The organism is Mesorhizobium sp. Root102 (assembly GCF_001425625.1).
In the GTDB taxonomy this organism is placed as follows: Bacteria; Pseudomonadota; Alphaproteobacteria; order Rhizobiales; family Rhizobiaceae; genus Mesorhizobium.
This window is the reverse complement of the sequence record NZ_LMCP01000011.1, coordinates 57,672-107,006: the sequence shown is the minus strand read 5'-3', so window position 1 is coordinate 107,006 and position 49,335 is coordinate 57,672. Positions and strand designations below refer to the sequence as shown.

Sequence of the window (49,335 nt, the reverse complement as noted above, 5' to 3'; positions counted from 1 at the left end):
ACCGGCACGACCTGGTCCTGGTCGCCCCAGATGAGCAGCACCGGGCACGGCAGTTTGGCGAGCTTGTCGCCGATCGCCTGGCGCTGGCCATTGTCGTCGGCAATGATGTCGGCGATGGCGGTGAGCGCTTCCGGCACGCTTTCGAGGCGCTTGAAGCGCAGCGTGCCCTCGACCATGTCGCTGGTGATCTTGGAGGGATCGGCAAACAGGCGCTCGAGCACGCTCTGGAGCGGACGCCGGCGCTCGGCGGCGATGAAGTCGGTGAGGAAGTCGCGGCTCATCGTCTTGCCAAGGCCGATCGGCGCGATCAGCGTCAGCGAGGCGACGCGGGCCGGCTGATTGGCGGCGATGGCTGCCGCGACGGCGCCGCCGAAGGAATGCGCCACCAGATGGATCCTGCCGGGCGCCACCGCCTGCAGCGCACCCTCGACGGCGGCAACGATCCTGGCCAGAAGGTCATCGCCCACGATCGGCGAAGAGCCGCCATGGCCAGGCAGGTCGACGGCGATGGTGTGCAGCGTTTCCGAGACTGCCGCCTGGTTGAACAGCCAGGTCGACAGATCGCCGCCGAAGCCATGCAGGAAGACGACCGCCTCCTCGCCCGCCAGTCCCGCCTCCAGCACATTGACCACGCCCTCGCCCACGCTGATGGCGCGGGGCGCGACAGCGCCCTGACCATCCTCGGACGAGACGAGCCGGTCGGCATAGCTGGCGATGAAGGCATCGATCTCTTCTTGCGTGGCGGTCTCGTCGGTGATGACGCCGGCAAGCGCGCCAACCGGCGCGGTCGTTCCCTCCTGCAGCACGATCTGCCTCAGGATCCCGCTTGCCGCCGCCTCGACAACATTGGTGACTTTGGTGGTTTCGATCTCGAGCAGTTCCTGGCCGTGGGCGATGCTGTCGCCTTCCTTGGCCATCCATTGGGTGATGGTGCCCTCGATCATCGTCATGCCCCACTTGGGCACGGTCACGGCCTCGATCAGCGACATCTGAACCTACCTCCTGACGATCGAAGTCGCCGCCTTCGCCACGGCCGCGGCCGTGGGGATGTAGGCGTCTTCCAGATTGGGTGCGTAAGGGACCGGCGAATGGGGGGCGGTGACCAGCTTGATCGGCGCCTTGAGCGCATCGAAGCATTTGTCGGCAAGCAGCGCCGAGATGTCGGTGGCCACGCTGCAGCGCGGGTTTGCCTCATCGACGATGACGACGCGCCCGATCTTCTCGGCGAAGTCCAGCAACGTATCCTCATCGAGCGGAGAGGTGGTGCGCGGATCGATGATGCAGGCCGAGATGCCCTCCGCGGCGAGCTTGCGGGCGGCCTCCTCGGCGACGCTGACCATGCGGCCGAGTGCGATGATCAGCACATCCTTGCCATCGCGCGCCACCCGCGCTTCGCCGAAAGGAATGGTGTAGGCGCCGTCCGGCACCTCCCCCATCGTGTCGTAGAGCATCTTGTGCTCGAGGAAGATGACGGGATCGTCGTCCCGGATCGCCTGCAGCAGAAGCCCCTTGGCATCATAGGGCGTCGACGGCATGACCACCTTGAGGCCGGGGATGTGGGTGAAGATCGAATGCAGCGCCTGGGTGTGCTGCGAGCCGGAGCGGCTGCCGGCGCCATAGGTGGCGCGGATGACCATCGGCGTCCTGGCGCGGCCGCCGAACATGTAGCGGAACTTCGCTGCCTGGTTCATGATCTGGTCGAGGCACACGCCGGCAAAGTCGACGAACATGATCTCGGCGATCGGCCGAAGCCCGGTCAGCGCAGCACCCGCGGCCGCGCCGATGAAGGCGGCCTCGCTGATCGGGGTGTCGCGGATGCGCTCCGGCCCGAACGCGCCCAGCAGTCCCTTGGTGACCCCGAACGCACCGCCCCAGGCATCCTTCACACCGGTGGCGCCGGCGCCGCCGGTCAGATCCTCACCCATCATGATGACGCGCGGGTCGCGCGCCATCTCGAAATGCAGCGCTTCGTTGAGGGCTTGCCGAAAGGATTTTTGTGCCATTGTCCGCAGCCCTCACAAATACTTCACGTAGACATCCGCCGTCAGCGCCGACAGCGGCGGGAACGGGGCTGCCCTTGCCGCGCTGACGGCGTTGTCGATTGCGGCTTCAACGTCCTTGTCGACCGCGTCGAGCTCGGCCGCCTCAAGCAGCGACACCTCATTCACGCGCCTGCGGAAATTGACCAGGCAGTCGCGCTCCTGGCGCATGGCCTTCTTCTCTTCGGGCGTGCGATAGGTGTCGGGGTCGCCGCTGTAGTGGCCATAGTAGCGCGGCACATGGATATGCAGCATCGTCGGGCCGCCGCCCGCGCGAGCCCGCTCCACCGCCTCACCTGCCGCGCTGTAGACGGCAAACACATCCGTTCCGTCCACCTCGATGCTGGGGATGTCATAGCTTTCGGCGCGCCGGGTGAAGCTGCCCGCCGAGACAWGYKCATTCGCCGTYGCCTCGCCAAAGCCGTTGTCCTCGATCGCGAAGATGATCGGCAGGTTCCAGATCTTGGCAAGGTTGAAGCTCTCCGACATCACCCCTTCGTTCATGGCCCCGTCACCGGCAAAGGCGACCGCGACCTGCCGGCTGCATTCGCCGTCGCCTCGCCAAAGCCGTTGTCCTCGATCGCGAAGATGATCGGCAGGTTCCAGATCTTGGCAAGGTTGAAGCTCTCCGACATCACCCCTTCGTTCATGGCCCCGTCACCGGCAAAGGCGACCGCGACCTGCCGGCTCCCCAAAAGCTTGATGCTCAGCGCCGCCCCGCAGGTGATCGGCGCGCCCGCCGCCACGATCCCGTTCGCGCCAAGCATCCCCTTGCGAAGATCGGCAATGTGTTGAGATCCACCCTTGCCGCCGCAGGTGCCGCTGGCGCGGCCAAACAGCTCCGCCATCATGCCGTCGATGTCGACGCCCTTGGCAATGCTGTGACCGTGGCCACGATGTGTCGAGGAGATATAGTCATCATCCTTGAGCTGGAAACAGATGCCAACCGCGCTCGCCTCCTGGCCGGCATAGAGATGGGTGCTGCCCGGAATGTCTCCGGTCCCCATCTCATCCATCACCCGCCATCACCCGCTCCTCGAACCGGCGGATCGTCCGCATCGTTCGATAGATCTTGAGAAGTTCGTCGTGCGACAATTGTAGCGCTGACATTGATTCCTCGCCGATAGTGTTTCGATAAAAATGAATTCAGGCCTTGGTCTTTCGCGAGCGTCGATATTGGTCGACGGCGACCGCAAGCACGATGATGGCTCCCTTGATGACCTCCTGGTAATAGGAGCCTACCTTCAGGAAGGTGAAGCCAGACATCATGACGCCGAGGATGATCGTGCCGATCACGGTGCCGGTCATGCGTCCAACACCTCCCGCCAGCGATGTGCCGCCAATCACCGCGGCCGCGATCGCATCAAGTTCGTAGCTCGTTCCCATCGCAGCCTGGGCCGAGGCTGCGCGGGCTGCGGTCACAACCCCAGCAAGCCCCGATAGCAGCCCGCATACGATGTAGACCTTGATGAGATGGGCTCCGATGTTGATGCCCGATACGCGCGCCGCCTGCGGATTGGCCCCAATCGCGTATGTGAACTTGCCGTATCGGGTGTATCGAAGGGCGATGTGACCCAAAAAAGCGACGACAAGAAAAATGATGACCGGCAACGGTAACGGGAAGCCCAAGATATTGAAGCTGCGGCCGAGCCAGGTGAACTCGGGCGTGAGCAACGCAATCGGCTGTCCATTTGTGTACCACTTGGCCAGGCCCCGAGCTGCGACCATCGTACCGAGCGTTGCAATGAACGGCGGAATGTTCGTTTTGGCGATGAGCAGTCCGTTGATGGTGCCGATAAGCAATCCCACGAAAAGCCCGGCCAAGATCGGCCAAATTGGCCACAGGTCCGTAAGTGCCGGATAAACGGCACGCATGTCCGTGGAGCTCTGCGCGAGAGAAGCAGATGCCATGGCCGCGAGACCAACGACTGAACCTGCCGACAAGTCGATGCCGCTGGTGATAATCACCTGAGTCATTCCGACCGCGATGATGCCAATCACCGAAACCTGCAGGATGATGATCGATAGCCGTTGCTGGTTGGCAAGAAACGACGAGCCAACGAAAATCCAGCCCAAGACCTCGAAGATTAGGGCGATACCAACAAGCACGCCCAAGATCGAGAGCTCGCTTGACAGTTTGCGCCTTTTGGGAGCTTTCGCCGGTGAGGTGGCGTCCTGTAGCAAAGTCATTGTGCTGCCATCTCCATAATCTTGACTTGGTTGGCTTCTGCGCGCTCGAGCATGCCTGACATGCGGCCCTGACGAACGGTCATGATACGATCGCTCATCCCCAGGATCTCGGGCATCTCAGACGAGATCATGATCACCGCCACGCCTTGGCCGGCGAGGTCGGAGATCATTCGGTGGATCTCCGCCTTGGCACCCACGTCGATGCCGCGTGTTGGCTCATCGAGGATCAGAATACGGGGCTTTGTCAGAAGCCAACGGGCGATCAATACCTTCTGTTGGTTGCCTCCAGAAAGGTTCAATATCGGCTCGCTCATATCCGGGGTCTTGACGCGCAATGCCTGCGTCATTGCCTCGCAATCGCGAGAAAGCCGATCTTCCTCCACGAAACCATAGCGGACGTAGCCACTGCGCAGCGACGCCACTTGAGCGTTCTCCTGGATGTCCAGGAGCAGGAAGCAGCCCGTTTCCTTGCGATCTTCGGTCAGAAAGGCCAGCCCATGCTGCATGGCAATTGCTGGAGAGGTCACGGAGACTGTCTTGCCTTGGATTTCGATGGTGCCGGAACTCGCTGGCGTAACACCAAAGATGGTTTCCGCTATATTGGACCGGCCTGCGCCTACCAGGCCTGCTATCCCGAGTATCTCGCCGGCCTTCAGATCGAAACTGATGCCTTCGAATACACCTTTGAGAGCAAGATCACGCACACGCAGAACAACCCCGCCAATTGGCACCGTCTGCTTGGGGAACATCTGCGAAATTTCACGACCGACCATCATACGAATGATGTCGTCGCGCGTCAGGTCACTGGCAGGTTTCGTTGCGATATATTTGCCGTCTCGGAACACCGAAACCTCGTCGGCGATCTCGAACAGCTCATTCATTTTATGCGTGATGTAGATGATGCCCTTGCCTTGGGCTTTAAGGGTGCGGATGATTTCAAAAAGGTGCTCGACTTCACGCTCGGTGAGCGCGGACGTAGGCTCGTCCATGATCAACACGTCGGACTCATAGGAAACCGCCTTGGCGATTTCCACCATCTGGCGATTGGCCACGCTGAGTTTGCCGACTTCGACCTCGGGATCGATTGGGATATTCAGTTGCTTGAACAATGCATCGGTCCTGCGTCGCAGCTCACGATGGTCGATGAATCCGAAAGCGGTCCTCGGTTCGCGGCGGATCCAGATGTTCTCGGCAACTGTCATCGGATTCATCAGGTTGAGTTCCTGATGGATCATGGCAATTCCGTTCTCCAGCGCGTCGAGCGGCGATGAGAGGCGGATCTCCTGGTTGCGCAGTTTGAATGAGCCCGCGTCAGGCGTGTAAATCCCGGCAATGATTTTCATCAAAGTGGATTTGCCGGCTCCATTTTCCCCCATCAGGGCATGAACCGTGCCCGGCCTTAGACGCAGCTCGACGTTGTCGAGAGCAAGTACACCAGGGAACTCCTTGCGAACCCCTGTGACGTCTAGAAGGTATTCCGAACCTGGAACAGCGTCGCTTTCGCGAATCGCCTGAACCGTGGATGGACTAAGCATCGAAGTCTCCTCCTCAAACTCCGGGTGACAAAAGTGTCGCGCTAGCAAGCGAACCGACTATTCCACCTTTTCCGAAAGCTCCCGCAAAAAACATAACCTTCAAAGACATCTTCTATCGTTTGCAGTTATTCTATTTTAGCATTACCATTCGGCTCAGAATCGGACAATAGCCGATTTATATTTATGCTCTAAGCTGAAAGACGAATTTGTAACTTAAACGGCAAGATTACGCTCTTGCCTCGCGCGCCTTCATTCGGCTTCTCGATCAGCCTCGCAATTGCCGGCCCGAAGTCAAAGGCCGGTACTTTGACGGTGCTAAGCCAAGGCGCGAGCCATTCATTGAGCCTGTTGTCGTCAAATCCAAAGATGACAAGATCTTCGGGAACGCGAATTTTCATCTCCGCAGCGGCGCGATAGACACCGTAGGCGATCATGTCATTTCCGCAAAAAACCGAGTAGCGGCGACTGCGGTCGGACAGAAAATTCTTAGCCTGCTGATAGCCGGCTTCCATCTTGTACGAACTCTCAAGCTGGAGAACACTTGATCCGCTCAGCCCGGCGAGAAAGCCTTGCAGACGTTCCATGCTGCCCGACGATGGGCGAGGACCGTGGATAGCAACAGGGTTCTGGTATCCACGCTCGGAGAAATAGCGTCCGACGGCAACGCCTGCGGCGTAGTTGTCAATTCCAACATAAGGCACCGAGATGTCTTCGGCCGGCCGCCGGTTGACAAAGATGAGATTGTTGCGGCGCGCGGCCATCTCGCGCAACCGCGGCGTGTCAATCGCACCTTGTAGTATCACTGCTCGTGCACGTAGTCCCTCGGCGTCGGCCAACAAGCGATCCTGCTGGTCTCCATTCTCCGATGCATTGGCGAGCACCATCGAAAGCCCAAGGCCATTGAGCGATTGCTCAACGGATGCCGCAACGTCAGCCGTAAATGGATTGGTTGCATCTGGCACCAGCATCATCACAACGCTGGTGCGGGCCAGGCGCAGAGATCGCCCGATCTCGGAGGGTGTGTAACCTAACGCCTGCGCAGCCTGACGCACGCTCTCGATAGTCTCGGGAGCAAGCACGCCCTCCTTTCCCGAGAAGAACCGGGAGACGGTCGCCGTCGACAGGCCTGACAGGCGTGCCACGTCGCGTATCGTAGGAGGCTTTTTGGTCATCCCGATGAACTCGACCTCAGAGCAATTCCGCAATGCGTTGCATGGTTCTAGAAGCAACGATTACACGTGACGCGATGAAGCACTGCCGTTGCCAGACGTGATCGATTTGTTAGCAGCATCCACGAGTGGCTTAAGATATTCCAGCGACACCCGCGCCACCCAGTCAGGTTCGATTCCGCGCTGATGGAAGCCGCATTCCATCGACAGATATCCGTCGAAGCCAGTTTCATGCAGCGCCTGGATCAGTGCGGGAAAGTCGCCCCGTCCTTTGCCTGGCGGCAGGCGATTGTTGTCCGAGGCATGGATGTGGACCAGGTCTTTGCCCATGGCGTAGACGTAGTCAGTCATCACTTCCTTTTCGGTGATGACGTGATGGCTATCGAACATCAAACGGACATTTGGTTCGCCGACGTCTTTCATCATGTCGATCGTGTTGTCACATGTGTTGACAATGTTGCTGTCTTCCGGCGTGGGTTCGATGACAATCTCGACGCCAAGATCCCTTGAAAACTTAGCTATCTCGCGGATCGCTTCGGCAGCCCAATCCCATGCCTGACGATATGTTGTGCCGAAAATGTACCATCCCGGCAGACAAATCAGACGCTTGCCACCCCAGTCCGCGGTAAGCTGAGCCATTTCCTTATAGTGATCGATCGCCCAACGACGCTCCTCGGGGATCGGTGACGCAACATTGTTGCCTGGCCCCCCACCATGAGCTGGCAGCATTGCAGCCAACTCCATTTCGTAGTCCTTGAGCATCTGCCCGAGATCCTTTCGGCGTTGCTTGCTCAGCGTCGGGGGAAAGACGTGAGGGCTCGCCGCGCCAATCTCGATCGCGTCATAACCAATCTTCTTGACGCGTTTGATGGTCTCTTCGAGCGTGTAGGCGGGCAACCATGTTGGGTTGCTCGCATAAGGCCAGGTGTGCATCGCAAGCTTGATCGTCATGTAAGTCTCCGATCTTTAAAGAAGGGCCGCCCGGCATCCCTGCACAGAGACCCGAAATCGCGGAAATGCGGATTAGCTGGCTGTCGGTTGGGGCACCTGTTCCCAAGCGCCGCTTTCGCCTGAAGCGAGGATAGCCTCAGCTACGCGTTCGATTTGCAGTCCATCTTCGAAGTTCGGTGCCGCCGGCTTCTTTTCGGCAATGGCCTTGAGGAAGTTATACCATTCGATTGACTTGATATCGATATAGCCTTGGCCCATACCCGCTACCGGCCACAGCAAATCTCCGTAAGGCTGATTGGGGCCAGAATAGATGGTCCGGAAGCCGAATGCATCGGGAGCGTCGTCGGCGAAGGCGACACGAAGCTCGTTGAGCCGCTGATAGTCGAATGCGATCGTGCCGCGCGTACCAACGATCTCGAAGCCCAGTTGGTTGTGATGGCCGTAGGCGTTTCGCGTCACTTCGATGGTGCCGAACACGCCATTGGTGAACTTGACCATCGTCAGCGCGTGATCATCAACGTCCACTTTGCCCATTTCCTTTGACGCTTCGCCGCGCTGACCAAAGAAATGGCCGGCCGGCAGGGGACGCTCGGACACGAAAGTCTTGACGATCGAGTTGACTGCCTCGACCTCGCCCACCAGGAGGCGGGCCGCGTCAATCACGTGCGTGCCAATATCACCAAGCGTGCCCGAACCCGCCTTCGCCTTGTTGAAGCGCCAGGAAAGCGGGGCCTTGGGATCCGCACCCCAATCCTGCAGGTAGTAGCCGCGGAAGGTCAGCAATTTGCCAATACGGCCCTCGTCGATCAGCCGCTTGGCCATCTGGAGTGCCGGCGTATGCCGGTAGTTGTATGACACCATGGTCACAACACCAGACTTCTTGGCCTCGGCCAACATTTCCTCCGCTTCGGCGACACTCATCGCCATCGGCTTTTCACACATAACGTGCTTGCCGGCCTTGACCGCCGCAATTGCAATTGCCGCATGCGTGTCGTTCGGAGTGCAGATGTCCACTATGTCGATATCAGGACGCGCCACCACTTCGCGCCAATTGGTGCTGAATTCAGAAAATCCATATTGTTTGGCGGCGTTTTTGGCGAGCGTCTCCTCGACATCAACAATTATGCGGCGCTCGATCTCCACTGGAGCCCCAAACAGCATTGGCACCACCGCGGTGGCGATGGAATGGGCCTTGCCCATGAACCCTGTGCCGATCAACGCAACGTTTAGCTTTTCCAACGCAAGTCCCCTGTCTGTTCGGCCGCAATCGCCATCAACTATGCCATATGGTGAGACGCCTCCCAGATCGATCGATCCTCTCTCCAGAAGCCGTGTAAACGTATACATCACCAAAAAGTCGCTAATGTCAACGATTACATTTGCTGCGCCGCATCATCAGAGTTTGGGCCAGTGACGGGCCTGTACCCCGCTCCAAGCGGTTCAGTCTGGCGGCTTTGGCAAGGGTATTCACGCCGTTCGGGGCTCGCCGAGGGCTCCCGCATCACGGCCACTAGCAACACCTCCGGCGGCTTCAGGAGAATGGCCTAGCATCGAGCATCTTTGGCCTTCGGCAGCTCACACCGTCGCTACCGGCGTCAACGGCGAACCAAAGGAACCCGGCAGCCTCAGCGGAGGCGCAGTCAGAAGGAACCGCGATCGACCATTTGCACGAAGCCATGAGTTCAGTGGCGAGAGCAGCCACAGCTCGCCCAGATGAATACCGAGCTCCACGATGCAACGCCTATGGAGTGGAAGCGCGGGAAAGCGTGTGCTTCCATCTGAACTGCTCGTCTGAAAGCCTTCGACGGCGAAGTTGTCGGCAATGATTGCGGAGATTCCGCTTGAGTCGATCCATTGAAGAAGCCGCTCGTCCGCGCCATCGAGGACACTGTGGGATTCGTGAAGCAGGTGCGTATCCAAACTGTCTTTGCGGTCCACCACCGCCGTGCTCCAGCCGGTGTGTATGCAAAGCATGTCACCTTGTTCCACAACCACCTTGTCCCGGTCCATAATCCGCATCAGATCATCATAGCCGACGAACTTGCGATTCGACCCAAAGCGGGAAAACAGGTCGACCATTACACCGCGGCCCTGCACGCATGTCTCCGCCATGTTCTCGATCCCGAGGCGCCGAGCCCCTGCGCCGCCTTCCGCATTTGGTCCTACGATATCAAAGCCGCCCCGATATCCGTTGTAATAGATGACTTCGGCAATGCCATCGTCATCAGCATCGAACTCATAGCCAATATGCCCGAGCGCATCCCATTGCGTTGAATACTGCGTGAAGAGCGTTACCGCGTCATCGCTGCCGATATCGTTCCAATCGGGGTTGTCGCAACAGAAGGGAAAGTTAACGAAGGGGCGCCCTCCTTTGTTAGCGATTGTGCGTGAAGGAGGAAGCCTGTTCGAAACCAGTAGATTGCCACCTGGCAGATCGAGAGGCACACTGAGGCAGAATGCCAAGCCTTCAATCACCTCCCTGGCTGCCATCCGTCGACACTGGGGTGTAATAAGATTAAGCCGGCCAATCTGATCATCTTCGCCAAAATCACCCCAGTTTGAATTCTCAGGGCGCACTTTCCAGCGTTTTACCATGCTATCCTCGATAGAGCGGTCAACATTAAAAGATCATTCACCGGTCGCGGCGGCGTAAAGCGCCAAACAACGGCACGTAGCCCTTGCATCTAAGCTTCCCAATCAGATCGATGTCGCACTGCTCGCTAACGACAACAAAAGGCGAGTTACTTGTCCGGTGGGCGAACCGGCAGAGATGCCTAATTCATGAAATTCCACCCCTGGTCTGCGCGTCATTGGTACAAGATTTCGATACGACGCTTTTCTACAAGCGACTGACGCGCAGCATCCAAAATGACCGCGGCGTCATATGCGTCGTCAAGCGTCGACAATGGTTGCCGGCCTTTTCCCAGGCACTCGTTCAAGAAGTAAGTCTGCACCTGCAGGAAACTGTCCAAGTAGGTGGCGTCGTCCCAAAACGGCAGCTCCGGTTCACCCAATTTCGTGACATCCCAAGGGACAACACCGCTTCCTTCCATGCCGATAATCTTGAAGTAGCACGACCACGGCTCCCGGCTTCGATCATCCGCCGAGAAGCTCCCCCACAGATTTGCTATTTTTCCGTCCGCATACTCGGCCGTGACCATGAGCTGGTCGTGAGCGGATGGGTCTTCGAAATGGACGCTCGTCCCGGTCGCGTAGACGTGGGTAGGGCGGCCCAGGAAGTAAAGCATGCAATACGCATGATGGATCATGAGCTCACGCATCGTCAGATCGGGCGCCCCGATCGAGGAATCGTGCCGCTTGTTGTAAATCGCCCAGAAGTTGACGATCTTGCCCAGCCGGCCATTCTCGATATGGGCGTGCAAACGCCGCATAGTCTCTGCATAGATGTAGTTGTGTGAGGGCATGCAGACGCGCGAATTGGCACTTGCAATTTCAGCAAGCTCGCGAATCTCCGACGATCTTTCGCAAAGCGGCTTTTCCAACAGGACATGCTTGCCCGCCTCCAACGCTCGCTTTGCGAATTCAAAGTGGGAAGCCGTGCTTGTCGCAACGAGCACCGCATCAACCTCTTTGTCGGCCAACAAGTCATCGATGCTGGCGTATGCAACGCCGCCAAAGCGGCTGCAGAACGTCTGCGCCCGCGAGGAGGAACGGTTCCACCCGCCCGCAAATATTTCAGGGCTGATCTGCTTCAATGCGTGAACGTGAAGCTCGGCGACCCGCCCGAGCCCTATGATCCCCATTTTCATCTGGCAGGTTCCCTCGTTTGACAGCATGTCATCGTCTCGGCAGCTCAACTGGCCAATGACGGGACCTCGATTGGACGCCCCTCTGCCTGGGACTGCGTGGCCGCGTCGGCTATCAATTGGGCTCTCAAGCCATCTTGGGCATCAGGCTTCGGTTTACGGCCTGCGAGGATTGCTTCGACAAAGTGCTGCATTTCAGCCAGATACGCCGCCCCAAATCGCTCAAGGAAAAAGGCCTCTGCCCTCGCAGTCGTAAACCCTCTGCTTGTGGCACTCTCCACGCCATTCTCTAAGACATTCGCGGCGCGTAGCATGCCCTTCGAGCCGTGGACCTCCAATCGCTTGTCATATCCGTACGTCGCCCTGCGGGAATTGCTGATCTGGCAAATACGACCCGAGGCAGTTGTTAAAATGACTGCGGCGGTGTCGACATCGCCGACGTCCTTGATCGCGGGATCCACCAGGGTTGATCCAACAGCAAACACCTTTGTTGGCTCTTCCCCGAGTACAAATCGCGCCATGTCGAGGTCATGGATCATCATGTCCCGGAACAGGCCTCCCGATCCTTTCAAATAGGAGATCGGTGGGGGAGCCGGATCGCGTGAAATGATAGAGACTGTTTCCACATCGCCAATTTCGCCCTCGGCGATGCGTCGTTGGAGGGCCCCAAAATGTGGGTCGAAGCGTTGGTTGAACGCCGTCATAAACGGAACGTCGGCATCTTCCACCGTCTTGATGCAAATGCGCACCTTTTCCGATGAAAGATCTATAGGCTTCTCGCAAAAGATTGCCTTCCGGCCGCCTGCAGCCAAGTGGACCATGTCGTAATGCGTATTTGTCGACGTGGCGATCACTACGGCGTCGACGTCGTCCGCAGAGAAGATGGCCGATACATCGCGCACTTCTACCCCGAAGCGCTCACCCAATGCTCGCGCTGCTTCAGAGGAAACATCTGCAACCGCAACAAGTCTGGCGTTAGCTATGCGCTGAATGGAGTTGGCATGAATCTGGCCGATTCGCCCGCACCCCAGAACTCCCAAGCGTAGCATGAGCAACCTCATCCACATAAAACAACCGACGCACACCCTGAATGATAACGTTTACATCCGCCATGTCAACGTTTGCATATCGAATGATTGGGGCAAAAAGGGACCAAGTGCGTCGACACCTGGTCGGCATTCAAATATGATCTCGCAACTCCCGCGTTAGTGCCCAAATGATTCACCAACGCAATCACCTCTCAAATGCTTCAATGTCGCGAGTCGCTTGGCGGCGTTTAGGAAATTCAACTAAGCTCATTTCGCGGAAATAATCCTCATGTCGAGCCTTGTGTCGAAGCCACCAACAGTTCACGACGTTGCGCGACTTTCGGGTGTTTCTACAGCTACGGTTTCTCGTTATTTTGGAGGCAAGGCGGACGCCTTGGCTCCGAAAACGCTCGAGAGCGTGCGCAAGGCCGCAGAAGCTCTTGGCTACACGCCATCCGAAGTCGGACGTTCACTCCGGCTTGCGCGAAGTCGCGTTGTCATGATGATGGTCCCAGACGCTACGAACACGTTTACGATCGACGTAGCCGCGTCAGCTGAACAGGCCCTGAAACGTTTCGAACTGTCCATGGTGCTCGCCAATTCTGCTGAAGATCCCGATCAGCAGGACCGGCTTCTGATGGATGCGTACGGGCTTCGCGCAAGGGCAATCATCCTACAGGGCGCCATAGATACACCCCAACTTCGCTCAATGGCTGCACGGCACGACAACATAATATTCGTCAATCGCCGCCCCCCGCCTGGAATCGTTGCTCCTTATGTTGGTATCGACAACTACGCTGCCGGCTTGGCAGTTGGTCGTTACTTTATCGAGCAAGGGTACGAAAATTGCGTGGCGATTTCCGGACCCCACTACTATTCCGGCAGCAGCGAGCGGCTTGAAGGTTTTCTTGCCGGCCTCGGGAAGAAGAAGCCGCTGTTCAAATTTGAAAGCCAGTTCACCATGGAAGGAGGCTATCAGTGCGGCAAGAAACTGCTTGCAGGTCGCCAGCGACGTTACGCGGTCTTTTGTGGAAACGATATGATTGCCTACGGCCTACATCGAGCCGCGATGGAGCGTGGACTGGATGTACCTGAAGACCTGATCATATTTGGATTTGACGATAACAGGATGAACGATTGGTTGGCTCCCTGGCTGTCCACGGTACAGGTCTCAGCTACCGATTTTGGTCCGGCCATCGCCAATCTTGTTGGCTCTCCCTCTTTGGAAAACAGGGGTGCGAGTTTCATTTTGCCCTTCAGATTGAAGGTTCGAACATCGGGATAATCGCTTACGGCTGCGGAAACAGCCGGCGCGCTGGCACGCATCTTACTCCCTACGTATTGACCTGCCATTGAACTTTCATCCCGCGGCGATTAGAGCGAACCGATGACAGCACAGTTGTCCATGCTGCCCACATGCATCACGCTGGTCTCGGCATGGTTCGGCAGGGGGTTGGCCAAACATCTCTATGACCCCCGGGGCGTTCGGCTGTTAGTTACTTGACGCGAGAGCTTCCCAACGCGATCCCTCGGGTTCCATGGCTTGGCGACAACACCGGAACCCAAAACGAGTCATTCATCCAGGAGAGCAGGGAATGTGATTTACGTGCGGGGATCAAGCTGCTTTTTGTCGCTTGGATAGTCGTTACACTTAGTCCGATAGTGGGCAGCATTCGATATACTGCAACTTCATTTCCGGTCAGCAGCCATGAACAGCCGTAACCTCTACAACTTGTTCTCTCGTCTTCGTCAGCCAGCTAGCAACCTAGCCATCTTTGGCTTTATTATTATTGTCATTATCTATCTAGCAATCAATATATTTTTAGCCCCCTAACCAACAGCACAGATCTGAGCTGGCGACCCATAGGGTTTGAGCAGAAGACACAGCGCCAAAGGATCAGGATCCTCCGCGAGCCCGACGTGATGGAGGCATCGAAATGGAGCACCTCGCTCGGCGGGGAGCAGGGTTGCTAATCATGAGCCGGGCAAACCCGATGGGCGTCGGCCATGGTCACCGAGAGGATGACGTGCTGCAGGCTGGCACCCTTAGGGTCGAGACTCAATCAAAGCCAGAACGCTATTATGGTAGCGAGGGTGAGCCGATTCGCTTGGAGAGAGTGTATGATCGCGACGGACCGGCTGAAGCTCAGGCCCTGGCGAGAGGCGGATAAGCCCCTGTTGGGCGTTATCCACGCCGATCCGGAGGTGATGCAGTTCCTCGGCGGCACGAAGACCGCCTCTGAGACCAGCGACGTCGTTGAACAACTGATGCGGCTTTCCGAAGTCGGCGAGCCGATTTTCTGGGCTGCCGAGCGTATCGGCGACGGGGCGTTGCTCGGCGCGGTCGGCCTGCATCGCCTCGGGACCGATTTTCCTTTCGGCCCGGCCCTGGAGGTGGGCTGGCGGCTTGCTCGCGACCATTGGGGCAAGGGTTATGCGACCGAAGCCGCTCGCGCAGCCCTCGACTATGCATTCGGCAGCCTGGATGCGCCGCGCGTGTACGCATTCACCGCATTGGCGAACAAGCGGTCCGAAACCGTCATGCAGCGGTTGGGGATGAAGAAAGTCGAGGGCGGCGAATTCGCTCATCCTGACCTGTTGCCGATCGATCCGAGCTCGATGCACATGCTGTATGTCGCCGAAAGGACAGTGTGGCAGTCGGGTATCTAGCGCCACCAAGGCAATAGCCAAGGTAAAGAGCGCGGGATTGCCATGAAGCCGGGGGGACATCTCAGTGCGCGTCGCTGATCAACTGCCTCGGCACCTCGTACGCCACCGAAGCTCAACGCATAACTCTAGACGGAAATGATCCGCGAAGGGCCGAAGGGATGCCGCGTGCGGTTCCGATGGAACCACACGCAACACGCATTAACCATCTCCCAGGTGGTTCCGAGCGGCAGTTTTGTGCTGTTAGGCGCAATGAACAACTGCCGCATTCCTCCACCTAGTTCTTGCTCAGATACTTCTCAACGTTGGTGGGATTCACCAGTTCAAAAGGTATCCATACGGGAGACGAAACTTTTTCACCTTTGGCAAGCTTGATAGCCGCATCCACCGAGCCGGCTCCTTGCCCAATAGCATCCTGGAAAACGGTGACGTCAAGATCGCCACTCTGCATGTAGTGCATGGCTTCCTGTGTAGCGTCGATCCCGCCCACAACAACGTCTTTCATGTCCCATCCGGCGGCCTTCATGGAATTGATTGCGCCCAAAGCCATTTCGTCATTGTTGGCGAGAACTGCCGCTGGTTTGTATCCAGCTGTAATCCAATTGCTCATCAGGTCCTGCGCCTTGACCGGGTCCCAATTCGCAGTCTGCTCATCGATGACCTTCATGAAGTTGCAATCTGGCGTAGCAATAACATCGTGAATGGCTTTGCTGCGCATCACTGCGGCGTGCTGAGCCAAAATTCCCTGGATAATGAGAATTCCTGCGTCTTTAGTCTTTCCCTCATCTTTCAGGATGCGACAAATCTCTTTCGTTTCAATCGTTCCGGCCTCAATTTCGGCAGACCCAATAAATGCCGCTTTGGGACCGAGGGCTTCGAGATCGTCGGGCGTATTGTTTACGTAGACCAACGGGATCCCGGCATCTGCCGCCATTTTTGTAATCGCCGGTGAAGAAGAGCTCTCCACGACGTTGACAACTATCGCATCGACCTTTGCAGCGATGAAATTCTGCACCTGGGACAGCTGCTTATTAACGTCAGCTTCCGCGAATTCGATCTGAAGTGGCTGATTGGTCTTGGCTGCTTCGCTTTTCATTCCCTCGACCATGACGGCCAGAAAAGAGTCGGTGTGAGAAATGGCCACACCGATATCGCCAGCCAGTGCAGGCGACGCCCCGACTACCATCGCCGCGGCTCCAATGATCATTTGCTTCATTTGTTTCATTTGTTTCTCCCCTTCTTCACGGGCGTCCGGTAGCACCCGAGGTTTAGTCCGGACCGTCCACCTGTTGGAGGACATTTGCATGCCGACGAACAAAAGTGCCCGTCTCGCGGCGCCAGCGTTTAGGAGGCTCGCGAAAGGATGTTAACGTATACAACACAACTTTGTGATCGATGTCAACGATTACATCGCCGAAAGAATGGTCGGGTGGCCAGGAGAAGATTCGACCATCATGCCGGATCTTGCCGTCGAACTGGCTGCTGTTGCAGGTGCCCAGATCGCTCCCGGTTCGATCTCGCGCTGGGTCATCAGGAACGGTTACCGCTTCAAAAGAAGCGCTCGCGGATCGTCGCGTGCGTTTTGGAATGCTGGAATTCTCGAACGGACAGAGATACGGTTGCTTGTAATGGAGATTTACAACGAGAAATTCCGCCTGGTCCGGTCCGTCCGCTTCGCCCGGAAGACGCAAACCGCCTCTGAAAGGATCCGCGTCCGTCGTCTCGCGCACGCCTTCGGCGAGTGCGGAACAAAGCGTTTCACCGCCTTGCAGCTCTCCGCAACGATCCGCGCCTTCTCCTCGAGAGGCCACTCGCGTCGCCGGCCAGAGCCTGTGAACACCTCGAACCGGCGCACCGGCTCCAAGTCGCTCGACTTAAGCGTAAGCGCTGAAATCCTCATATGTCGAAGCCTTCAAGGGCTCCGAACATCCTTTTTCACGCCGAAAAGGTGCCGTTGGCACAGCGCTTTCGAAGCACAGACGTCGGGCACCCCTGTTCCCAAGTGGCAATTTCATGCCGTTGGGACGCCTCGCGCGTAAAAGAACGGCATTCTTACAATACGGAAGCTCGCTCCCGCCGCGTTGACGATGGACGCGGTCTCGAGGATTTCATCGTTCGAACAAGTTTGTTCACATGACTCGATGCAATAACCTCATTTCGTTCAGCGAAAGCTTCATGATTAGTTTCGATTCCGTAAAGGTCGTATAAGTAATTCACCATGACGCCATAAGACTCGCTCAAGCCTCGTTCCGACCTGTTGGCGTCTACGTTTATCCTTTCAAGCCTTGCGCCATTTCCCAAATGGAAACGCGCCACAGGGTCGATGATAGTTCCGGTGTCGGATCGTGCCCCAACCAGATAATATGCGGCAAGGCGCGCCAGTAAATCGTTGCGCCGGGATTTGCCGCCTTGGTTGCCGCGATATCGTGCTACGTTCAGACTGAGCAGATCCGCCTGATCTTCGGCAGACAATTGGATACAATCGGACCCCGTGTCCAATGACTGAAGCCAGCGCGCGAAACCCGGAAGAGGAGAAAGCGTCACGAACGTTTCAAGTCCGGGAAGCTCGTGCTTCAGGTTCTCCGCGACAGCCTTGATCAGGAAGTTACCGAAAGAGACGCCGCGCAAGCCTTCCTGACAGTTCGATATGGAGTAAAAAACAGCGGTTTTGGCCGCCGATGGCGGCAATACACTCCGGTCAGCGCTGAGCAGGCTGTCGATGCGACTTGGTATATCCACTGTAAGCGCAACCTCTACAAAGATGAGCGGTTCATCCACCAATTGGGGATGGAAGAACGCGAAACAGCGTCGATCGGCTGGTTCGAGCCTCCGACGCAAATCCTCCCATCCATCAATTTCATGAACGGCTTCGTATCGAATGATTTTCTCCAAAACGTTTGCAGGGGAACGCCAGTCTATGCGCTCCATTGTTAGAAAACCGCGATTAAACCATGAGGCAAAAAGGTACTTGAAAGCGCTATCTAACTCCTCGAGTTCGCGATCTCCTTTCATTGCCTCGAAAAGTGCCTCGCGCATCCGCACCAGCAAGAGTGTGCCGCCAGGAGCAAGGTTGAGACGTTGCAACAATTCCTGGATCCGGGGCTGTGACGCGCGATGGAGAGCAGCCGTATTTGCCAGATCTGGGCGCTCCCGATAGGCATCGATAGCCCTGGCGCAATGCGCCTGATCAGCTCCAAATTGGTGTTGAAGCATCTTGAAGAATGCTTGGCGGCCCGGGGCATCCAAGCGTTCCCAGTCGGCAAGAATAGCCTGCGCGAGTGCTATTCCCGATGCTTGCCCTCGACCGGACAAGAGATCTCTGCAGAGGCCTTCGGTTGACCTGGCGCTGCTACCTGGAACGGCGTCGAGGCCAATCAGCGCGCGGCCGCGTTCAGCAACACCATTGAGCAAACTGGACAGAAAATCCATACTGGAGGGCTCCTGGTCGATCACGGCTTGTGCCCTAAACCGGGCGGAGGTCACGAATGCTGCGCCTGCGTCCAAGGCGTGTCCCCGAGCCGAAGGACGCTACGTCTCCAACCGGGATCGCTCTTTACCCAAGAGAACGAAACCCGGAATATGCACGTCATCCGACAAACGGACCGGCTTGAATTTCATTGTCATGTCGCACTGAAGCTCTTCAACTGAAGTATCGGCATCTAGAGAGCCTAGCATTCGAACGCCCTCCTCAATCTCGACCATCAGAACCGTATAGGGCGACGCCAAGGGATATCCAGGATAATAGCTTCTATGAAACGTTACCCACGACCACAGCCTTCCCGTCCCACTTGCCCTGTGCCAGCTGTACGCGGCAGTGCATTGCGGGCACGTTTCCTCCACTGGCGGATAAACAAAACTGCCGCAGGGCTCGCATTTTTGTATGTGCAGTTCGCCGCGGTGCAGCCCGCTCCATAACGGTTCTGCCCAACTCTCGGTTTGCGGCAGAAACTGTTTCGAAATGTCGAGTTCGGCGGTGTCTGTCTCGTTTAGCGCCATAGGACACAGCCTCCAGCGGTTGGTGCGGCATACATGAAAGCAGCGACATTGGCCTGACTTACCTGCAGGGCTCCGGCTTCGTTGCGTAGCTGCCTTACCGCGTTCGCCAGAAGGTTCATTCCCTGCATGTAGGATTCGGAAGTGTGCCCGCCCCCTGTGTTTAGCGGAAGGCTGCCATCGCGCCGGATCTGGCCGTCACGAACGAAATCTGCCGCCTCGCCTCGCCCTACAAAGCCGAACCCCTCCAACGCAAAGAGAACTGAGGGCGTATAGTTGTCGTAGACTTCCGCGATATCAACGTCCTTCGCTGTCACGCCGGCCATCGCAAACATCGATGTTGCTGCGGATCTGCATTGCTGGAAGTAAAAATCCTCGGCGCTATAATGAACCGTAGGATAAGTCGATGAAGCAAAACCGCCAACGACCACGCCGCGATTGCCGGAAACGTCGGACGTTCTCCGGATCACAATAGCAACTGCGCCGTCATTCACCATACAATAATCAAACAGGCGCAGCGGTTCAGCGATCAGTTTGGATGCGAAATATCCATTTTCTGTCAAAGGCTTACGAAAGACCGCAACGGGATTGAGAGTGGCATTGGCTCGATTAGAGATGGCGACACTCGACAGCGCGGTCGAGCAATCGCCGTATTCGTAACTGTATCGACGTACCATCATTGCCGAGTGAGACGCTGGCCCACCCATTGCATGCATCATTTCGAATGCGGAGTGCCCTCCTGGTGCTCCGGAATCCGAATAGGTTGCCAACTTGGAAAGTGCCAGGACGACGACAATGGTGTTTGCTGAGTTTGAATGAAGGTACTGTGCGGATAGTTCAAGCGCAGGCGCGATGTACCTGCCGCCATAGGGATAGTCCATCGTGAGCCTGAGATCACTCAACCCCATACGCAATGCAACTGACTCAGCCGAAACGCTCATCGCTATCAGGCCATCGATCTCACCAGCCTCGGTGTCTGCATCCTCCAACGCCATCTTGATGGCGTGTGTCGCGAGCTCCGTTGGGGATCGCTTATTTCCCAATTCCTTGAGTTCGTTAAAGTTTGACGTCGCAACTCCAGCAATTGAAGCCACGCCGCTCAGTCTGTTCCGGCTCTCGGCAGACATTCGACTAACTTCTCTCCTTCCTGGAAAGAAGCTGCTCCCGGACCTCATTTGTATGCTCACCCAGTTGAGGCGCTCGCGTGTGACCGTCGATTGGTGTTCCCAGAAACCTCACCGGCGTGCCGGCAACCGAAACCTTCTTTGATGATCCTGGATGTTCGAGTTCGACGATCATGTTGCGGGTCCGCAGATGTGGATCCTCGAAAAGGTCATGCGCCATCTGGACGGGTCCCACAGATATCAAATGAGAAAGAGCCGCGACAATTTCGGCGCGAGTCCGAGTCTTGGTCCATTCAGTGACGACGTCGATTGCCGCCTGGTCGTTGGCCAGCCGTGCATCGGCCGTCGCGAACCTCGGGTCAGATGCGAGTTCCGGCTGGCCCATGGTCTTTGCAAGCGTTTGCCATTCATGATCAAAGGTCGCGGAAATGCAAATATAGCCGTCCTTGGTCGGCAGCGTATTATAGAGAGACCAAAGCGGATGGCTGTTCCCCGTCGATGTCGGAGTAACCCCAGTGTAGCCGTATTGGTATACAATTCTCTCGTTCAGCGAAACAATTGCATCGTACATGGCGACGTCGACATATTGACCTTTGCCCGTCATCTTTGCTGACAAGAGAGCACTCACAACACCAAATGCGGCCATGGCGCCGGGGAAAATATCACCAACGCCGGGGCCGGCCTTCATTGGCGGACCGCCCTGAGGACCGGTGATGCTCATGAGTCCACCCATGGCTTGCACTACGTAATCCATGGCCGGCCGGTTGTTGAGCGGCGTTTCGCCGCTTCTCGGATCCCCAAATCCACGCACTGACGCATAAACGATGGCGGGATTGATAGCCTGGATGATCTCATAGCTGAGGCCAAGACGATCCATCACGCCTGCCCTGAAGTTCTCGACAATCGCATCGCTTTGCTTGATAAGTTCAAAGAAATCCTCTTTCCCCTCAGGGGTTTTCAGATTGAGAACAAGGCTTCTCTTGTTTCGATTCACGCTTTGAAAATAGCCGCCATATGACTTAATTGCATCATCGTCAGGATGGGGACCAATCTTGCGGACCGGATCGCCAGTCGGATTTTCGACCTTTATGACATCTGCACCAAGATCAGCGAGCAGCATGGTGCAGTACGGACCTGCAAGCATCCATGTCATATCGAGGATACGAAGACCCTTAAGAGGGCCTCCCGATTTTACAGTGTCGTTCACAGGGCTATCTCACATTGTCGGTGTAGCGGTTGGAGTGACCCGGAAGTGCACCCAAAGCGCACCCCCGAAAGGCCATGATCAGGTCTTGAACCACCATTTGCGCGTGAGGCGGGCATCGTCCAGACGACGTTGAGCGCCGATCGGGCCATGTCCCATCCGGTCGGTGGAGCCGATCAGGAAGTTTGCAAAAGCCAACACGGTATTGCCCGCACCGTCGCGGACGATCCTTTGTGCCTCGTAATACATCTGGCGACGCTTCTGATCGTCTGCCTCTCCACGGGCGGAAGAAAGCAGCTTGTCCAAGGCTGGGCTGTTGAATCCGGAGTCATTAAACGGAGATTTCGAAGAGTATCCGTTCGTCAAGATCCAATCTGCCGTCGGCCGCGGATTCTGATAGGACGCACACCATGGTGTCTTCAGCCATACGTTCGAAAAGTACCCATCCGCAGGGACGGTCTTGACTTCGACATTTATGCCGACATCACGCAGTGTTGCCTGCATAAGCTGACCGTAAGCAACCGATCCGCTGACGATGCCATCACTGACCTTCAGTTCCAATACGCCACCACCGTAACCAGACTTTTTCGCATGGAATCGAGCCTTCTCGGGATCGAATTCTCTCTGCTCAAGATCGGGGTTATAGTATTGGTAATTTTTTCCGATGGGGTGATCGTTTCCAACGTATCCGTACCCGTACAATACCTTATCGACGATCTCCTGTCGCTTGATGCCGTACTTTATCGCCAGCCGCAGATCTTCGTTTGTAAACGGGTCCGCGTCGCAACGCATAGCCGTCAAGAAATGCTGTCCAGATGGAACGACCTCCAATACTTTTCCGCCAACTTTCGAAAGGCGCTTCGCAGTCTTCGGCTCGGGATTGCCGATCACGTCGGCAGCTCCGGTCATAAGGGCATTCGTTCGCGTTGCAGACTCGAGGACGCAGCCAACGTCGACGGAATCGAACCAGCCCTGATCTTCTCGATGGAAGTTCTGGAACTTCTTACCAATGAACCGGACACCAGGCTCGAAGCTTTCGATCATGTAAGGACCCGTGCCTCGACCCGGCTCGTTCCAGTTTGCAGTTCCCTCCGGTGCAACGAGCAGCGCGTAAGCGCTCAACTGGATTGGAAGGTCGCGATTGGCCTCCTTTTGGACGATAATCACCGTGTTACTGTCATCAGCGCGAATGGACTCGAAGTTCCCGACAATATTTCGTCCGTCACCATTCTTTGCGCCGGGCACCGCATGCTGGCTCAATGACCAGACAACATCACTTGCGGTCAGCGATTTGCCATTGTGGAATTCCACTCCTTTCTTGAGTTTGAACTCCCATGTGCGCCCATCACTCGATGAACTCCAGCTTTCCGCCAGATTAGATTGAACAGATCCCTCGGCGGTCGGAAAAACAAGCGTGTCATAGACAGAGCTCTGGACACAGGTGATATGGTCGGCGCCCGAAGACGCCTTCCCCTCCATTGTGTCGGTCGCACCGCCGCCGTCGCAGACAAGCCTCAACGTTCCTCCCTTACGTGGCGTCGACGCTACCTGTTGCGCCCAAAGCTGATCGGAAGCGTAGAGCGACATTCCTGCAGCCAGTGCGGTCTGCATAAATGTTCGACGAGAAAGTCCCGAGCCGAGAAACTGATCGCTTGATTTGCGGTCGCCTGCTGACTTTTCCATGATGTCAATCTCCGGAATTAAAGGGAACGCGAGGTAAAACGACGCCAGACTGTCTGAGAATGTGGCGGCCAAATTGGTGCGATAATCATGCCAGAGTGTAAAGTTTTTTCAACAACAATCGCGAAATTATTTACACTCTTTTGATGCTCAGAAAACGGCAGACACGGTTATTCGCGTTTCATTCGCATCCTCAAGATGCGGCGAAACTGGTGTTTTCGAACAAAATAGCGCCATTTGGCCGCAGAAAGCGGATGCGGTTAGCCTACCGCATTCGCGTCCAGTACTCGGGTAAGCCAGTTGGGATCCATTTCCGGCACAGACGAAAGAAGCTTCTTCGAATAGTCAGCCGATGGACCATTGAGAACAGCGTCGCGAGAGCCCTGCTCAACGACCACGCCCTTCTCCATCACCACGACGTGATCGGCGATGGCTCTTACCGTCGAAAGATCATGAGTGATATACATGTAGGTAAGATTTCGTTTTCGCTGTAGCTCGACCAGCATTTTCAGCATACCTTCCGCTACTAGCTGATCCAGGGCGCTGGTCACCTCATCGCAGATTATGAACTCGGGGTCGGCGGCGAGCGCCCGGGCGATCCCGATGCGTTGTTTCTGTCCACCAGACAATTCGGATGGAAAACGGTCTATGAACTTGTCTGGATCCAATTCGATGTCGGTCATGATCTCCCGAATTTTGAGATCCTTCTCACGCCCACGTAGACCCTGGTAAAATCTTAGCGGCCTGCCAACTATCTCCCTGATCCTTTGGCGCGGATTAAGTGCGGTGTCGGCCATCTGATAGATAATCTGGATGCTGCGTAGTTGATCCGCCGATCTGTGACGATAGTGGTCTGGTAACGGGGAACCAGACATCTGTACTTTTCCAGCTGTTGGCTTGAGAAGACCCGAGACAACCCGACCCAGGGTCGATTTTCCAGATCCGGATTCCCCGACAATAGCAACTGTCCTGCCTTTCGGAAAATCAATGTTTATGCCGGAAAGAACCTGGACCGAACCATAGTACGCGTCAATGTTCTTCACCCTGATCAGCGGCACTTGCCCGGGTGGTACAGCCGGCTTCGTCTCGGTTCGAAACGCTCTTACGGCCCAAAGTGACTTGGTGTATTGCTCCTGCGGCGCGGAGAGCATTTGACGGGTATCAGCCTCTTCCACTAGCTTTCCGTGACGTAGCACCATAATGCGGTGAGCCATCTGAGCCACAACAGCTAGGTCGTGAGTGATATATATCGCGGCTGTTCCCAGGGACGAAACGGCATCTCTTATGGAAGCCAAAACCTCGATTTGCGTCGTTACGTCTAACGCCGTTGTTGGTTCATCGAAAACAATTACGTCCGGCTTGCAGATCATTGCCATGGCCGTTATCACGCGCTGCAGCTGCCCGCCGGAAACCTGGTGCGGGAACCGCAATCCGATGCGCTTCGGGTCTGTTAGCCTCAGCGCCTGGTACAGCGTTTCGGCAGCATCCTTTGCCGTCTCAGACGTCATCATTCGCGCTACGACCGCGGTTTCGATGGTTTGGTCAAGCAGCCGATGAGCAGGATTGAAGGCTGCGGATGCGCTTTGCGCGACGTATGCGACGCGTAGTCCGCGCAACGACCTCAAGACGTTTTCATCCGAGGCAGTGAGCTCGATGCCCCCGAGATGGACACTGCCGCCCGCAAATCTGCAACCAGGGCGAACAAATCCGAGCGCCGCCAAACCCAGTGTCGACTTGCCGGCGCCGCTTTCTCCGATCAGGCCCAGCACTTCACCCCGGCGAAGGTATAGGTCAATCCCATCAACAACGCGCGTCCATCCTGAACCGGTCGTCGCCTCGATCTTCAAATCCTTCATCTGCAGGATGATATCGGACGTATTTGCTTCATCCATCATTTTTCAGCCCGCTGCTCAGATGTAAAACCCAGTCGACAACGAAATTCACCGCGATGCTCAAAGCAGCGATCGCAAGCGCTGGCATTAGTGGCATGGCCGCGGCCTGGAAATCGTCTCGTGCGAACGAGATCATGGAAGCACTCTCGCGAACCATCGATCCCCAGTCTGCGGCCGGCGGCTGTATGCCGACGCCGAGGAACGACAATGCTGCGATATTGAGGAAAACAAAACAGAACCGTAGACCGAATTCGGCCAGCAGAGGCGCAACGATGTTCGGAAGAACCTCGCGCATCATCAGCCAGCCTATCTTTTCGCCGCGCAATTTCGCGAACTCAACGTACTCCATTACGACGATGTTCATGGCCACCGAGCGTGCCAGACGAAATACGCGCGTGGAATAAATGACTGAAATTATAAGAATGATGTTGGTTACGCTTGAGCCAAGGATCGACATCAGCATCAACGAGAAGATAAGCCCAGGGATCGCCATCATCACGTCGACGATACGGCTTAGAATTTCGTCCCCCCACCCCCCGACGATCGCGGCGGCAATCCCCAGCGAGCCACCAAGGGTAAAGGCGATGACGGTCGCGCTGAATGCTATTCCAAGTGTGTTTTGTGCCCCGTAGATGAGCCTTGAATAGACGTCACGGCCAAGATCGTCGGTGCCCAACCAGTTCACACTCGACCAGGGCGCTAGCCCATCGCCGATAATCTGGTCCTGCGCATAAGGTGCGAGATATTGAGCAAAGACAGCAACAACGACATAGGCTGCGATAACGAGCAGGCTTACTTTTACCGAAATTGGCGCAGCTCGTAGTTTTCCACTGAATCTCATCGATTTTTCCAATATGGTTTCAGCGGGGATACAGCAGCCTTGGATTGCTCACGATCGACGCAATGTCGGCGAGCAGGTTCAACCCGATATAGGCTGCCGCAAATATCAAGGCGCATGCCTGCACGACCGGGATGTCTCTCGCCATAACCGAGTCGACCATAAGTTGTCCGACGCCCGGATAGACAAAAACCGACTCCACGACCACGACCCCGGCAACCAGGTAGGCGAGGTTAAATGCTACGACCGTTACTATGGGCGCGATTGCGTTGGGCAAGGCGTGAACGATGATAATCCGCCACTTCGACTGCCCCTTCAGTGTAGCCATTTCGATAAAAGGAGCCGACAAAACGCCGATAATTGCGGCACGCGTCATCCTTAGCATTTGAGCCATGATCACAAACGTCAATGTCATTGATGGCAGTACACTTGCAGTTAGCCTGCCTGAAAATGGCATCGATGGCGAGATATTCGCAATAGCCGGAAACAGGGGCCAGATTACTGAGAACAAGAGTACAAGAACGTAGGCAATGAAAAATTCGGGAAGCGAGACCGCTCCAAGCGACATGAAATTGACGGTCCGATCAAAAACCGTGTTTCGATATAGAGCCGTAAGCACGCCGAGAACCACTGCAATAGGGACAGCTGTCACTGCTGTCACAGTGGCCAGAAACGCCGTATTGCTCAATCTTGGCAGGATCAATGCGGCAACCGGCCGACTATCGCCTGAGCCCAAACCGGCAAACGAAGTGCCGAAGTCACCTCGAATGACGCCGGTCAGCCAGTGCCAATAGGCCATGATCGCCGGCTGGTCCAGACCCAGCGCGGTTCGCAGCTCAGCGGCTACCTGGGGGGTCACATTTTGCCCAAGCGTAGCTTCGGCGAAGTCGCCCGGTAGAAGCTTTATCCCGGAAAAAATAACGATCGACACAGCTAGCAGCGTCAGCAAGCCCATGCCGAACCGGGCGATCAACAGCCGCACGACAGGATGTAATGATTTTAGAGCTTTTCGCATCGGCACCACAGCTGCGCGAATGAATATCTCTCAGCCCCGCATTATTGAAAACGGCAGGGCGCCCGGCATTACTGCACCGCATCTGAATTCAATATTGCAAGGCGGCAGTCACTCGCCACGCCCCTCTTTGTTGTGATTAATCAAACGCTATGTCAAAAATCTTTTACATACAAGTGGCATTGCGATAAAATTTCGATAGGCTCTGGTCGGCTGTTTAGCATGCCGATCATTCAGGCTCTCTCGTGTCAGAGCAGCCTGCCACTCAGCAGACAAAGACGAGGTGACCGTCTCGGCGCGCATGCCCTCGGTCGCGATCTGCGGCGACAGCGGCACGGGCAAGACGATGGTCATGGAGCGGTTCCGGGACGAGCACCCACCGAGCTTCAATATTGGACGAGCAGACTGAAGAAGCCGGTCTTGGCCATGGGAATGACCAACCGTCCATGAGAGCACGGTTCTACGCCAAGCGTGCAGCGGGCTTACGAAGAAAGATTGCCAATGCAGGAATATTTCAACTCCAGGAACTCGTTCATGCCGTGATGTGAGCCTTCGCGCGAATTGCCGCTTTCTTTGACGCCGCCGAACGGCGCGAGCTCGGTCGAAATCAGGCCGGTATTGACGCCAACCATGCCGTATTCCAGCCGCTCCATGACGCGGAAGATACGGGCGGCGTCCCTCGAGTAGAAATAGGCGGCAAGGCCAGTCTCTACGGCGTTCGCGGCCTCAATGACCTCGCTTTCATGCTCGAAGCGGAAAACCGGCGCCAAGGGCCCAAAAGTCTCCTCGCGCGCCACGGCCATGTCACCGTTGACGCCTGTGAGCACTGTCGGCTCGAAGAAGGTTCGGCCGAGCGCGTGCCGTTTGCCGCCCAGCACAATGGACGCCCCCCCAGCCACGGCATCGTCGATGTGGCTTTCGACCTTGCGCACCGCATCCTCGGTGATCAGGGGGCCTTGAGTGACCCCCTTATCGAACCCGTTGCCGACGATGAGCTTCTGAACTTCGACGACCAGTTTCTCGACAAAAGCGTCATGGATGCCCGACTGCAGGTAGATGCGGTTGGTGCAGACGCAGGTCTGGCCCATGTTGCGGAACTTCGACTGAATGGCGCCAACAACCGCTGCGTCAAGATCGCCGTCGTCGAAGACGATGAAGGGCGCGTTGCCGCCCAGTTCCAGCGCCATCTTCTTCAGCGTACCAGCGCCTTGGCGCGCCAACAGCTTCCCGACCTCGGTCGAACCAGTGAAACTGACGACCCGCACCTTAGGATGAGAGGTCAGCACGCCGCCGATCGCGACTGCGTCGCCAGTGAGAACGTTGAAGACACCCGCAGGGAAGCCAGCGCGCCTTGCCAATTCAGCAAGTGCCAGGGCCGTCAACGGCGTCTCGGGCGCCGGCTTCACAACCACGCTGCAGCCAGCAGCCAGAGCCGGCGCGATCTTTCGTGTGATCATGGCAGCCGGAAAATTCCAAGGCGTGATCGCTGCAACCACGCCGATGGGTTGGCGCAGGACAAGCAGGCGGGCGTCGGCCCGGTGAGAGGCGAGAATCTCGCCGGAAACCCTTTTAGCTTCTTCTGCGTAAAACTCGATATAAGACGCAGCGTAGTCGATCTCGCCCAGCGACTCGGCAAGCGGCTTTCCCTGCTCACTGGTTAGGATGGCTGCCAGACCCGTCCTGTTTTCGACGATGAGGTCGAACCAGCGCCGCAGGAACCAACTGCGCTCCTTCGCGGTGAGCCGAGCCCAAGGGTGAAAAGCCTTCGCGGCTGCCTCAACAGCTGCAACGGCTTCTGCCGCCCCAAAGTTAGGCACCAGGCCCACCGTCTCTCCGGTGGCTGGATTCACCACGGGCGTCTGGCCGACGCCGACGAACTCCCCGTCCAGGAAAGCCTGGAACTTCAGCAAGCCGCTATGATTAAGGTCCTGCATTTCAGCTGCCTAGGCGTTGGCCGCCACAAGCGCCTTTTCAAGCGAGACCAGGCCCTCATGGAGCACAGCTTCAGGAACGTTGAGAGGCACCAGAATGCGGATGGTGTTGCCGTGTACGCCGCAAGAAAGCAGAACAAGTCCGTCGGCGATCGCCGCCTGGATCACCCTCTTGGTGGCGTCGGCGTCCGGCTCGTCGCTGCCGCGCGCTTTGACAATGTCGAAGGCAACCATGGCGCCGGGGCCGCGAAGACCTGCAATCGCCACCGTATCATTGCGTTGGGCGGCCTTGGCCACCGCGGCCTTGATCGTCTGGCCGACGGCGTTGGAACGGTCAATCAGCTTTTCTTCCGCAATCACGTCCAACACGGCGAGTGCGGCCGCGCAAGCTATCGGGCTGCCGGCGTAGGTGCCACCGAGTCCACCGGCCTCGGCAGCATCCATGATTTCCGATTTGCCGATAACGCCGGACAACGGAAAGCCACCGGCGAGAGACTTCGCCACGGTGATGAGGTCGGGTTCGACGCCAGTGTTCTCGATGCCGAACATCTTTCCGGTGCGGGCAAAACCGGTCTGAATCTCGTCTGCAATCAGGACAATGCCGTGCTGGTCGCAGAGCCTGCGCAACGCCTCCATGAGTTCGTTCGGCACGGGGTGGAAACCACCCTCGCCCTGCACTGGCTCGATTATGATTGCCGCGACCTGCGTGGGCTCGATGTCAGCGCGAAACAGAAATTCCAACGCTCGCAGGGTCTCATTCACGGAAACGCCCTGCGACGGGAAGGGCAAGTGGTAGACGCCAGGCACACCAATTCCGAATTTCTTGCGATAGGGAGCCACTTTGCCGGTGAGCGACATGGTCAGCATGGTGCGCCCGTGAAATGCGCCGGTAAAGGCGATGACGCCGGGGCGGCCGGTATGCGCACGAGCGATCTTGATAGCGTTCTCGACTGCCTCCGCGCCTGTCGAGAATAATATGGTCTTGGCTTCGTTTTCGAATGGCGCGAGCGCATTGAGCCGCTCGGCCAGCTCGATATAGGGCTCGTAAGGCATCACCTGAAAAGCGGTGTGGGTGTAGTTGTCGAGCTGATCACGGACCGCCGCTATAACTTTCGGATGCCGGTGACCGGTGTTGACCACCGCGATACCGCCGGCAAAATCGACGTAACGCTTGCCTTCCACGTCCCAGATCTCCGAGCCCTCAGCGCGAGCCGCGAAGATCGGAAACGCGTTTCCCACGCCCCGCGGCACGGCCGACATGCGCCGCTGCAGCAGCGAATCGTTACTGGTCATTGAGCGCTCCAATCCTGGTCGAATACGCTGCAATTTACCCGTTGCGCAGCAGGTCAGGGTATTTGATTATCTTGCCCACAGCGGTGCAATTTCGTATCCACGACTTGAGCGGAAATTGGTCGAACTTGGAATCTGGCGTGACGGGCATGATACGAAAGAAGGCGGCGCGCTTGCCTCCCCTCGGGATGGTCAGGGCGTTCGAAGCCGTCGCCCGAATGGGGAGCATGCGAAAGGCCGGGCAGGACATTGGGCTCAGTCACACGGTGGTGAGCCGGCACATGAAGAACCTGGAAGCCTGGCTTGGAGTGAAACTTGTTTTGGCAGGGCCGCGCGGAATCTCCCTCACGCGAGATGGGCATCATTTTCAGGGGGCGGTGACGCAGGCTTTCGGCCTGATCTCGGGTGCAGCTGACAATCTGCGCGCTACCTCGCGAAGGGGCACTTTGCGTATCTGGTGCATGCCTGGTCTTGCGACACGATGGCTTACGCCGCGCCTTTCCCAGATTGAAAGCCTGTTGCCTGGCGTCGAAATTGTACTGCGTGCCTCCGACAAGGCGCCGGATCTCGCGCGATCGGAGGCAGACGTCATGATCGGGTTTGGGAACATGGAGGATTTGCCCGTCGGTGCCGTCCCGCTCGTTCAACCCCGGATGTTTCCTGTTGCCAGCCCGGCGTGGATTTCAAGCAATCCCACTGTCCGATCTCCCGCAGATCTCTCCCGGGTTCCTCTGATACACGAAGAAAGCCGGCAGCAATGGCTGGACTGGTTCGCGGCGGTTGGACACGATCCAAAAAATCAGCTCTCCGGCCCCAGACTTTGGAACGCTAATCTGGGGCTCGATGCCGCGCTTACCGATCAGGGCGTCGCTTTGGCGACGCCTCTCAATGCAGGTGCTGACATTGCGGCGGGCCGACTGGTGGAGCTTTTTGCCACCAACATCAGTCTCGGTGGCTACTATCTTCTGGCGTTGCCCAATCGTTGGAGCGAGACAAACCTTTCGGCCTTCAGAACATGGATCAAGGCGAGCATGATGCCCAGTCGCCCCGATGCATAGCTGCACAAGCTCTCACAATAGGGTTTTCGGCGAAACCATCGCCTCGACGAGCCCACCTCACCATCTATGCGGGACAGCAACGTTCTTGCGCTCAGCGGCGAAGAGCGCAACCGCCATGGCGCGATTGCGAACGCTAAGTTTGTCATAAAGATTCTTAAGATGGTATTTGACCGTGTTTTCGGAAATTCCCGTGCGCGTGGCTATTTGCAGGTTGGTCCATCCGTCGGATAGCACGGCCAACAACTCGACCTCACGGACCGTCAACTTCGAGAGCGGCGTCTCATTTATGCGAGTGAGATCAATTCGTGGAATACAGATCCGATCGTTGGCAACGGCAAGCAGGGTGTCAAACAGAACCCCTGGGTCATCGAACTGGTAGCAGAACCCCTGTGCACCGAGGCGAACACACCTTTTGAGGATATGCGCGTCATTTTCGTTGCAGAGAACCACGATGCGTGCCGCCAGTTGTCGGCGCTGAAGTTCAAGAAGAACTTCGCCGGCATCCATATCAATCAGTTGCCAGCCGACCAGGGCGACGTCGAAGCTGATGCGCTCCGTCATCAACCTTTCAACAAACATTTCGCCAGCTGGCAGGCTTTCGACAAGTTCGAAGCGATGGTCGCGACCGATCAAGTCGCGCAACGCTGAAACGATCAGCGCGCTGCGCTCGACGAGCACTATCTTCAGCTTCTCTTCTTTCGCCATCGACCTTTCATCGCTTCTGGCATCGCGCCGCGACGCATTCGATATCAGGTCCACGATGATGGACCGCCCTTTCGCCGCAGGATTCACCGCGACGCAGAACAGTTAGGGCTGGCTCTGTACTCTCTCTGGTCGCCTTTCGTCCCTGCCGCCATAGCCGGCCCCACAATCTTGGCAGGCCGCACACCCGCTATGCGGCTGAGCGGCGCGCAAGTTCAACGAACGTCGCTCGCGTCTTGCTCGGAGGCAACCGAAAGTGATCCTTGAAGCATTTCGCAAAATGTGACGACGAGACAAAGCCGCATGCGACGGCCACATCGACCACCGGCATGCTTGTCATCTCGAGGAGCTGCCTGGCTTTCCGCAATCGAAGCGACAGGTAATGTTGCAAGGGCGTGGTGTTCAGATGTTTCTCGAACAATCGCTCGACCTGGCGACGCGACAGGGACACCCGTCGTGCAAGATCTTCGAGGGAGAGCGGCTCTTCGAGATTCCTTTCCATAAGTTTCGCAATTTGTATCACCTTCGCAGCGGCCCCCACGTATCTCAGTCCCGGAGGGATCGACTGCCAGCTTCCGCCGGCTCGCCGGCGGTCTGCAGTCAGTTGCTCACAGACGAACCGTGCCATATCGCCTCCAAGGCGATGTTCAATAATCTCAACTGCAAGGTCGAAGGCTGCGAACTCGCCGGCGCACGTTGTCAGGTTTCCGTGCCGAACGAACAAGACATCCTCTGCTACCAGATCCCGATATTTCTCAGAGAGAGCAGCAAGCTTGCTCCAATGGATGGTACATCGTGCTCCGCTGTGCAAAAGTCCTGCCTCCGCTAATAGCCAGGTCGCGGTGCCAAGGGCATAAATCGGGACATTGCGACGGGACTGGTTGCGCAAAAAGGCGTTCAATCGCGGCGATGTCTGCTGCTCAATATGGTCGCCGCCAATCAAGACCAAGGCGGCATGCTCGCCCCCGGCATCCCAAATATCGAGAGACCCATCGACCTCCATGGTCATACCGCTCGAACTGACGACGGGTTTCCCATCGGCCTCAAGAATCCGCCAATCGAACGATCTTTCCTTCGCTAGCAAGTTGGCACAGCGAAGTGGATCGACAAACGATGAAAGGGTCAGTTGCGAAAAGCCTGGTGACAACAGCAGGTGCATTTTTGCCGGTGCTTTTCCGCTTCCATCCAAATGGGAAAATCGCATTCCAAAGTGCGAAGGGCGTTGCAACTCTTCGCCTATAGATGTTTCACGATCATAGCGGTCGATTGGCCAGGTTTCTGTCATCTGCAAGCCTCAACGCACAAGTTCACATGTCTGCCGGCAATGGCCACTCCTTGCCCTGTTGAGACCGGAACGTCGATATTCGACAACGCCCCCGCCTATGAGCGGATGCGGATATTGTCGGGATCGTAGAATGGTCTCGACTGACAAATCGCCGTATGGCGGACCCCCGCGAGTTCCACCTCGAAGCGCCCGTCCGATAGCCAGGATTTCCAATCCGATGCCGGCACGTCCACATAGCCCTGAGCCACCGAACTGCCGACTGTGTACCCATAGGCAGCCGAAGTTGTCCTGCCGACGATTTGATCATTGCGCAGGATCGGCTCGTCGTGGAGGAGGATAGGCTCCGGACTTTCCAGGCGAAGGAAAACAACGCGGCGCTTGAGCCCTTCAGCCTTCTGCTTTTCCAACGCTGCACGGCCGATGAAATCTTCACTCTTCTTCAGCGATACCGCAAAGGCGAGACCGGCCTCCAAAGGCGTATCGCCGGGCGTCACGTCATGGCCGAAATGGCGATATCCCTTCTCGCTTCGCAGCGAATCCAGCGCATGGTATCCGGCCAAGCGAAGCCCTAGCGGCTCGCCTTCTTTGAGTAGGAGATCGAACACCGGGCCAGCGAACTCTGTCGGTAGATACAATTCCCAGCCCAGTTCCCCCACATAGGTAACCCTGAGCGCATGCGCCTTAGCATAACCGATTTCGATTTCCTGCGCGGTACCGAACGGAAAGGCTTCATTGGAGAAATCGGCATTGGACACGGCTTCAAGAAGCGCGCGTGCGCGCGGCCCCATCACCGATAGTACCGCAAATCCAGACGTTACGTCAGTGACCGTTACCTGCGCCCCTTCCCGCAAATTGCGTCTAACCCAGTTCATGTCCTGGGCCTGGCTCGCCGCGGCCGTCACCATCATGTAGCGCTGTTCGGACATCCGCGTGAACGTAACATCAGCGACAATGCCGCCTCGAGAGTTCAGCATTTGAGTATAGACGATCTTGTCGGTCGCGACCGCCATATCGTTGGCGCAGATGCGCTGCAATTCCGTCTCTGCATCAGGACCTTCAATAAAGGTCTTTCCAAACGAAGACAGGTCGAAGAGCGCGACGGCTTCCCGTGCTGCGCGGTGCTCTTCCGCGACCGCGTCAAACCAATTCTGCCTGCCATAAGAATAGATGTATTCGCGACGTTCCCCCTCTGGTGCGAACCAGTTTGCCCGCTCCCACCCGGCCGCGGTTCCGAAAACCGCGTTCCGGGCCTTGAGCCTCGCATACAAGGGCGTCTCGCGCACGGGTCGCGCTGTTTCGAACTGGCGATGCGGCCAGTGCATCGCGTAAAGAAGGCCCAAGCTTTCCGATATCCGCTCCTGCAGATATTTGCGGTTGCCCTGAAATTTGTGGAAGCGGGCGATATCGACTTCGGACAAGTCGATCGTGGGCTCGCCGGCGACGATCCATTCGGACAATGCCTTTCCAACGCCGGCGGCGCTGAGAATCCCTTGCGAGTTGAATCCGGCGGCGACATAAAACCCTTTGACCTCGGGCGTTTCGCCGATGATGAACTTGTTGTCAGGCGTAAAGCTCTCGGGTCCGTTCATGAAGTGACGAATGCCAAGAGACTGCAGCAGAGGCACAACCTCCATCGCCTTGGACATCGGCAATTCGAACTGCGCCCAATCCTCGGGTAACTCGCCGAATTCGAAGCGATGCGGCAGCTGCTCCATGGGCAGCGATTTTGCCAGCGGCTCGAATGCGCCTACCAGGAGCTTTCCCGCATCTTCCTTGATGTAGATATAGCCATCGGTGTCGCGCAACACAGGCAGGTTCTTCGGGATCGCAGCGTCAGCTTCCGTGGTTATGTACATGTGTTCGGCGGCGTAGAGAGGCACGTTGACGCCAGCTAGCCTTCCGAGATCCCGCGACCATGCGCCTGCGCACAAGACTGCAACGTCGCATTTTATGACGCCTTGATCCGTAACAACGCCCTTGACTTGATCTCGCTCGATCTCGAAGCCTGTCACCGACACATTCTCGAAGATGCGCGCGCCACCGGCGCGCGCGCCCTTGGCAAGTGCCTGTGTCGAATCGACCGGGTTGGTCTGACCATCGCCCGGAATGAATGCGCCGCCGACAATGTGGGATTCATCGAGCAGAGGGTAAAGATCCTTGATCTCTCGCGGAGAGAGCATGTGGGCTTCGACGTCGAAGCTTTTCCCCAGGGATACCAGCCGGGCTATCTCAATAAGGCGATCAGGCGTTCTTGCAATCGGCAAGCTACCGGTGCGACGAAAACCCGTGTCTTGACCAGTCTCCTTTTTCAACTCGTCAAACAGCCGTGTTCCGTATCGGCAAAGCTCAGTCATTGTATGCGTCGTACGCAGCTGCATTACCAGCCCGGCAGCATGCCAGGTCGTACCGCAAGTCAGCTGGCCCCGCTCGAGCAGCACCACATCGCGCCACCCCAGTTTTGTCAGGTGATAGGCGATGCTGACTCCGATGATGCCGCCACCAACGATGACAACCTGGGCGTGCTTGGGATGGGTCATTTGTTACCTCGGACTTTTGGCATGGTCGGGCCACATTTTGTCATGACCCGGCGCCGGCACCTCACAAAACCTTATACATTATGACAAACTCGTCAATAGGCTTGTAGAGTTTTTTACCCGCCGAGCATGACTCTTGCCGCAGGCTGCGGCATCCGATGTGGGTGAAGGATAGGAAGCGACAACGGCCTGCGCAGTCACCGAGACTGTCGGAGGCTGAAAGCGAGAGCCCCCGAGATCAAGCACATCCCCAAGCCGGCGACGATTGCCGGCCTATAGTCGCCGAATGCGCCGTAAAGCGCACCGGTTCCCCAAGGCGCGACGAGCCCTGCCAAGCCGTAGGAAATCATCAGGCGGCCATAGATTTCACCAATTCTTTCAACCCCGTAGAGCTGCCCGACAAGCGTCGGCATAAGTGACGCCGATGACCCAAAAGTTGTCCCGATCAACGCCGCCCCAATCAGGACGAGCGCGGGTAGCCTGAAATCAAGGAACACCAGGCCAACTGCAGTGACGAGACTAGCCAGTAGCAGCGTTTTCCAACCGCCAAGCCTGTGCACCACCTGTCCTCCTAAGAGCGATCCCAACAGATATCCGAGCGTGAAAATCGAGAGGCTGTAGCCAACAAAGGCATCAAGGCCGTGCGCCGACACCATCCCTGCAAGTTGCGAGACCGTCATTAAACCTACAAAGCATATGCAGAAAAAAATTATCGCAAGCTGGATAAAGTTCCAGCCCGATGTCTCGATGGATGTGACATGCGGTTGGTACGATTTGACCCGATCGGTTCGCTCTTCTCGCTCCGTCCAGAGCAGCGTGATTGAACAACCGCCGATTGCCAGGATCGCCACGCCAAGCAATCCGAAGACATAAGCAGGTCCATAGGACTGGACGATACCCGTCAGCGCTAGCGGCAAAACGATGCCGTTGGAGGAGAATGCCGCCATCGTTATTCCAATGGCCAGTGCCCGTTTATGCGGAGCGGTTTGGGAAGTCAGAGCAAGGGCCAGACCATATCCCAGCCCTGACCCAAAACCGAAAAGACCGCCATAGCCGACGAGCAAAGACCAATAGGCAGGTATTGCCGCGAATAGGAGATGTCCGCCACCCGCAAGGGCAAACGCCAACACACAGAACCGGCGACGGCCTAGTGTCCGAAGCAGGCGATCGTGCAGGACCATGCCTGCCGTGAAAAAGATGAGAGCAACTGTGGGACAGGTGCTGAGTTCGCCCCGTGAGATCGACAAATAGTTTTCGAGGGGGAGGAGGAAGACGCCCCACGCGTATATGGCACCCATTGCCACGTTGATGAGAATAGCCGCACCAAGCAGACGACCTATGCGACCTTGTCTTGCGCTCGCTGTCTGATCGTTGGCCATAGCAACCTTCCGGCATGACTGTTCGTTGCGCCACACAGCGTGTTTGCAGCCAGAGGAGTGACCCGCGGCGCGATTCAAATTCCGAGATACGTCTCCATCAGCTCCCGGCGACTGCTCAGTTCACCAGAATTGCCACTCCACACGGTGCGGCCGCGGTTCAGTATGCTCAAATGGTCGGCCACTGATGCAATGCGGCTTACATTCTCCTCGACAATGAGGATCGTGAGGCCCACCTGTCTCAATCTCTGGATCGTGCCGTATATGGCTTCGATTACAATCGGGGCCAGGCCCAGCGACGGTTCATCAAGCATCAAGAGCTTTGCTTCGGCCATCATCAGTCCACGCCCGATGCCCAGCATGCGTCGTTCGCCCCCCGATAGCGAACTTGCCGTTTGTCCTGTCCGTTGCTCCAGCTTTGGAAAGAGCTCGAAGACAAAGTCGAGCCGGCTGCGTGTCTGCTCGGATGAGGCGTTGGCATACCCGCCGACCAGAAGGTTTTCGAGTACCGACATGTCCTTGTAGACAAGGTCGCCCTGCGGCACATGTACGACACCACGCGTTGCAATCGTCTCTGGCGCCAACCCGTCGATTGCGTGGCCGTTGAAACGCACGATCCCTCGCTGACGGGGCAACAGACCGGAAATCGCCCTCAGAAGCGTGGTCTTGCCATGGCCGTTGGGGCCAACGAGACCGAAAACCTCCCCCTCTGCCATCTGCAGGGAAATGTCCTCAATCACATCTCCGCCGCCGTAAGAGCCACATAGCCCTTCGATTTCAAGCAACGCCATGTGAAAGCCTCTCCGTTGCGGCCGCTCTCACCGCACTCGCGCCGGCAGTTCCGAGATAGACTTCGACCACCTCCTTGTCGTCGGCCAGTCCCTTGGCCGATCCTTCATAGAGCTTGCGGCCATGGTGCAGGATAATGACGTTGTCGGAGAGTGCGGTCATGAAGCTCATGATGTGCTCGATCAGCACGATGGTCATGCCGTGGTAGTCGCGCAGCCGCCGAAAGACGCCAGCACAATGATCGATTTCTTTGCTATTGAGGCCGCCGACTGGCTCGTCGAGCAGGAGCAGCTTTGGCCGACTGGCGATCGCGGATGCGGTCATCAAAAGCTTGCGCTGCAGGATCGGGAGCGACGCCGCAACAGTCCCGGCGAGCTCTTGCAGTCCAGTGACTTCCATCGCTTCGTCTGCTTGCTCCTTGGCCTCCTTATCAAATCGCAGCGATGGCACGATCCGGTTCCTGGTACCGAAGTAAGCGGAGCTCTGCAGGTTCTCCCGCACGGTCATGGTGTCAAAGACGGCATTGAGCTGAAACGTCCTAGCTATGCCGAGATGGCAGATCTGCGCCGCAGAAAGGTTCGATATGTCGTTCCCGTCGAAGATCACTGTGCCTGCGCTAGCCCTGGAAACTCCCGAGATGGTGTCGAAAAGCGTCGTCTTGCCCGCGCCATTGGGCCCACCAATGCCAAGAACTTCGCCTGGCTTGACGTTGAAGGTGAGATCGCTGACTGCCGCCATTGCGCCGTAGCGCTTGGTAAGGCCTTCAACGCTCAGGATATTGCCATGGGTCGCGGAGGCGTTCATGGCTGCCCCCACGTGCTCTTGCGCGTGCCGAACAGGCCGCCGAACCTGGAAGGCAGGTCCGTTAGCAGCCAACCGAGACGACCTGCCAGGCCTTCAGGCATGAACAGCAGAATAAGTATAAGCACGAGGGCATATGAAGTGTTTCGCCACTGAGCCAGGTCGCGGAAGGATTCATCCACGACAGCCAAAGCGATCGTTCCGAGGATCGGCCCCCACACCCTGCCCCGCCCTCCGACGACCATCATCGAGAGCAGGAAGAGAAGCGTCGGCAACTCCAGCACTTGAGGGCCGAAAGTCTTCATGACGCCGGCATAGACGCCGCCGGCCAGACCCGTGAAAAAGCCGGCAGCGGCAAAAACGATCAGCTGATACTTGGCAACCCCTATGCCTCGCGCTGCGGCACAAACCTCGTTGTCGCGCATCGCCTGGAATGCGCGTCCATAAGGGCTGTGCACGACGACGATGGCAAACAGCGTTCCAAGTGCCAAACACGCAAGCGCCAGCAAATAGTCAGCGGTTGCGACGAGCTTGTAGCCGAAGAGTTTCGTGAACCCGAAATCACCGAAACGAGCCAGACCCCTTGCCCCGCCGGTTAGCGAGTAGCAAGCAATTTCGAGCTTTCGGAAGCACTCAACATCCGTGACGATCAACTGGTACATGACCATGGCGATCGCCAGGGTGACCACCACGACGTATGCCCCTCGTAACCTCAGTGTCGCGCTTCCCATCAGCAGGCTAACGGCCATCCCAGCGAGGCCTGCGATCGGCAACGACCACCAAGGCGAGATCGAAAAATAGAGGCCCAGCAGGGCAACCGCATACCCGCCAGCTGCAAAGAGCGCCATTTGTCCGATCGACAGGATGCCGGCGACGCCAAGCACCAGATTCCACTGCGTCACCACCGCTGCCCAGATGAGGAACAGCGTAGCCTGCCCCAGGACATAGCTGCTCGGGGCGGCAAGCGGAAGGACCGCCAGCCCAGCGAACACGGCAACCGCAACAAAGATATCTTTTCGAAGCCGGTCATTCGACATGGTTAGTTCCTGACCTGGGCGCTTTGGCCAAACAGACCATTGGGACGAAGGATGAGGACGAAGACCACCGCGACAAGCAGCGCTGGGAAACCCCATTTGGTTCCCAGCCCGTATTGAACGAGCACCTCGACCAGGGCGAGCATGAATGCGGCGATGAGCGCCCCTGGGATGCTGCCCAGCCCGCCGACGACGCAAATGATCAGCGCCTTGAGCAGGGGGTCGAGACCGACCGTGGGATAGACGGTGGTGAAGGCCGTCAGGAGCACACCTGAGGTGCCAGCGACGAAGCCGGCAAGCAACATCACCTTCAAAACGACAGTCTGCAGCGGAATTCCGTTCAGTCGCGCCGCCGTTGGCTCCTGAGAGACTGCACGGATCGCCCGCCCCAGCTTGGTCTTTTTCATGACCAGCTGCAGCACCACGATCATGACGGCGCACCCGGCAACGATAAGCAGGGTTTGATATGCGATCCCCGATCCGCCGATGTCGATGCGGCCGTCGAGATTGAATGGTTGTCGGGCCGATGTCGGCCCGATCAAATTGTTGATCATATCGATGACGATTGTCGAAAGAGCCATCGTCAAGATGATGATGTTGATCTCGAAATTGGGCTTGGCAAATACCCAGCGCAGAAGGAGCACATGGGTTATCAGGCCCATGAGCATTCCGCCGGCGGCACCGCCGATCACACCCGCCCACCAGGGAAAGCCCAACCAGTTGACCAGGATGAGGGAGCCATAGGCGCCTACCGCGAGGTAGGCGCCGTGGGCGAGATTGAGCATTCCTACGCTGCCCCAGATCAACGACAAGGCAACTGAACTGGCGGCATAGAGCGCTCCCAGCGTGAGCGCGCTAAGCAGAATGTCTCTTAGAATAAGCATTGCCGCTTCTAGCTCCCTGCAACGGTTGTAGGACGACGCGTGACGCCTCCTATTTGAACCACGGCGGCAGTTCGAAGTCGGCTTCGTTATAGGGCTCCGGATAGATCAGCTTCTTGGGTACGTCAGCTTTCGGATCCTTGATCTGATACAGCAGATGCGGCATGGCGATCGACGGGTCTGCTGACACCGTTGGATATGGAATTGCGGCGTTGATGGTCGGGTCGTAGCGCAGGATGCCGAACGGCGCCCGGTACACGAACCTTTGCAGGTTCGCCGCGATCTTCCGGTTCTGGTCGGCGTTGCCGGGTTCACCTGTTCCGCCGGCAAGAGTGGCTGCGATGGCGTAGTGAAAAGTCTCTGAATAGGTTGACGCACCGGGGTCAGCTTCGGCCTTGGGGCCGAACTTGGCCCAATATGTCTTGCGGAACGAATTGCCGATTTCGTCGGGGAGAATACCGATAACGGTAGAGGTGAGAACGCCGCGCGCGGCTTCGCCCGCGATGTCGGAGAACGCTTTGAGCAGCGGGCCGTATTGATAGTAGAACAGGCTGTTGGTCGGCTGCTGCAGAAACTGGACCTGGCACTGAGCCAGATCACCCGGGAAGAAATGCGTGTTGGCGATGACAGCCGGCGGATCTGCCCGGACCTTGTTCAGCACCGCGCCCCATTCTGTTGTCGGCACTGGCACCACTTCTTCGAAGGAAACTTCGAAACCGTATTTTGGCGCGGTTTCCCGGATGGCGTTCGAGATAACGATCGAATAGGGCAGCGAGCCGGTAACCAGGGCGATCTTGTTGTTCGTGGGCTTCCACACGCCGGCCTTGCGGATCCGGTCCAGCATGACCGGAAGGCCAACGCCGTAATAGTATTCGGCCGGGTCGGCCATGAACACGCCGAAATAGCGTTGCGGGTCGCTCTTGAAGGCCTCGTGGTGGCCGATCGAGGTATTGTAGTGGATGTAGATGATGCCGGCGTCAGCAATAGGATCGTATTCCGCCTGGTTGGCGCCCACGTTGTAGCCGTTGATGATCGCATGGACGCCATGGCGGTCGATCAGCAGACGGGCGGCCGCGGTCACTTCCTCCGCCGTCTGGTTTTTGCTGTCCACGGTCACCGGCGCCAGCTTCTTGCCAAGAATGCCGCCGGCGGCATTGATCTCTTCGCAAGCCATTTCGAGACCGTTCTTGTGCTCGATGCCATCGACAGCCAGGGGGCCGGTAAGCGAAGCCATCTGACCAATCGGAATGACCTCATCCGACTGCGCGCGCCCCTCGTTCAGGCTCGCCAGGAGCCCACTGCCGAACGCTGCGCTTGCCACCGACGCGCTCATAAAACGCCGGCGGTTGGTGTTTATCATTGGAAAATCGGTTTTCTGCCCAGTCATGACATGCTCCTCTTGTCGGCTCTTTGGCCGCGTTCCCACTCAAAGATCTTGGACTGCAGAATTACGTTTCGCAGGCATGCAGGATCGCTCCGGCGCTGAGAGCCGGCGAAACCGTAATTTTTGAGAGATGTTTCGTCGGCCGCATTGCGGCCGAAGACGAACGTTCGATCAGGCTGCGCGAAGGCGCGCTGTTGCCGTCTGGTCGACGGTCATGGTCTTGGGGTCAATGACGACCCTGTAGGTTTCCTTTGCGGCTGCAATGGAAATGTAGTCATCGAGAACGTCCGAAAGCACTCTTTCTGCTGCGCGTTCCCCGGGATTTCCCCACCCGCCGCCGCCAGTGCTCTCGAATTTGAAAACTTCCTCGTTTGAGAACTGATGGCCCGACAGCAGCGGACTCGTCCAGGCGCCGTTTGGCGAATAGCCACCGATGACCAATTCCTTGCCGTCTGGATAGAGATGTGTAGAGCGTTGCACCGCGCTACGGCCGCCGCCGTTGACGCCGGGGCTGCCTTCACGCGTTCGAGACGTCTCCATGTTCAGTTCACCGTCGCAAAGATAGCGAACCTTAAACACAGCACCCAGCCCGCCCCGGAATTTCCCGGCGCCGGCGGAGTCCTGGCGCAGTTCGAAGGCCTCATACTCGATCGGGAAGAACAGTTCCGCCGTTTCCGCCGCCATGTTCATGCAGTTGCCGAGCGGATCCATGGTCACGCTCATACCGTCATTGAAAGGCGTGCCGCCCCAGCCACCGGCTGGCAAATCGGAGAAGACGTCTGCTCGGCCGCTGTCCTTGTCCACTGCCGTGGAAACAAACCAGTTGCATTCCGAACAGGTTGAACCCGTCACGCGCTCGGGGATCGCCTGTGCCAGCGCCTGCCATATGGCGCTGGTAATCTTTGAAGACGCAAGTGTGGTGCAGCCAATGGTAGGCGCCGGCCACTTGGCGTTGAGCCAGCAATTGTCGGGCAATACGATCTTGATTGGCGCGAACATGCCGGCATTGGATGGCGCATGGGGAGCAAGGAAGAACTGCAGCGAGTAGTATGCCGCCGAGGCGGTGTTCGCGAAGGGCGAGTTGATCGAACCCTTGCAGATTGGATTACTGCCCGTGAAGTCGACGGTGATGTCGGATCCACTCACTGTCAGCGTCACTTTGACCTTGATGGGTTCGAGCGAGAACCCATCGGTGTCGGCAAAGTCTTCGGCGCAATAAATGCCGTCTGGAATTGCTTCGATGCTCTTGCGCACGATCCGTTCGGTGTAGCCGATCAGTTCATTCATCGCCGCCTTCAGGGTGTCGATGCCATAGCGCGCCGCTGCGCGCTGCAGTTCGCTTTCGGCGCTCTTGAGCGCGCCGAGATGCGCCTGAAGATCGCCGCGGATGTAGTGCGGTGTGCGTGTGTTGTTCATGATGATCGCGAGGTAGTCGCGATTGATCTCGTAGTTCTCGTAGAGCTTGATTGGGGGCAGCCGCAGTCCCTCCGCAGCGATATGGGTGCTGAACGACATGCCGCCTGCGGCCCCGCCACCCAGATCCATCCAATGGCCGCGGCTTACTGCGAAACCCAGCAGTTCGTCTTCATAGAAGACGGGCATCGTGAAGGTGATGTCGTTGATGTGAGTGCCGCCCTGATAGGGATCATTGAGCGCAATCACATCGCCGGGCTTCAGCGTCTCGATAGGAAACCGGCTGATCGCCGCGTCGGCGCTGTACTGCATCGCCGCCAGATGAACTGGACAGTTCGCAGCCTGCGCAAGAAGCCTCACCTTCGGATCGTATATGGCGTTGGAGAAGTCGAGAATGTCGGCAAGAATCGGCGAGAAAGAAGTCCGCTGCATGATTGTTGTCATGCGGTTGCATGCATATTCGAAGCTGTTGCGGAGAACCTCGAAGGTCACCGGGTCCATTCGGTCTGAGATGTCGAGCTTTTCGACTTTTGCGCTATTGGAAGACATACCCGTTCCCTCGTTTAGCTGGCTATCGACACAATGAGATTGCCGCTTTGATCGACTTGCCCGATACAACCAGGCGGCAGAACTGCAATTGAATCCGGATATTCGACGATGCCCGGGCCGGAAACGATGGCACCCGCCTGGAGTTCTTTGCTGTTGTGAAGCACCGACGAAACCCACTTGCCGTCGAAGTACACGTCCCGCTTCGACCCGCTGCCGTTTGACGATGACGCACCGAAGTTGAAATGCGGTGGTTCCGTGAGTTGACCGACAGCCGTCACGCTCAACGAAACGAATGCAATGGGAAAGTCATCGGTACTGACGCCGTATTCGAGCATATGGGCCTTGTGGAAAGCGCCGGCGATCCCACCGACCTGTTCCTGCTTGATGTGGCCATTTGGAATGTCGGTATCGACCTCATAGGTCTGCCCGACATACCGCATTTGCGCCGTGCGCGTGATTTTCATGTTGGACGCGTCGATGCCGTCCGCAACAAGGCGGTGCTTTGCCTTCTCCTCGAGATCAGCATAGATGCGGTTGAGTTCGTCGGTATTGACCTCGTCCAGCGATGCATAGTGGAAAGCTTCGATGTCATGGCGGATGTTCATGGCAGTCGCGCCGAACGCCGACGCAACGCCTGCCTGCCCTGGAATGATGACCTTAGGGATGTTCATGGCCTGGGCAACGAAACACGCGTGCATGGGGCCTGCGCCGCCAAAACTCGCAAGTACGAAATCGCGCGGGTCCCGAGCCCGTGCCACGACCACACCCTTCACGGCCTGTGCCATTGTCTCACAGGAAATTTTGATCATGCCTTCTGCGGTTTCCAGGCGCGAAAGGCCGATCTTGGCGGCTAGCCCATCGATGGCCTTTTGAGCCGCGGCGACGTCGAGCTCGAATTTGTCGGAAAGCGAGGGGTTGAGCCTACCGAGGATCAAATTAGCGTCCGTGATCGTCGGCTCGGTGCCGCCGCGGCGGTAACATGCTGGGCCGGGCTCAGAGCCGGCACTCCGGGGCCCGACACGCAGTGATCCGCCCTCGTCGACCCAGCCGATCGAGCCGCCGCCGGCGCCCACCGAATGGATATCGAGCATGGGGACGCTGACCGGAACCTCCCACTCCAGCTCATAGCTGCGGGTAACGAGTCCTTTTCCGTGCTCGACGATGGAGGCATCGAAGCTGGTGCCTCCGACATCGGTATGAATGATGTTGTCGAAATCGGTCGTACGGCTCAGATAGGATGCATAAGCGACCCCGCCGGCAGGACCTGATTCGATGAGCTCCTCAGGTCGCTCCTTGGCGTTTTTGGCGCCCATGACACCGCCATTACTCTTCAGGATGAGCAACGAGCCGCGAAAGCCCTTGGCCTTCAGCGCCTCCTCCAGGCGGTCGAAATAGGACGTCATCACTGGCATCATGCAGGCACGAATGGCGGTCGTTGTGAATCGTCCGTGTTCGCGGAAAATCGGTCTCGTCTCGGCCGAGATGACGATGTGCGCGTCCGGGTTGGACTCGCGAACGATGTCGCGCATCCGCTGTTCATGAGCCGGGTTTGCGTAGGAATTGATGAACCCGATCCCCACGGACTGGATGCCGCGCCCGGCGATCGTTTCGGCTACCTGGCAGGCGATCTCCTCATCGAGGGGACGGCGGGTCTCGCCCTTTGCCGACATGCGTTCAGGAATGGCGAAACGATTGCGACGGCGGATCAGGGGCTCCGGCTTCGATTGATAGGGATCATAGAGGGCCTTCCGGTGCTGGCGGCCAATCTCGATCGTGTCGCGAAAACCTTCCGTCGTGATGAACGCAGCGTCGGGATAGTTGCGTTCGATGAGTGAATTGGTGGCGGTTGTGGTGCCATGCATCAAAAACGAAATCTGATCGAACGGAATGCCGGCGACCTCGATCGACTGAACGACGCCTCGCGAACGATCATCCTTTGTCGTCAAGACTTTCGATGTCTTGTAGGATTTGTTGGTTTCTTCCCATGCGAAAAGGTCGGTGAACGTGCCACCGACGTCAATCCCAACGCGCCACATATGTTGTGTTCCCTCGATTTTTTATCAGTTTGCGGGCATAGGCTGCGCTGCCCTTTGACGCCAAGAAACCCTATATGTGAGTTGTAGATTGTCAATAGGTGATTTGTAGAGTTATTTCTGCTCGGATAACGGGTGCGAGTTGGTAATCCGGTCGTGAGATTTTGGGCCTTGCCGCGATAGCGGCCATGGAGACGAGGATGGGACAGCAGCCGCCGTCAAATTCGGGAACTGAGCTGAAGATATCGGATTTGAGCCGCCTCACGGGCGTGCCCGTCTCAACTCTGAGAGTTTGGGGGGAGCGTGGCTTGCTTGCGCCGCGTGTCACATCAGCGGGTTATCGCATCTACAACGAAGATCACGTAAAGCAGGTGTCGGACATTAAGCGCTTGCGCACGTTGCAGGGGTTGAGCATTGCCGCCATCAAGGCCGCGCTTCCAGGTGAAGACAGAGAGCCACCTAGGGACACCCATCCCGCGCCACACGAACAAGATGTCAACGCGCAGAACTCCGTGGGCGCGAAGCTAAGGTCACTTCGACAAGCCCGCAAGTTGACCATTCGCGAAGTTGCAAATCAGACAGGTATTGCGCAGTCGGTCCTGGCTTCCATAGAGCGGACGTCGTTGGGTGTGCAGATTCCCGAGGCCAAGACGCTTGCCTCTTTGTATGGAGTTACGCTCACGTCCCTCATGGCCACTCAACTGACCGAGCATAACAAGGAAGTAACCTCGGCTTCGGGTGGCGGCCAAATCCTGCCAACTCTTGGAAAGGGGCTGCGGATCGAACAATTGGCAACCGGCACCGACATGATGGATTGCCAACGTTGGTTTATCGAGCCGGGGGTCAACAGTCACGGCGCCTATAGCCATGACGGCGAGGAGTTTGTCTATGTGCTTTTTGGTGAGTTCAAAATCATTATTGAAGAGAGCCGCATTCATCACTTGCGCCAAGGCGACAGCATCTACTTCAAGAGCAACTGGAAGCATTCCTGGTCCAATCCCGGTCAAACGATAACTGTTCTTGTTTGGGTAAACACCCCTCCAAGCTTCTGAACCAGATGGCTCCTCGAATGTAGGACGCCTCAGGATTTGAATGCTCCAGATGATGCCAATTACATTGGTAGCCACCAAAGTGACTTGTGGCCAATGGCCGATAAAGAACAATTCGGACTGGCCGCTGTCGATACCGTTCCACTGATGGAGAAGGTCTATCTGGAGCTAGTGCGGGCGCAGGTGTCGGGCCACCTCCAAGGAACCGGCACCAGCGACATGCCGGTGCGCAGCGCTTTCATGCGACTCCAGGCACTGCAAGTGTTGAGCCCGATGCCAACGGTAGCTTCGAGGTGCCACTGATCTCGGCCGATCTATTCCAGCAATTTGACGCCGTGCGCCCGATCCTGGCAGGCTCGGTCACCGAGCTCGCTACGAAACTCGTCAACGTTGACAATCTGCGCGCCATCCGCCGTCATTGCCCGGAGCTCACCCCAAGCGGCAAGCAGCGGCGACATCGACGGCTATTTAAGCAAGAATCCCGACTTCAAATTCTCGATCTACCGCCACCGCGGCAACGAACTGATCGAGACGGTTGGGATGCAGGTGGCCCCTTCCTATGGCACCTGCGCATCGACCCGGCCGGCACTCTCGGCATCGACTGAACAGGTCGTCGCGGCGATCGAGACCTGCGGCGGCCAGCGGGCGCGCAAGGCCGCACGACTAAGTATGGGTTCGAGCTTGCGGGGATGGCACAAGCTGAACCGATCGACAACCGCGGCCCGGAACGGACGCGCTTTCAGGGCGGGGAGCATTCTTGGCGACCTTTCAACTGCCTCGCCGCCGCTCGGAACAATACTAGAGAGGCAGGTGCTCGCAACACCAGCAAGGTCTCCCCTCAATTCAACTGAGCATCTTTCTCACCGCGCATCGCCAAGGCAGCCGTTGTGCGTGCCCGGGAATACCAACGAGTTAATCGGGCGACCAAGTGTTTGCAGCGTCCATGACATCCGCCAACTCGGACCGACTATCACAGGAAATGAATTCTGCTTCTCCATCTAGCAAACCGCGAAGTTCGCCGACAGCCTTGCGGATAAAAGACGTTTTCAGCGTCGCCAAATCCACATCCCTAGTCTGCAAGGCGTCGAAACTTGACGGAATGCAAATCACATTTCCCGGCGAGTCCTCTTCGCCGCCATATCTGACGTCGACCCCCATCGAACGCGCGAACGCGAGCTGGGAATTCGGCACCTTGCCGGCTCCGGTGTACTCGGTTTCGGTGACCACGAGCACCCGGTCCCGATCCATGGTCCGCGCCAGCACCAAAGCGGCCGCAAGTGAGGTGTTTCCCGCCGGTCCTCGTTCAAGTCCCTCCAGCCGCGCCAAGAGCTCCGTCGCGTAGAAAACTTGACCTTGCGAAACGAGCAAAAAGCGATCGAGGTATCGCAAAGGCCTGGCAGCATTTCGCGGCACATCCACACGGTCCGGCCAGGTCGTGAAAGGAACGGAAAAACCGGTATGCCCGGTCGTGAAGGATTTGCGATTGAAGTCTTTGTCTGAGGCCATATGCAGGCCCTGCAGGTCGACGCTGACCCCAATGATTTCCGTGTCGGCCGCACCTGCGGCCCGAAGACCCCTTGCAGTTCCGGTTACCATTCCGCCGCCGGCGTGGGTCGCCAGGACCGCGTCTGGGAAGCGACCCGTTGCCTCGCGTGTCTGTTGCGCGATCTCAAAGCCGAGGGTTTCGATACCTGCTATACTGAACGGGGTATAAAGCGAAGCATTGAAGTAACCGGTTTCTTCGAGGACACGAAGCAGCATATAAAAAAGTTCCGGACCAACGGTAGTCTGAAGAACCTCAGCACCCAAGGCCTCGCATTTGCGACCCTTTTCGAGGATTTCGGGTTGGCCACGACCTGCACTATCGAAAACCTCCTGTACTACTATCGCCTTGAGGCCATAAGCCGCCGACTGAGCGGCCACGGCAGCGCCGTAATTGCCGCTGGTTGCGGCAACCAGACCGGGATAGCCTTTCAGTTTAGCGTGGTACGCCGATAGTGCTGCCCTGCGATCCTTGAAGCTCCCTGACGGGTTGGCAGCTTCGTCCTTCACAAAAATACGTGCCCCTTTACCTGGCAAGGCGCGACGCCGAACGAGCTCGGTCACATTGCGCAGCTCGAGCAACGGAGTATTCCCT

The 49,335-nt window shown here is 57.4% G+C and carries 43 protein-coding genes (1 of these 43 cut by a window edge); 6 read left to right on the top strand and 37 right to left on the bottom strand.

From position 1 onward, the window contains the following. From ASD12_RS11095 to iolG, 12 genes are all read right to left on the bottom strand, one after another. Window positions 1–989: acetoin dehydrogenase dihydrolipoyllysine-residue acetyltransferase subunit (locus ASD12_RS11095; protein WP_056585315.1), on the bottom strand; the 989-nt coding region annotated here is incomplete at its 3' end. Between the two features lie 6 nt (window positions 990–995). Continuing rightward, window positions 996–2,003: an alpha-ketoacid dehydrogenase subunit beta gene (locus tag ASD12_RS11090; RefSeq protein WP_056585313.1), complete on the bottom strand. Its 1,008-nt coding sequence runs from the start codon at window positions 2,001–2,003 to the stop codon at window positions 996–998. A 12-nt stretch (window positions 2,004–2,015) separates the two neighbouring features. Then, on the bottom strand, window positions 2,016–2,543 hold the full coding sequence (locus ASD12_RS35730; RefSeq protein WP_280139550.1) for a thiamine pyrophosphate-dependent enzyme: 528 nt from the start codon (window positions 2,541–2,543) through the stop codon (window positions 2,016–2,018). After that, complete coding sequence (locus tag ASD12_RS35725; protein WP_280139549.1) at window positions 2,540–3,055, bottom strand: thiamine pyrophosphate-dependent dehydrogenase E1 component subunit alpha; 516 nt, start codon at window positions 3,053–3,055, stop codon at window positions 2,540–2,542. The genes ASD12_RS35730 and ASD12_RS35725 overlap by 4 nt, the downstream gene beginning before the upstream one ends. 130 nt (window positions 3,056–3,185) lie before the next feature. After that, the gene (locus ASD12_RS11075; RefSeq protein WP_056585311.1) at window positions 3,186–4,229 is read right to left on the bottom strand and encodes an ABC transporter permease; all 1,044 of its coding nucleotides are present in this window, start codon (window positions 4,227–4,229) and stop codon (window positions 3,186–3,188) included. Then, window positions 4,226–5,764 (bottom strand): sugar ABC transporter ATP-binding protein, encoded by a 1,539-nt coding sequence (locus ASD12_RS11070; protein ID WP_056585309.1) that lies wholly within the window; start codon window positions 5,762–5,764, stop codon window positions 4,226–4,228. Before ASD12_RS11070 ends, ASD12_RS11075 begins: the two co-directional genes overlap by 4 nt. Window positions 5,765–5,952: 188 nt before the next feature. Further along, window positions 5,953–6,936: a LacI family DNA-binding transcriptional regulator gene (locus ASD12_RS11065; RefSeq protein ID WP_056585341.1), complete on the bottom strand. Its 984-nt coding sequence runs from the start codon at window positions 6,934–6,936 to the stop codon at window positions 5,953–5,955. 60 nt (window positions 6,937–6,996) lie between these two features. After that, complete coding sequence (locus ASD12_RS11060) at window positions 6,997–7,884, bottom strand: sugar phosphate isomerase/epimerase family protein (RefSeq protein ID WP_056585307.1); 888 nt, start codon at window positions 7,882–7,884, stop codon at window positions 6,997–6,999. A gap of 72 nt (window positions 7,885–7,956) precedes the next feature. Further along, complete coding sequence (locus tag ASD12_RS11055) at window positions 7,957–9,123, bottom strand: Gfo/Idh/MocA family oxidoreductase (protein WP_056585305.1); 1,167 nt, start codon at window positions 9,121–9,123, stop codon at window positions 7,957–7,959. A 336-nt stretch (window positions 9,124–9,459) separates the two neighbouring features. Further along, complete coding sequence (locus ASD12_RS11050; RefSeq protein ID WP_056585303.1) at window positions 9,460–10,479, bottom strand: cyclase family protein; 1,020 nt, start codon at window positions 10,477–10,479, stop codon at window positions 9,460–9,462. A 212-nt stretch (window positions 10,480–10,691) separates the two neighbouring features. Next, window positions 10,692–11,654 (bottom strand): Gfo/Idh/MocA family oxidoreductase, encoded by a 963-nt coding sequence (locus ASD12_RS11045; protein WP_056585339.1) that lies wholly within the window; start codon window positions 11,652–11,654, stop codon window positions 10,692–10,694. A 44-nt stretch (window positions 11,655–11,698) separates the two neighbouring features. After that, on the bottom strand, window positions 11,699–12,700 hold the full coding sequence (iolG, locus tag ASD12_RS11040) for an inositol 2-dehydrogenase (protein ID WP_056585302.1): 1,002 nt from the start codon (window positions 12,698–12,700) through the stop codon (window positions 11,699–11,701). A 280-nt stretch (window positions 12,701–12,980) separates the two neighbouring features. On the opposite strand from iolG, the gene ASD12_RS11035 reads away from it, so the two are divergent. Then, the gene (locus ASD12_RS11035) at window positions 12,981–13,964 is read left to right on the top strand and encodes a LacI family DNA-binding transcriptional regulator (protein WP_056585337.1); all 984 of its coding nucleotides are present in this window, start codon (window positions 12,981–12,983) and stop codon (window positions 13,962–13,964) included. 836 nt (window positions 13,965–14,800) lie between these two features. Continuing rightward, window positions 14,801–15,349: a GNAT family N-acetyltransferase gene (locus ASD12_RS11030; RefSeq protein ID WP_056585300.1), complete on the top strand. Its 549-nt coding sequence runs from the start codon at window positions 14,801–14,803 to the stop codon at window positions 15,347–15,349. Between the two features lie 274 nt (window positions 15,350–15,623). Here ASD12_RS11030 and ASD12_RS11025 read toward each other — a convergent pair whose 3' ends face one another. The 11 genes from ASD12_RS11025 to ASD12_RS34585 form a co-directional block, all read right to left on the bottom strand. Continuing rightward, window positions 15,624–16,562 (bottom strand): substrate-binding domain-containing protein, encoded by a 939-nt coding sequence (locus ASD12_RS11025; RefSeq protein ID WP_056585335.1) that lies wholly within the window; start codon window positions 16,560–16,562, stop codon window positions 15,624–15,626. Window positions 16,563–16,614: 52 nt separating this feature from the next. Continuing rightward, on the bottom strand, window positions 16,615–17,157 hold the full coding sequence (locus tag ASD12_RS34065) for a hypothetical protein (RefSeq protein ID WP_156398575.1): 543 nt from the start codon (window positions 17,155–17,157) through the stop codon (window positions 16,615–16,617). 241 nt (window positions 17,158–17,398) lie between these two features. Further along, window positions 17,399–18,775 carry a malonyl-CoA decarboxylase gene (locus ASD12_RS11015; RefSeq protein WP_056585333.1) on the bottom strand — a complete coding sequence of 459 codons (1,377 nt, stop codon included), beginning with the start codon at window positions 18,773–18,775 and terminating at the stop codon, window positions 17,399–17,401. 99 nt (window positions 18,776–18,874) lie between these two features. Next, window positions 18,875–19,342 carry an OB-fold domain-containing protein gene (locus tag ASD12_RS11010; RefSeq protein ID WP_056585298.1) on the bottom strand — a complete coding sequence of 156 codons (468 nt, stop codon included), beginning with the start codon at window positions 19,340–19,342 and terminating at the stop codon, window positions 18,875–18,877. Beyond that, window positions 19,333–20,466, bottom strand: coding sequence for a hypothetical protein (locus ASD12_RS11005; protein ID WP_056585297.1), 1,134 nt, complete (start codon window positions 20,464–20,466; stop codon window positions 19,333–19,335). The genes ASD12_RS11010 and ASD12_RS11005 overlap by 10 nt, the downstream gene beginning before the upstream one ends. Window positions 20,467–20,470: 4 nt before the next feature. After that, entirely contained in the window at window positions 20,471–21,670 is a 1,200-nt protein-coding gene (locus ASD12_RS11000) for a CoA transferase (RefSeq protein WP_056585295.1), read from the bottom strand. 78 nt (window positions 21,671–21,748) lie between these two features. Next, window positions 21,749–23,350 carry an ABC transporter substrate-binding protein gene (locus tag ASD12_RS10995; protein WP_156398574.1) on the bottom strand — a complete coding sequence of 534 codons (1,602 nt, stop codon included), beginning with the start codon at window positions 23,348–23,350 and terminating at the stop codon, window positions 21,749–21,751. A 257-nt stretch (window positions 23,351–23,607) separates the two neighbouring features. Then, window positions 23,608–25,242 carry an ABC transporter ATP-binding protein gene (locus ASD12_RS10990; protein WP_200953695.1) on the bottom strand — a complete coding sequence of 545 codons (1,635 nt, stop codon included), beginning with the start codon at window positions 25,240–25,242 and terminating at the stop codon, window positions 23,608–23,610. Next, entirely contained in the window at window positions 25,232–26,080 is an 849-nt protein-coding gene (locus ASD12_RS10985; RefSeq protein ID WP_056585289.1) for an ABC transporter permease, read from the bottom strand. Before ASD12_RS10985 ends, ASD12_RS10990 begins: the two co-directional genes overlap by 11 nt. A 19-nt stretch (window positions 26,081–26,099) precedes the next feature. Further along, window positions 26,100–27,092, bottom strand: coding sequence for an ABC transporter permease (locus ASD12_RS10980; RefSeq protein ID WP_056585287.1), 993 nt, complete (start codon window positions 27,090–27,092; stop codon window positions 26,100–26,102). Window positions 27,093–27,239: 147 nt separating this feature from the next. After that, window positions 27,240–27,443: a hypothetical protein gene (locus ASD12_RS34585; RefSeq protein WP_162252238.1), complete on the bottom strand. Its 204-nt coding sequence runs from the start codon at window positions 27,441–27,443 to the stop codon at window positions 27,240–27,242. Between ASD12_RS34585 and ASD12_RS35870 the strand changes: the two genes are divergently transcribed. Beyond that, entirely contained in the window at window positions 27,406–27,498 is a 93-nt protein-coding gene (locus ASD12_RS35870) for a TniB family NTP-binding protein (RefSeq protein ID WP_348271716.1), read from the top strand. The two genes, ASD12_RS34585 and ASD12_RS35870, sit on opposite strands and share 38 nt — an antisense overlap. 73 nt (window positions 27,499–27,571) lie before the next feature. Here ASD12_RS35870 and ASD12_RS10975 read toward each other — a convergent pair whose 3' ends face one another. Continuing rightward, complete coding sequence (locus tag ASD12_RS10975; RefSeq protein WP_056585285.1) at window positions 27,572–29,023, bottom strand: NAD-dependent succinate-semialdehyde dehydrogenase; 1,452 nt, start codon at window positions 29,021–29,023, stop codon at window positions 27,572–27,574. 9 nt (window positions 29,024–29,032) lie between these two features. Beyond that, window positions 29,033–30,313: a 4-aminobutyrate--2-oxoglutarate transaminase gene (gene gabT / locus ASD12_RS10970; RefSeq protein WP_056585283.1), complete on the bottom strand. Its 1,281-nt coding sequence runs from the start codon at window positions 30,311–30,313 to the stop codon at window positions 29,033–29,035. A gap of 146 nt (window positions 30,314–30,459) precedes the next feature. On the opposite strand from gabT, the gene ASD12_RS10965 reads away from it, so the two are divergent. Continuing rightward, window positions 30,460–31,368 carry a LysR substrate-binding domain-containing protein gene (locus ASD12_RS10965; RefSeq protein WP_244482824.1) on the top strand — a complete coding sequence of 303 codons (909 nt, stop codon included), beginning with the start codon at window positions 30,460–30,462 and terminating at the stop codon, window positions 31,366–31,368. Between the two features lie 57 nt (window positions 31,369–31,425). On the opposite strand, the gene ASD12_RS10960 is transcribed toward ASD12_RS10965, so the two are convergent. From ASD12_RS10960 to ASD12_RS10910, 11 genes are all read right to left on the bottom strand, one after another. Continuing rightward, window positions 31,426–32,073, bottom strand: coding sequence for a response regulator transcription factor (locus ASD12_RS10960; RefSeq protein ID WP_200953694.1), 648 nt, complete (start codon window positions 32,071–32,073; stop codon window positions 31,426–31,428). 187 nt (window positions 32,074–32,260) lie between these two features. Further along, window positions 32,261–33,355 carry a GlxA family transcriptional regulator gene (locus ASD12_RS10955; RefSeq protein ID WP_082525376.1) on the bottom strand — a complete coding sequence of 365 codons (1,095 nt, stop codon included), beginning with the start codon at window positions 33,353–33,355 and terminating at the stop codon, window positions 32,261–32,263. A gap of 95 nt (window positions 33,356–33,450) precedes the next feature. Next, the gene (locus ASD12_RS10950) at window positions 33,451–35,892 is read right to left on the bottom strand and encodes an FAD-dependent oxidoreductase (RefSeq protein ID WP_056585280.1); all 2,442 of its coding nucleotides are present in this window, start codon (window positions 35,890–35,892) and stop codon (window positions 33,451–33,453) included. Between the two features lie 194 nt (window positions 35,893–36,086). Further along, window positions 36,087–37,268 carry an MFS transporter gene (locus ASD12_RS10945; RefSeq protein WP_056585277.1) on the bottom strand — a complete coding sequence of 394 codons (1,182 nt, stop codon included), beginning with the start codon at window positions 37,266–37,268 and terminating at the stop codon, window positions 36,087–36,089. Window positions 37,269–37,342: 74 nt separating this feature from the next. After that, complete coding sequence (locus tag ASD12_RS10940) at window positions 37,343–38,056, bottom strand: ABC transporter ATP-binding protein (RefSeq protein ID WP_056585275.1); 714 nt, start codon at window positions 38,054–38,056, stop codon at window positions 37,343–37,345. Then, complete coding sequence (locus ASD12_RS10935; RefSeq protein WP_056585274.1) at window positions 38,043–38,858, bottom strand: ABC transporter ATP-binding protein; 816 nt, start codon at window positions 38,856–38,858, stop codon at window positions 38,043–38,045. Before ASD12_RS10935 ends, ASD12_RS10940 begins: the two co-directional genes overlap by 14 nt. Beyond that, window positions 38,855–39,892 carry a branched-chain amino acid ABC transporter permease gene (locus tag ASD12_RS10930; protein ID WP_056585272.1) on the bottom strand — a complete coding sequence of 346 codons (1,038 nt, stop codon included), beginning with the start codon at window positions 39,890–39,892 and terminating at the stop codon, window positions 38,855–38,857. The genes ASD12_RS10935 and ASD12_RS10930 overlap by 4 nt, the downstream gene beginning before the upstream one ends. Window positions 39,893–39,894: 2 nt before the next feature. Next, window positions 39,895–40,773 (bottom strand): branched-chain amino acid ABC transporter permease, encoded by an 879-nt coding sequence (locus tag ASD12_RS10925; protein WP_082525374.1) that lies wholly within the window; start codon window positions 40,771–40,773, stop codon window positions 39,895–39,897. 49 nt (window positions 40,774–40,822) lie between these two features. Continuing rightward, a complete protein-coding gene (locus tag ASD12_RS10920) occupies window positions 40,823–42,157 on the bottom strand; it encodes an ABC transporter substrate-binding protein (RefSeq protein WP_056585269.1) in 1,335 nt (444 codons plus the stop codon). A 168-nt stretch (window positions 42,158–42,325) separates the two neighbouring features. Further along, window positions 42,326–44,116, bottom strand: a complete 1,791-nt coding sequence (locus ASD12_RS10915; protein ID WP_056585266.1) for a hydantoinase B/oxoprolinase family protein — start codon at window positions 44,114–44,116, stop codon at window positions 42,326–42,328. Between the two features lie 14 nt (window positions 44,117–44,130). Next, entirely contained in the window at window positions 44,131–46,152 is a 2,022-nt protein-coding gene (locus ASD12_RS10910; protein WP_056585264.1) for a hydantoinase/oxoprolinase family protein, read from the bottom strand. Between the two features lie 197 nt (window positions 46,153–46,349). On the opposite strand from ASD12_RS10910, the gene ASD12_RS10905 reads away from it, so the two are divergent. Then, window positions 46,350–47,201, top strand: a complete 852-nt coding sequence (locus ASD12_RS10905; RefSeq protein ID WP_162252243.1) for a MerR family transcriptional regulator — start codon at window positions 46,350–46,352, stop codon at window positions 47,199–47,201. A 290-nt stretch (window positions 47,202–47,491) separates the two neighbouring features. Beyond that, complete coding sequence (locus ASD12_RS35265) at window positions 47,492–47,803, top strand: hypothetical protein (protein ID WP_244482823.1); 312 nt, start codon at window positions 47,492–47,494, stop codon at window positions 47,801–47,803. A gap of 307 nt (window positions 47,804–48,110) precedes the next feature. Here the strand turns inward: ASD12_RS35265 and ortB are convergent, their stop codons facing one another. Beyond that, window positions 48,111–49,335, bottom strand: the 3' portion of a protein-coding gene (ortB, locus tag ASD12_RS10890) for a 2-amino-4-oxopentanoate thiolase subunit OrtB (protein ID WP_056585255.1). Its footprint extends 176 nt past the window's final position; 1,225 of the gene's 1,401 nt are visible here — the last part of the coding sequence; its start codon lies beyond the right edge, outside the window; its stop codon occupies window positions 48,111–48,113.

Coding starts and splice junctions, on each gene's coding strand:
- ASD12_RS11090 (WP_056585313.1), bottom strand. CDS start 2,003: ATGGCACAAAAATCCTTTCGGCAAGCCCTCAACGAAGCGCTGCATTTC.
- ASD12_RS35725 (WP_280139549.1), bottom strand. CDS start 3,055: ATGGATGAGATGGGGACCGGAGACATTCCGGGCAGCACCCATCTCTAT.
- ASD12_RS11075 (WP_056585311.1), bottom strand. CDS start 4,229: ATGACTTTGCTACAGGACGCCACCTCACCGGCGAAAGCTCCCAAAAGG.
- ASD12_RS11070 (WP_056585309.1), bottom strand. CDS start 5,764: ATGCTTAGTCCATCCACGGTTCAGGCGATTCGCGAAAGCGACGCTGTT.
- ASD12_RS11065 (WP_056585341.1), bottom strand. CDS start 6,936: ATGACCAAAAAGCCTCCTACGATACGCGACGTGGCACGCCTGTCAGGC.
- ASD12_RS11060 (WP_056585307.1), bottom strand. CDS start 7,884: ATGACGATCAAGCTTGCGATGCACACCTGGCCTTATGCGAGCAACCCA.
- ASD12_RS11050 (WP_056585303.1), bottom strand. CDS start 10,479: ATGGTAAAACGCTGGAAAGTGCGCCCTGAGAATTCAAACTGGGGTGAT.
- ASD12_RS11045 (WP_056585339.1), bottom strand. CDS start 11,654: ATGAAAATGGGGATCATAGGGCTCGGGCGGGTCGCCGAGCTTCACGTT.
- iolG (WP_056585302.1), bottom strand. CDS start 12,700: ATGCTACGCTTGGGAGTTCTGGGGTGCGGGCGAATCGGCCAGATTCAT.
- ASD12_RS11030 (WP_056585300.1), top strand. CDS start 14,801: ATGATCGCGACGGACCGGCTGAAGCTCAGGCCCTGGCGAGAGGCGGAT.
- ASD12_RS11025 (WP_056585335.1), bottom strand. CDS start 16,562: ATGAAGCAAATGATCATTGGAGCCGCGGCGATGGTAGTCGGGGCGTCG.
- ASD12_RS11015 (WP_056585333.1), bottom strand. CDS start 18,775: ATGGATTTTCTGTCCAGTTTGCTCAATGGTGTTGCTGAACGCGGCCGC.
- ASD12_RS11010 (WP_056585298.1), bottom strand. CDS start 19,342: ATGGCGCTAAACGAGACAGACACCGCCGAACTCGACATTTCGAAACAG.
- ASD12_RS11005 (WP_056585297.1), bottom strand. CDS start 20,466: ATGTCTGCCGAGAGCCGGAACAGACTGAGCGGCGTGGCTTCAATTGCT.
- ASD12_RS10995 (WP_156398574.1), bottom strand. CDS start 23,350: ATGGAAAAGTCAGCAGGCGACCGCAAATCAAGCGATCAGTTTCTCGGC.
- ASD12_RS10990 (WP_200953695.1), bottom strand. CDS start 25,242: ATGATGGATGAAGCAAATACGTCCGATATCATCCTGCAGATGAAGGAT.
- ASD12_RS10985 (WP_056585289.1), bottom strand. CDS start 26,080: ATGAGATTCAGTGGAAAACTACGAGCTGCGCCAATTTCGGTAAAAGTA.
- ASD12_RS10980 (WP_056585287.1), bottom strand. CDS start 27,092: ATGCGAAAAGCTCTAAAATCATTACATCCTGTCGTGCGGCTGTTGATC.
- ASD12_RS34585 (WP_162252238.1), bottom strand. CDS start 27,443: ATGACCATCGTCTTGCCCGTGCCGCTGTCGCCGCAGATCGCGACCGAG.
- ASD12_RS10975 (WP_056585285.1), bottom strand. CDS start 29,023: ATGCAGGACCTTAATCATAGCGGCTTGCTGAAGTTCCAGGCTTTCCTG.
- gabT (WP_056585283.1), bottom strand. CDS start 30,313: ATGACCAGTAACGATTCGCTGCTGCAGCGGCGCATGTCGGCCGTGCCG.
- ASD12_RS10965 (WP_244482824.1), top strand. CDS start 30,460: ATGATACGAAAGAAGGCGGCGCGCTTGCCTCCCCTCGGGATGGTCAGG.
- ASD12_RS10960 (WP_200953694.1), bottom strand. CDS start 32,073: ATGGCGAAAGAAGAGAAGCTGAAGATAGTGCTCGTCGAGCGCAGCGCG.
- ASD12_RS10955 (WP_082525376.1), bottom strand. CDS start 33,355: ATGACAGAAACCTGGCCAATCGACCGCTATGATCGTGAAACATCTATA.
- ASD12_RS10950 (WP_056585280.1), bottom strand. CDS start 35,892: ATGACCCATCCCAAGCACGCCCAGGTTGTCATCGTTGGTGGCGGCATC.
- ASD12_RS10945 (WP_056585277.1), bottom strand. CDS start 37,268: ATGGCCAACGATCAGACAGCGAGCGCAAGACAAGGTCGCATAGGTCGT.
- ASD12_RS10940 (WP_056585275.1), bottom strand. CDS start 38,056: ATGGCGTTGCTTGAAATCGAAGGGCTATGTGGCTCTTACGGCGGCGGA.
- ASD12_RS10935 (WP_056585274.1), bottom strand. CDS start 38,858: ATGAACGCCTCCGCGACCCATGGCAATATCCTGAGCGTTGAAGGCCTT.
- ASD12_RS10930 (WP_056585272.1), bottom strand. CDS start 39,892: ATGTCGAATGACCGGCTTCGAAAAGATATCTTTGTTGCGGTTGCCGTG.
- ASD12_RS10925 (WP_082525374.1), bottom strand. CDS start 40,773: ATGCTTATTCTAAGAGACATTCTGCTTAGCGCGCTCACGCTGGGAGCG.
- ASD12_RS10920 (WP_056585269.1), bottom strand. CDS start 42,157: ATGACTGGGCAGAAAACCGATTTTCCAATGATAAACACCAACCGCCGG.
- ASD12_RS10915 (WP_056585266.1), bottom strand. CDS start 44,116: ATGTCTTCCAATAGCGCAAAAGTCGAAAAGCTCGACATCTCAGACCGA.
- ASD12_RS10910 (WP_056585264.1), bottom strand. CDS start 46,152: ATGTGGCGCGTTGGGATTGACGTCGGTGGCACGTTCACCGACCTTTTC.
- ASD12_RS10905 (WP_162252243.1), top strand. CDS start 46,350: ATGGGACAGCAGCCGCCGTCAAATTCGGGAACTGAGCTGAAGATATCG.